58 protein-coding genes, 1 tRNA gene and 1 pseudogene are annotated in these 56,689 nt (G+C 41.4%); 19 read left to right on the top strand and 41 right to left on the bottom strand.

The window, feature by feature from the left end:
* Positions 1-326: 326 nt before the first annotated feature.
* The 5 genes from HMPREF8571_RS05240 to HMPREF8571_RS05220 all read right to left on the bottom strand — a co-directional run bounded on the left by HMPREF8571_RS05240 (position 327) and on the right by HMPREF8571_RS05220 (position 5,136).
* Positions 327-412, bottom strand: a tRNA-Leu gene (locus HMPREF8571_RS05240).
* An 80-nt stretch (positions 413-492) separates the two neighbouring features.
* Entirely contained in the window at positions 493-1,068 is a 576-nt protein-coding gene (locus HMPREF8571_RS05235; RefSeq protein ID WP_001029655.1) for a cysteine hydrolase family protein, read from the bottom strand.
* On the bottom strand, positions 1,068-1,856 hold the full coding sequence (gene codY, locus HMPREF8571_RS05230) for a GTP-sensing pleiotropic transcriptional regulator CodY (RefSeq protein WP_000940728.1): 789 nt from the start codon (positions 1,854-1,856) through the stop codon (positions 1,068-1,070). Before codY ends, HMPREF8571_RS05235 begins: the two co-directional genes overlap by 1 nt.
* A 282-nt stretch (positions 1,857-2,138) precedes the next feature.
* Positions 2,139-3,716 (bottom strand): DEAD/DEAH box helicase, encoded by a 1,578-nt coding sequence (locus HMPREF8571_RS05225; RefSeq protein ID WP_000671068.1) that lies wholly within the window; start codon positions 3,714-3,716, stop codon positions 2,139-2,141.
* A 193-nt stretch (positions 3,717-3,909) separates the two neighbouring features.
* Complete coding sequence (locus HMPREF8571_RS05220) at positions 3,910-5,136, bottom strand: OFA family MFS transporter (protein ID WP_000841589.1); 1,227 nt, start codon at positions 5,134-5,136, stop codon at positions 3,910-3,912.
* A gap of 192 nt (positions 5,137-5,328) precedes the next feature.
* Between HMPREF8571_RS05220 and HMPREF8571_RS05215 the strand changes: the two genes are divergently transcribed.
* The 4 genes from HMPREF8571_RS05215 (at position 5,329) to HMPREF8571_RS05200 (ending at position 10,079) form a co-directional block, all read left to right on the top strand.
* Entirely contained in the window at positions 5,329-6,645 is a 1,317-nt protein-coding gene (locus tag HMPREF8571_RS05215; RefSeq protein WP_000958949.1) for an FAD-containing oxidoreductase, read from the top strand.
* A gap of 98 nt (positions 6,646-6,743) precedes the next feature.
* On the top strand, positions 6,744-8,087 hold the full coding sequence (gene murT / locus HMPREF8571_RS05210) for a lipid II isoglutaminyl synthase subunit MurT (RefSeq protein ID WP_000770020.1): 1,344 nt from the start codon (positions 6,744-6,746) through the stop codon (positions 8,085-8,087).
* Entirely contained in the window at positions 8,087-8,869 is a 783-nt protein-coding gene (gene gatD / locus HMPREF8571_RS05205) for a lipid II isoglutaminyl synthase subunit GatD (RefSeq protein WP_000263182.1), read from the top strand. The genes murT and gatD overlap by 1 nt, the downstream gene beginning before the upstream one ends.
* 127 nt (positions 8,870-8,996) lie before the next feature.
* Positions 8,997-10,079, top strand: a complete 1,083-nt coding sequence (locus tag HMPREF8571_RS05200; protein WP_000040900.1) for a M24 family metallopeptidase — start codon at positions 8,997-8,999, stop codon at positions 10,077-10,079.
* A gap of 62 nt (positions 10,080-10,141) precedes the next feature.
* Here HMPREF8571_RS05200 and HMPREF8571_RS05195 read toward each other — a convergent pair.
* The 18 genes and pseudogenes from HMPREF8571_RS05195 to HMPREF8571_RS05110 form a co-directional block, all read right to left on the bottom strand.
* Positions 10,142-11,054, bottom strand: a pseudogene (locus tag HMPREF8571_RS05195) (IS30 family transposase).
* A 99-nt stretch (positions 11,055-11,153) separates the two neighbouring features.
* Positions 11,154-11,624 (bottom strand): ECF transporter S component, encoded by a 471-nt coding sequence (locus HMPREF8571_RS05190; RefSeq protein ID WP_000814998.1) that lies wholly within the window; start codon positions 11,622-11,624, stop codon positions 11,154-11,156.
* On the bottom strand, positions 11,602-12,375 hold the full coding sequence (locus tag HMPREF8571_RS05185; protein WP_000794757.1) for a bifunctional hydroxymethylpyrimidine kinase/phosphomethylpyrimidine kinase: 774 nt from the start codon (positions 12,373-12,375) through the stop codon (positions 11,602-11,604). The genes HMPREF8571_RS05190 and HMPREF8571_RS05185 overlap by 23 nt, the downstream gene beginning before the upstream one ends.
* Positions 12,365-13,114, bottom strand: a complete 750-nt coding sequence (gene truA / locus HMPREF8571_RS05180) for a tRNA pseudouridine(38-40) synthase TruA (protein ID WP_000199152.1) — start codon at positions 13,112-13,114, stop codon at positions 12,365-12,367. Before truA ends, HMPREF8571_RS05185 begins: the two co-directional genes overlap by 11 nt.
* 99 nt (positions 13,115-13,213) lie before the next feature.
* Positions 13,214-14,365, bottom strand: a complete 1,152-nt coding sequence (locus HMPREF8571_RS05175; RefSeq protein WP_000816267.1) for an MFS transporter — start codon at positions 14,363-14,365, stop codon at positions 13,214-13,216.
* A 112-nt stretch (positions 14,366-14,477) separates the two neighbouring features.
* Positions 14,478-15,101: a Pr6Pr family membrane protein gene (locus tag HMPREF8571_RS05170; protein WP_000775204.1), complete on the bottom strand. Its 624-nt coding sequence runs from the start codon at positions 15,099-15,101 to the stop codon at positions 14,478-14,480.
* A 2-nt stretch (positions 15,102-15,103) separates the two neighbouring features.
* Positions 15,104-15,442, bottom strand: a complete 339-nt coding sequence (locus HMPREF8571_RS05165) for a zinc ribbon domain-containing protein YjdM (RefSeq protein ID WP_001061580.1) — start codon at positions 15,440-15,442, stop codon at positions 15,104-15,106.
* A 211-nt stretch (positions 15,443-15,653) separates the two neighbouring features.
* Positions 15,654-16,172 carry a Dps family protein gene (locus HMPREF8571_RS05160; protein WP_000229895.1) on the bottom strand — a complete coding sequence of 173 codons (519 nt, stop codon included), beginning with the start codon at positions 16,170-16,172 and terminating at the stop codon, positions 15,654-15,656.
* A gap of 192 nt (positions 16,173-16,364) precedes the next feature.
* Positions 16,365-17,123: a triose-phosphate isomerase gene (gene tpiA, locus HMPREF8571_RS05155; RefSeq protein WP_000087899.1), complete on the bottom strand. Its 759-nt coding sequence runs from the start codon at positions 17,121-17,123 to the stop codon at positions 16,365-16,367.
* Between the two features lie 96 nt (positions 17,124-17,219).
* The gene (locus HMPREF8571_RS05150; protein WP_000220747.1) at positions 17,220-17,897 is read right to left on the bottom strand and encodes a DnaD domain-containing protein; all 678 of its coding nucleotides are present in this window, start codon (positions 17,895-17,897) and stop codon (positions 17,220-17,222) included.
* Between the two features lie 8 nt (positions 17,898-17,905).
* A complete protein-coding gene (gene metA / locus HMPREF8571_RS05145) occupies positions 17,906-18,850 on the bottom strand; it encodes a homoserine O-acetyltransferase MetA (RefSeq protein WP_001122696.1) in 945 nt (314 codons plus the stop codon).
* Between the two features lie 181 nt (positions 18,851-19,031).
* On the bottom strand, positions 19,032-19,544 hold the full coding sequence (locus HMPREF8571_RS05140) for an adenine phosphoribosyltransferase (RefSeq protein ID WP_001049316.1): 513 nt from the start codon (positions 19,542-19,544) through the stop codon (positions 19,032-19,034).
* Between the two features lie 86 nt (positions 19,545-19,630).
* Positions 19,631-20,389, bottom strand: a complete 759-nt coding sequence (locus tag HMPREF8571_RS05135; RefSeq protein ID WP_001287236.1) for a class I SAM-dependent methyltransferase — start codon at positions 20,387-20,389, stop codon at positions 19,631-19,633.
* 483 nt (positions 20,390-20,872) lie between these two features.
* A complete protein-coding gene (gene rplA, locus HMPREF8571_RS05130; protein ID WP_001085673.1) occupies positions 20,873-21,562 on the bottom strand; it encodes a 50S ribosomal protein L1 in 690 nt (229 codons plus the stop codon).
* 96 nt (positions 21,563-21,658) lie between these two features.
* Positions 21,659-22,084: a 50S ribosomal protein L11 gene (gene rplK, locus HMPREF8571_RS05125; RefSeq protein WP_001085804.1), complete on the bottom strand. Its 426-nt coding sequence runs from the start codon at positions 22,082-22,084 to the stop codon at positions 21,659-21,661.
* A gap of 122 nt (positions 22,085-22,206) precedes the next feature.
* Entirely contained in the window at positions 22,207-22,923 is a 717-nt protein-coding gene (gene ldcB, locus HMPREF8571_RS05120; protein WP_000747725.1) for an LD-carboxypeptidase LdcB/DacB, read from the bottom strand.
* Between the two features lie 17 nt (positions 22,924-22,940).
* Positions 22,941-23,402, bottom strand: coding sequence for an HIT family protein (locus HMPREF8571_RS05115; protein WP_000335599.1), 462 nt, complete (start codon positions 23,400-23,402; stop codon positions 22,941-22,943).
* Between the two features lies 1 nt (position 23,403).
* Positions 23,404-24,441: a M42 family metallopeptidase gene (locus HMPREF8571_RS05110; RefSeq protein ID WP_001076928.1), complete on the bottom strand. Its 1,038-nt coding sequence runs from the start codon at positions 24,439-24,441 to the stop codon at positions 23,404-23,406.
* 137 nt (positions 24,442-24,578) lie between these two features.
* Here HMPREF8571_RS05110 and HMPREF8571_RS05105 point away from each other — a divergent pair, with 137 nt between their 5' ends.
* On the top strand, positions 24,579-25,130 hold the full coding sequence (locus HMPREF8571_RS05105) for a DUF1307 domain-containing protein (RefSeq protein ID WP_000844326.1): 552 nt from the start codon (positions 24,579-24,581) through the stop codon (positions 25,128-25,130).
* Positions 25,131-25,416: 286 nt separating this feature from the next.
* On the top strand, positions 25,417-25,968 hold the full coding sequence (locus tag HMPREF8571_RS05100) for a DUF1307 domain-containing protein (RefSeq protein WP_025168437.1): 552 nt from the start codon (positions 25,417-25,419) through the stop codon (positions 25,966-25,968).
* Positions 25,969-26,004: 36 nt separating this feature from the next.
* Here HMPREF8571_RS05100 and brnQ read toward each other — a convergent pair whose 3' ends face one another.
* The 13 genes from brnQ to recJ form a co-directional block, all read right to left on the bottom strand.
* Positions 26,005-27,330, bottom strand: coding sequence for a branched-chain amino acid transport system II carrier protein (brnQ, locus tag HMPREF8571_RS05095; protein ID WP_001074591.1), 1,326 nt, complete (start codon positions 27,328-27,330; stop codon positions 26,005-26,007).
* Positions 27,331-27,499: 169 nt separating this feature from the next.
* Positions 27,500-27,718 (bottom strand): rhodanese-like domain-containing protein, encoded by a 219-nt coding sequence (locus tag HMPREF8571_RS05090; RefSeq protein ID WP_000659264.1) that lies wholly within the window; start codon positions 27,716-27,718, stop codon positions 27,500-27,502.
* 19 nt (positions 27,719-27,737) lie between these two features.
* Positions 27,738-28,229, bottom strand: a complete 492-nt coding sequence (locus HMPREF8571_RS05085; protein ID WP_000340329.1) for a prolyl-tRNA synthetase associated domain-containing protein — start codon at positions 28,227-28,229, stop codon at positions 27,738-27,740.
* A 12-nt stretch (positions 28,230-28,241) separates the two neighbouring features.
* Positions 28,242-28,826 carry a uracil-DNA glycosylase family protein gene (locus HMPREF8571_RS05080; RefSeq protein WP_000078165.1) on the bottom strand — a complete coding sequence of 195 codons (585 nt, stop codon included), beginning with the start codon at positions 28,824-28,826 and terminating at the stop codon, positions 28,242-28,244.
* Between the two features lie 53 nt (positions 28,827-28,879).
* Positions 28,880-30,280 carry a dipeptidase PepV gene (gene pepV, locus HMPREF8571_RS05075; RefSeq protein ID WP_000125033.1) on the bottom strand — a complete coding sequence of 467 codons (1,401 nt, stop codon included), beginning with the start codon at positions 30,278-30,280 and terminating at the stop codon, positions 28,880-28,882.
* 12 nt (positions 30,281-30,292) lie between these two features.
* The gene (locus tag HMPREF8571_RS05070) at positions 30,293-30,898 is read right to left on the bottom strand and encodes a nitroreductase family protein (protein WP_000670141.1); all 606 of its coding nucleotides are present in this window, start codon (positions 30,896-30,898) and stop codon (positions 30,293-30,295) included.
* A 173-nt stretch (positions 30,899-31,071) separates the two neighbouring features.
* Positions 31,072-31,926, bottom strand: a complete 855-nt coding sequence (locus HMPREF8571_RS05065; protein WP_001015740.1) for a metallophosphoesterase family protein — start codon at positions 31,924-31,926, stop codon at positions 31,072-31,074.
* Positions 31,916-33,763 carry an excinuclease ABC subunit UvrC gene (gene uvrC / locus HMPREF8571_RS05060; protein WP_001061173.1) on the bottom strand — a complete coding sequence of 616 codons (1,848 nt, stop codon included), beginning with the start codon at positions 33,761-33,763 and terminating at the stop codon, positions 31,916-31,918. The genes HMPREF8571_RS05065 and uvrC overlap by 11 nt, the downstream gene beginning before the upstream one ends.
* Before the next feature lie 101 nt (positions 33,764-33,864).
* Complete coding sequence (locus tag HMPREF8571_RS05055) at positions 33,865-34,566, bottom strand: matrixin family metalloprotease (RefSeq protein ID WP_000498553.1); 702 nt, start codon at positions 34,564-34,566, stop codon at positions 33,865-33,867.
* 104 nt (positions 34,567-34,670) lie between these two features.
* A complete protein-coding gene (locus HMPREF8571_RS05050; RefSeq protein ID WP_000290052.1) occupies positions 34,671-35,450 on the bottom strand; it encodes an alpha/beta hydrolase in 780 nt (259 codons plus the stop codon).
* 68 nt (positions 35,451-35,518) lie between these two features.
* Complete coding sequence (locus HMPREF8571_RS05045; protein ID WP_001059985.1) at positions 35,519-37,180, bottom strand: ribonuclease J; 1,662 nt, start codon at positions 37,178-37,180, stop codon at positions 35,519-35,521.
* Positions 37,181-37,691: 511 nt separating this feature from the next.
* The gene (locus HMPREF8571_RS05040; protein WP_000754471.1) at positions 37,692-38,339 is read right to left on the bottom strand and encodes a COG3942 and LysM peptidoglycan-binding domain-containing protein; all 648 of its coding nucleotides are present in this window, start codon (positions 38,337-38,339) and stop codon (positions 37,692-37,694) included.
* A 283-nt stretch (positions 38,340-38,622) separates the two neighbouring features.
* Positions 38,623-40,842 (bottom strand): single-stranded-DNA-specific exonuclease RecJ, encoded by a 2,220-nt coding sequence (recJ, locus tag HMPREF8571_RS05035; RefSeq protein ID WP_000632603.1) that lies wholly within the window; start codon positions 40,840-40,842, stop codon positions 38,623-38,625.
* Positions 40,843-41,020: 178 nt separating this feature from the next.
* Here recJ and HMPREF8571_RS05030 point away from each other — a divergent pair, with 178 nt between their 5' ends.
* The 5 genes from HMPREF8571_RS05030 to HMPREF8571_RS05010 all read left to right on the top strand — a co-directional run bounded on the left by HMPREF8571_RS05030 (position 41,021) and on the right by HMPREF8571_RS05010 (position 44,855).
* On the top strand, positions 41,021-41,779 hold the full coding sequence (locus HMPREF8571_RS05030) for an amino acid ABC transporter ATP-binding protein (RefSeq protein ID WP_001229587.1): 759 nt from the start codon (positions 41,021-41,023) through the stop codon (positions 41,777-41,779).
* Between the two features lie 10 nt (positions 41,780-41,789).
* On the top strand, positions 41,790-42,584 hold the full coding sequence (locus tag HMPREF8571_RS05025; protein ID WP_000726185.1) for a transporter substrate-binding domain-containing protein: 795 nt from the start codon (positions 41,790-41,792) through the stop codon (positions 42,582-42,584).
* A gap of 12 nt (positions 42,585-42,596) precedes the next feature.
* Positions 42,597-43,274: an amino acid ABC transporter permease gene (locus HMPREF8571_RS05020; RefSeq protein ID WP_000131119.1), complete on the top strand. Its 678-nt coding sequence runs from the start codon at positions 42,597-42,599 to the stop codon at positions 43,272-43,274.
* A 9-nt stretch (positions 43,275-43,283) separates the two neighbouring features.
* The gene (locus HMPREF8571_RS05015) at positions 43,284-43,943 is read left to right on the top strand and encodes an amino acid ABC transporter permease (protein ID WP_000443891.1); all 660 of its coding nucleotides are present in this window, start codon (positions 43,284-43,286) and stop codon (positions 43,941-43,943) included.
* Positions 43,944-44,072: 129 nt separating this feature from the next.
* Positions 44,073-44,855, top strand: coding sequence for a DUF4037 domain-containing protein (locus HMPREF8571_RS05010; protein WP_000613945.1), 783 nt, complete (start codon positions 44,073-44,075; stop codon positions 44,853-44,855).
* Positions 44,856-44,993: 138 nt separating this feature from the next.
* Here HMPREF8571_RS05010 and HMPREF8571_RS05005 read toward each other — a convergent pair whose 3' ends face one another.
* From HMPREF8571_RS05005 to HMPREF8571_RS04995, 3 genes are all read right to left on the bottom strand, one after another.
* A complete protein-coding gene (locus tag HMPREF8571_RS05005) occupies positions 44,994-45,431 on the bottom strand; it encodes an Rrf2 family transcriptional regulator (protein ID WP_001167396.1) in 438 nt (145 codons plus the stop codon).
* A 146-nt stretch (positions 45,432-45,577) separates the two neighbouring features.
* Positions 45,578-46,519 (bottom strand): hypothetical protein, encoded by a 942-nt coding sequence (locus HMPREF8571_RS05000; protein ID WP_000801522.1) that lies wholly within the window; start codon positions 46,517-46,519, stop codon positions 45,578-45,580.
* Positions 46,520-46,679: 160 nt separating this feature from the next.
* The gene (locus HMPREF8571_RS04995; RefSeq protein ID WP_000161109.1) at positions 46,680-47,531 is read right to left on the bottom strand and encodes a metallophosphoesterase family protein; all 852 of its coding nucleotides are present in this window, start codon (positions 47,529-47,531) and stop codon (positions 46,680-46,682) included.
* Positions 47,532-47,739: 208 nt separating this feature from the next.
* Here HMPREF8571_RS04995 and HMPREF8571_RS04990 point away from each other — a divergent pair, with 208 nt between their 5' ends.
* From HMPREF8571_RS04990 to thrS, 3 genes are all read left to right on the top strand, one after another.
* On the top strand, positions 47,740-48,114 hold the full coding sequence (locus HMPREF8571_RS04990; protein WP_000760374.1) for a hypothetical protein: 375 nt from the start codon (positions 47,740-47,742) through the stop codon (positions 48,112-48,114).
* 257 nt (positions 48,115-48,371) lie between these two features.
* On the top strand, positions 48,372-48,998 hold the full coding sequence (locus tag HMPREF8571_RS04985; protein WP_004239880.1) for a hypothetical protein: 627 nt from the start codon (positions 48,372-48,374) through the stop codon (positions 48,996-48,998).
* A gap of 10 nt (positions 48,999-49,008) precedes the next feature.
* Positions 49,009-50,952, top strand: a complete 1,944-nt coding sequence (gene thrS / locus HMPREF8571_RS04980) for a threonine--tRNA ligase (RefSeq protein ID WP_000591032.1) — start codon at positions 49,009-49,011, stop codon at positions 50,950-50,952.
* Positions 50,953-51,105: 153 nt separating this feature from the next.
* Here the strand turns inward: thrS and HMPREF8571_RS04975 are convergent, their stop codons facing one another.
* Together HMPREF8571_RS04975 and HMPREF8571_RS04970 are read right to left on the bottom strand one after the other, a co-directional pair.
* The gene (locus tag HMPREF8571_RS04975; RefSeq protein ID WP_000887985.1) at positions 51,106-52,080 is read right to left on the bottom strand and encodes a sensor histidine kinase; all 975 of its coding nucleotides are present in this window, start codon (positions 52,078-52,080) and stop codon (positions 51,106-51,108) included.
* A complete protein-coding gene (locus tag HMPREF8571_RS04970) occupies positions 52,073-52,750 on the bottom strand; it encodes a response regulator transcription factor (protein ID WP_000548981.1) in 678 nt (225 codons plus the stop codon). The genes HMPREF8571_RS04975 and HMPREF8571_RS04970 overlap by 8 nt, the downstream gene beginning before the upstream one ends.
* A gap of 321 nt (positions 52,751-53,071) precedes the next feature.
* Here HMPREF8571_RS04970 and HMPREF8571_RS04965 point away from each other — a divergent pair, with 321 nt between their 5' ends.
* The 5 genes from HMPREF8571_RS04965 to HMPREF8571_RS04945 all read left to right on the top strand — a co-directional run bounded on the left by HMPREF8571_RS04965 (position 53,072) and on the right by HMPREF8571_RS04945 (position 56,673).
* Positions 53,072-53,641: a TetR/AcrR family transcriptional regulator gene (locus HMPREF8571_RS04965; RefSeq protein WP_033682675.1), complete on the top strand. Its 570-nt coding sequence runs from the start codon at positions 53,072-53,074 to the stop codon at positions 53,639-53,641.
* 45 nt (positions 53,642-53,686) lie between these two features.
* Positions 53,687-54,214 carry a flavin reductase gene (locus HMPREF8571_RS04960; protein WP_025168435.1) on the top strand — a complete coding sequence of 176 codons (528 nt, stop codon included), beginning with the start codon at positions 53,687-53,689 and terminating at the stop codon, positions 54,212-54,214.
* A 162-nt stretch (positions 54,215-54,376) separates the two neighbouring features.
* Positions 54,377-54,700: a hypothetical protein gene (locus HMPREF8571_RS04955; protein ID WP_025168434.1), complete on the top strand. Its 324-nt coding sequence runs from the start codon at positions 54,377-54,379 to the stop codon at positions 54,698-54,700.
* Between the two features lie 8 nt (positions 54,701-54,708).
* Positions 54,709-55,485 carry a hypothetical protein gene (locus tag HMPREF8571_RS04950; protein ID WP_000820273.1) on the top strand — a complete coding sequence of 259 codons (777 nt, stop codon included), beginning with the start codon at positions 54,709-54,711 and terminating at the stop codon, positions 55,483-55,485.
* A 111-nt stretch (positions 55,486-55,596) separates the two neighbouring features.
* Positions 55,597-56,673 (top strand): DUF2974 domain-containing protein, encoded by a 1,077-nt coding sequence (locus tag HMPREF8571_RS04945; RefSeq protein WP_001273849.1) that lies wholly within the window; start codon positions 55,597-55,599, stop codon positions 56,671-56,673.
* Positions 56,674-56,689 lie beyond the last annotated feature (16 nt).

Raw genomic sequence — 56,689 nt, 5'->3', positions numbered from 1 at the left:
AGCAATTTCTAGCGATTTGAACGGAAAATTCCAACGCTGTAAACCGTTTTTCGTATGCTCTATACAGATACAACGACCACAATGGCTACAAATATATTGCCTATGCTCTCTTAAACACTCCAGAGGGTTCAGTAAGGGGGTCACACGATTTTTCTCACTATAACATTCGACACACATGATTTGACATTCCTTTCTCTCACCCTTAGTATAGCAAGCTTTCTCATAAAAAGACAGTTCTTGATACCAATCTCTTCCGATAGTCGAACTGCAGCTCTAGCCCTCCTTGAAAAAACAAAAAGAGCTAGCCAAAGCTAACTCTTACCCTATGCGGAGAGAGGGACTTGAACCCTCACGACCTAAAGCGGTCACAGGATCCTTAGTCCTGCGCGTCTGCCAATTCCGCCATCCCCGCGTCGATTACTTTACTAGTATATCAACTTTCAAAATCTTTGTCAACACTTTTTTCAGATTTTTTTCATTTTTCCAAGGGAATCATTCTTTAATTTCAGACAGATTTTCATCTAGCAATTTAGCTCCCAGAGTGTTCTTAAAATGTCCTAGAGCAAACTGATGATTTTCTGGCCAGATAGAGGCAACCGCAGGTTTGACAACTTCAATGTCATAACCTAAATTGTAGGCATCAATAGCCGTATGAAGGACACAAATATCGGTCAGAACCCCTGTCAAGATAACTGTAGTAACCCGACGTTCTCGCAGGCGAATATCGAGATCCGTTCCTGAAAATGCTGAATAGTGACGTTTGTCCATCCAAAAGACGCGACTATCGTCCTTATTTTCCGCATAGAAATCAGCTAGGGGGCCATAGAGGTTACGGCCACTAGTCCCAATGATGTTGTGCGGTGGAAAGAGTTTACTTTCCGGGTGGAAGGTATCCTTCTCCTCATGAGCATCAATAGTGAAGAAGACATAGTCTCCTCGATCAAAAGCCAGTCTAGTTACTTGATTGATTGCCTCTGATATAGCTTGAGCTGGCACTCCAGCAGTTAGCTTTCCATGGTCTGCTACGAAATCCTCTGTATAGTCAATCGAGATTAAAGCCTTTGCCATTAGTAGTCCCTCTTTTTCACTTCCTCAAAAATATCACCAATTAGAACTTTGAGATAAGTCCCCTTCATTCCTAATGAGCGACTCTCAATAATTCCCGCAGACTCCAATTTACGAAGCGCATTGACAATCACTGAACGTGTAATGCCAATACGGTCTGCAATAACAGACGCAGTCAGCTGTCCTTCATTTCCATCCAGCTCAGCTAAAATAGCTGAAACGGCACGAAGTTCTGAATAGGAAAGGGTATTGACCGCCATGGTAACAGCCGTACGACGGCGAATATTTTTCTCATCTTCTTCACGTTGGAAGTTCAAGAGTTGAATCCCTACCACCGTGCTCGCAATCTCAACAAGAATCAAATCCTCATCTTCAAATTTCTTATCATTGCGCCAAATAATCAAGGAACCTAGGCGAATCCCTGATACATGAATCGGAGCAATGGTTGTCAAGCCATCTGGAAAATCAGAGCGACTTTCGACTGGGAAGATACTCAAATCATGATCTACAGTAAGATTAGCTTCTGTATCGTAAATCATGTTTGCCCCTTGCACATAGTCCTCTGGGAAAATCTTAGTTTGGAAAAACTGCTCTACTCGATCTGTATTTGTCTTGTAACGCATGAAATAGCCCAAGAGACGTCCCTTACTATTCACAATACAAGCGTTACAATCAATGATATCTGCCAACTGGCGTGTAATCGCATTGTAGGGAAGTTCATCTTGAAGTTGTTCCTCTGAGCGTTTCAAGATGGAAGTAATTTTTCTTGTTTTTTCTAATAAATGTGCCATTTTTTACCTCGCATTTAATCGCTATCATTATAACATAAAGAGCCTGAATTTTCAATTATTATCTGAAAATTGCTTATTTAATTGCAATTTTGAACAGCAAAAATATTTTAGAAAAAAAGCAATTTTTTATTGACATCCTATTTTGTTTTTGATATTATAACATTATAAGAAGATGACATGATAAATCCCTTTCCGTTTCACCTATCCTTTACTATCAACCATCTTCTTTTACCCTTGGTCTCCTTATATATAAAAGCGATTCACCCAGTGAATCGCTTTTTCCTATTTGTCTCCCTTGTTACGAATAACAAAGCCTGTTTTCTTTTCGCTTGAAGTGTTGCGAGGTTTTTTATTGTCTTTATTACGGTAACGTCTGTCTTTATCAAAGCGGTCGTTTCCACGACTACCTTTCTTGAACTCATCGCGACGACCATTGCCACGGCGATCACGGTCTCGACGGTCGTCTCCACGATGACCTCCTCGACCTCCCTTAGATTTGCCACCGAAGCCATTACCTGATGGTTTAAATGGCAATGGTTTTTCACGTGCAATCTCCACTTCTGGAAGGCTATCAGGATCTTGGACAGTCAGACTCAAGATATACATAGCCAATTCTTCAGGACTAAATTCAGCCGCTAATTTACGAGCGTCTTTAGCAAATTTCTCAAAGTTGGAACGAATTTCTTCATTTGCGAAATCACGTTCGATTTTCTTGAGCGCCACTTGCTTTTTAGCTTGGAAGGCTTCCTCTGCACTTGCAGGTTTAAGGCCTTTCATGCGCTTCTTGGTCAAGTTTTCGATGATTTGGAGATAGCCCATTTCATTTGGAGCTACGAAGGTAATGGATTGACCTGACTTACCAGCACGACCTGTACGACCGATACGGTGAACATAACTTTCAGGATCTTGTGGAATATCGTAGTTGTAGACATGAGTCACTCCTGAAATGTCCAAACCACGGGCTGCCACGTCAGTCGCTACCAGAACATCTAGATTGCCATTTTTAAAATCCCGAAGGACACGAAGACGTTTGTTTTGGTCCAAATCACCATGAATCCCTTCTGCACGAAAGCCACGGATTTTAAGACCACGAGTCAATTCATCTACACGGCGTTTGGTACGACCAAATACGATAGCAAGCTCTGGTTGTTCCACATCCATGAGACGCGTCATAGTATCAAATTTTTCTTGTTCCTTGACACGGATATAATACTGGTCCACCAGCTCTGTTGTCAATTCCTTTGCAGCAATCTTCACATGCTCAGGTTCTTTCATAAACTGAACACCGATACGTTTGATGGCTTCAGGCATGGTTGCTGAAAAGAGCAAGGTTTGACGACTTTCAGGGACACGCGAGATAATAGCTTCGATGTCTTCAAGGAAGCCCATATTGAGCATTTCATCCGCTTCATCAAGGATGAGGGTTTCAATATCATGCAATTTCAAAGCCTTGCGTTTAATCAAGTCCAAAAGACGGCCTGGTGTTCCTACCACGATATGGGCACCAGATTTAAGGGCCTTGATTTGTTTCTCGATGCTTGAACCACCATAAACTGAGCGAACTTTCACTCCCTTGCTACGGCCAAATCGGAAGAGTTCCTCTTGGCTTTGAACAGCGAGTTCACGAGTTGGAGCGATGACCAAGGCTTGGATAGTTGCTTCTTCTGTACGGATTTTTTCAAGGGTTGGCAAGCCAAAGGCTGCGGTTTTCCCTGTACCAGTCTGAGCTTGACCGATAACGTCTTTTCCTTCGAGAGCCAAGGGAATGGTCTGTTCTTGGATGGGACTTGCTTCTACAAATCCAGCTTTTTCAATCTCTGCTAGCAAATCAGCAGACAAGTTAAATTCATTAAATTTCACGTTTTTCTTCTTTCTAAAGATGGTGCGAAGCCATCCTATAGCGCTTAGTATATACTTTTCTTTTCATGACGTATCTTCTTCAAACGAGATACCGTGTTGCTTCTTTTCCACGAAAGAAAAGTATGAGTTTCTTTGCAACCTATCTAGTATAACACAAGAGCGGGGCAAAAGATAGTAGAATCCTTAAGGAAAATCATGTAAGCGGTTTTTGGATTTCCTTTTTGATTGAACGCCCTAGATAATAAGACAAAGCCAAGGCTATACTATATAAAATGAGAAAAACGAACAAGGTTTGTGTGTAAGAATGAGCTATTTTATAAGTCTCTGCTAATAAAATAGGCCCTGCTAAACCAGCCATTGCCCAAGCTGTTAAAATATATCCATGCAGAGCTGCCAATTCCTTGGTTCCAAAAATATCACTGAGATAAGCCGGAATCAATGAAAAACCAGCTCCATAGCAAGTCATCAAAATAGACATAGCGACTACAAATAAAACGGAATCCGTAAAGAGCCAAAGTGAGAGAGAAAAGAAAAGATTGACAAGCAGTAATATACTAAAGGTTAGAGGGCGACCGATATAGTCAGATAAACTCGCCCAGAGCAAACGACCAAACCCATTGAAAATCCCTAAAACGCCCACCATTACTGCTGCATGACTTGTAGACAAGCCAGCCATCTCCTGTGCCATTGGCGATGCCGCTGAAATTAAGCCTAAACCACAAGCTATGTTGATAAAGAAAATAATCCAAAGTATATAAAACCGATTACTTTTCAGGGCCTGATTCGCAGCCATTCCTTGCGTCAAAGAGGCTGTTTTTTCTTTCCCTGAAACAGATAAAATTGCAAGCTCTTGCTCATTTGGACGCTTAATGAATTGTGAAGCTAGGAGCATGATAATAAAGTAACTTGCACCTAAAATATAAAAAGTTTCTACAAGCCCTACCCCTGCGATGAGATGTTGCGCTATGGGACTAGTCAATAAAGAAGCAAAACCAAACCCCATAATCGCTAAACCTGTTGCGAGACCACGTTTATCAGGAAACCATTTTATAATCGTTGACACAGGGGTAATATAGCCTGCTCCCAAACCAAGCCCACCTAAAATGCCATAAGCGAGATACAACAACCACAGCTCCTGCCGATCTATTGCAAATCCTGTTAAGATATTTCCACCTGCGTATAGAAAAGCAGATAGACTCCCCATGACTCTCGGACCAAATTTTTCTACCAAACGCCCCATAAATGCAGCCGATAATCCCAAACAAAAGATTGCTAGACTGAAGGCAAAGGCAACAGAAGCCTGATCCCATCCCGTTTTTTCAATAATAGGGTTGCGATAAACACTCCAAGCATAAGTCGAACCCAGCATTAAGTGTAAAATGACCCCAGCAAAGGCAATAATATAACGATTCGATTTCATAACCCCCCCTATTTTCGAACATTTATTCTATTTTATATAAAAATAGATAGGATTTTAGTTTATCAAGCTTGTCAAAAAATTACTAGTTTTTTGTCTGGAAAGCGTTTTTATCTTTTTCTGTCTTTTTCGTAGCAGAATTGTGCAAAAGTTTTTTTCTTGTGCTAGAATGAAATTCGAATAGGAGGACTATAAATGTTAACATATGATTTAATCGTTATTGGATTTGGTAAAGCTGGGAAAACACTGGCTGGTAAACTAGCTTCAGCTGGCAAAAAAGTTGCCCTGGTTGAACGTAGCAAAGCTATGTACGGTGGAACTTGTATCAACATCGGTTGTATCCCAACTAAGACCTTATTAGTTGCTGCTGAGAAAGACTTGTCTTTTGAAGAAGTCATTGCTACCAAAAATACCATCACTAGTCGCCTTAACGGTAAAAACTATGCTACTGTTGCGGGTACAGGGGCGGAGATCTTTGATGCGGAAGCTCACTTCCTTTCAAACAAAGTCATCGAAATCCAGGCTGGTGATGAAAAACAAGAGCTGACTGCTGAAACTATCGTTATCAACACTGGTGCTGTTTCAAACGTTTTGCCAATCCCTGGACTTGCTACAAGTAAAAACGTCTTTGACTCAACAGGTATCCAAAACTTGGACAAATTGCCTGAGAAACTTGGAGTTCTTGGTGGTGGAAACATCGGTCTTGAATTTGCAGGACTCTACAACAAACTTGGTAGCAAAGTCACAGTCCTAGATGCCTTGGATACTTTCCTACCTCGTGCAGAACCTTCCATTGCAGCTCTTGCTAAACAATACATGGAAGAAGACGGCATTGAATTGCTTCAGAACATCCGTACTACTGAAATCAAAAACGACGGTGACCAAGTTCTCGTCGTAACTGAAAATGAAACTTACCGTTTCGACGCCCTTCTCTACGCAACTGGACGTAAGCCAAACGTAGAACCACTTCAACTTGAAAATACAGATATTGAACTAACTGAGCGTGGTGCTATCAAGGTAGACAAACATTGTCAAACAAACGTTCCTGGTGTCTTTGCAGTTGGAGACGTCAACGGTGGACCTCAATTTACCTACATCTCACTTGATGACTTCCGTGTTGTCTATAGTTACCTTGCTGGAGATGGCAGCTACACACTTGAAGACCGTCTTAATGTGCCAAACACCATGTTCATCACACCAGCACTTTCACAAGTTGGTTTGACAGAAAGCCAAGCAGCTGATTTGAAACTTCCATACGCTGTCAAGGAAATCCCTGTTGCTGCGATGCCTCGTGGTCATGTAAATGGCGACCTTCGAGGTGCTTTTAAAGCTGTTGTCAACACTGAAACAAAAGAAATTCTCGGTGCAACTATCTTCTCAGAAGGTTCTCAAGAAATCATTAACATCATCACTGTTGCAATGGACAACAAGATTCCTTATACTTACTTCACAAAACAAATCTTCACTCACCCAACCTTGGCTGAGAACTTGAATGACTTGTTTGCGATTTAAGTTGAGACTACATCGTATCTAACAGCCCTCATCGGGCTGTTTTTGTTTATGCGAAATCTCAAATCTGTCTTTTCTTTCTTTTATGATATAATAGAAACATGAAATTAAAAACTACTTTGGGCCTTCTTGCTGGGCGTTCTTCTCACTTTATTTTGAGTCGTCTTGGACGTGGAAGTACACTCCCTGGAAAACTTGCCCTTCAATTTGATAAAGATATTTTACAAAATCTAGCTAAGAACTACGAGATTGTCGTGGTCACTGGAACCAATGGGAAAACCCTGACAACTGCCCTCACTGTCGGCATTTTAAAAGAAGTCTATGGTCAGGTTCTGACCAATCCAAGCGGTGCCAATATGATCACAGGGATTACGACAACCTTCTTGACGGCCAATTCCTCTAAAACTGGGAAAAACATTGCCGTTCTAGAAATTGACGAGGCCAGTCTATCTCGTATCTGTGACTACATCCATCCTAGCCTTTTTGTCATTACTAATATTTTCCGTGACCAGATGGACCGCTATGGTGAGATTTACACAACTTATAACATGATTTTGGATGCCATTCGTAAGGTGCCTACGGCTACTGTTCTCCTCAATGGTGACAGTCCACTTTTCTACAAGCCAGCTATTCCAAATCCAGTTCAGTATTTTGGTTTTGACTTGGAAAAAGGACCAGCCCAACTAGCTCACTACAATACCGAAGGAATCCTCTGTCCTGACTGCCAAGGTATCCTCAAATACGAACACAATACCTATGCCAACTTGGGTGCCTATATCTGCGAAAATTGTAGCTGCAAACGACCTGACTTGGACTACCGTCTGACAGAATTGGTTGAGTTAACCAACAATCGCTCTCGTTTTGTCATTGACGGACAAGAATACGGAATCCAAATCGGTGGACTTTACAACATCTACAATGCCCTTGCTGCGGTTGCCATTGCTCGCTTCCTCGGTGCAGATTCACAGCGGATCAAACAAGGATTTGACAAGAGTCGTGCAGTCTTTGGTCGTCAGGAAACCTTCCATATCGGCGACAAGGAATGTACTCTCGTCTTGATTAAGAATCCAGTCGGTGCAACTCAGGCTATCGAGATGATTAAACTAGCTCCTTATCCATTTAGCCTATCTGTCCTTCTCAACGCCAACTATGCAGATGGAATAGATACCAGCTGGATCTGGGATGCGGACTTTGAACAAATCACTGACATGGACATTCCTGAAATCAACGCTGGTGGTGTTCGTCATTCTGAAATCGCGCGTCGTCTACGGGTGACAGGATACCCAGCTGATAAAATCACTGAAACAAGCAATCTGGAGCAAGTTCTCAAAACCATTGAGAACCAAGACTGCAAACATGCCTATATCCTGGCTACCTATACTGCTATGCTGGAATTCCGCGAACTGCTGGCTAGTCGTCAGATTGTTAGAAAGGAGATGAACTAATGGTTTATACTTCACTTTCCTCAAAAGCTGGCAACTACCCTTATCGGCTCAACATTGCCCACCTCTATGGAAACCTCATGAATACCTATGGAGACAATGGAAACATCCTTATGCTCAAGTATGTGGCTGAAAAACTGGGAGCTCATGTGACGGTTGACATCGTTTCTCTCCATGATGACTTTGATGAAAACCACTATGATATCGCCTTTTTCGGTGGCGGTCAAGACTTTGAACAAAGCATCATCGCTGGCGATCTTCCTGCTAAAAAAGAGAGCATTGACAACTACATCCAAAACGATGGTGTTGTTCTAGCCATCTGCGGTGGTTTCCAACTATTGGGTCAATATTATGTTGAAGCTTCAGGCAAGCGCATCGAAGGTCTAGGGGTCATGGGCCACTATACCCTCAACCAGACCAATAACCGCTTTATCGGTGACATCAAGATTCACAATGAAGATTTCAATGAAACCTACTATGGATTTGAAAATCACCAGGGCCGTACCTTCCTCTCAGATAACCAAAAACCGCTGGGTCAGGTTGTCTATGGAAATGGAAATAACGAAGAAAAGATCGGCGAAGGGGTTCATTATAAGAATGTCTTTGGTTCCTACTTCCACGGACCTATCCTCTCTCGTAATGCCAAACTAGCTTATCGCCTGGTCACTACTGCTCTTAAGAAGAAATACGGTCAGGATATCCAACTCCCTGCCTATGAGGACATCCTCAGTCAAGAAATCGCTGAAGAATACAGCGACGTCAAAAGCAAGGCTGACTTTTCTTAAACCAAGGAAAACCATATCAAAGAACTCCGCTATCTTGTCGGGGTTCTTTTTGCCTGTTCTTTTACCCTTCTCCCTTGCATTTTCTCTCTTTTTTTGCCAAAATAGAGGGGTAGAAAGAAGGTAGCATATGTCTAAATTACAACAAATCCTAACATATCTTGAATCAGAAAAACTAGACGTCGCTGTCGTATCTGACCCCGTCACTATTAATTACCTCACTGGCTTTTACAGTGATCCCCATGAACGCCAAATGTTCCTCTTTGTTCTAGCAGATCAGGAACCTCTACTCTTTGTCCCAGCCCTTGAGGTTGAGCGTGCAAGCAGCACTGTCTCTTTCCCAGTTGTGGGCTATGTGGACTCTGAAAACCCTTGGAAGAAAATCCAAAATGCCTTGCCACAGTTAGACTTCAGACGTGTGGCAGTCGAGTTTGACAATCTCATCTTAACCAAATACCATGGTTTGAAAACAGTTTTTGAAACTGCTGAGTTTGAAAACCTCACTCCTCGCATCCAACGCATGCGCCTCATCAAATCAGCTGACGAGGTCCAAAAAATGATGGTTGCAGGGCTCTATGCTGATAAAGCTGTAAAAGTTGGTTTTGACAATATTTCTCTTGATAAGACTGAGACAGATATCATTGCCCAAATCGACTTTGCTATGAAGCGTGAAGGTTATGAAATGAGCTTTGATACCATGGTCTTGACTGGTGATAACGCTGCAAATCCTCACGGAATCCCTGGAGCGAACAAGGTCGAAAATAACGCTCTTCTCCTCTTTGACTTAGGTGTCATGGTTAATGGCTACGCCTCAGACATGACTCGTACAGTAGCTGTCGGCAAACCAGACCAATTCAAGCAGGATATTTATAACTTGACTCTAGAAGCCCAACAAGCTGCCCTTGACTTCATCAAGCCAGGTGTGACTGCTCATGAAGTAGACCGCGCCGCACGTGAAGTCATCGAAAAAGCCGGTTATGGCGAGTACTTCAACCACCGTCTCGGTCACGGTATCGGTATGGATGTCCACGAATTCCCTTCTATCATGGAAGGAAACGACATGGTCATCGAAGAAGGCATGTGCTTCTCAGTTGAACCAGGTATCTATATCCCGGGTAAAGTCGGTGTTCGTATTGAAGACTGTGGTGTTGTCACCAAGGATGGATTTGACCTCTTTACCAGCACCAGCAAGGACTTGCTTTATTTTGATTAAACATAGAGACAAGCAAAAAGTCAGCTCAAATAGCTGACTTTTTTATTTCCTAAATTGTCAAATTAAGCTAGACTTTTCAAGTAACTCAGAAAAACTTGGTAAGGTGATTGATAATTCAATGATTTTCTAGGAATTCTATTTCTTTTATCAGCTATAGCTGATAAATAATTTTGAGAAATATTAGTAAAATCCATTTGTTTCGGTAATCCATTTCGTCTTAATAAGCCATTAGAATGTTCATTGAGATCTCGTTGACCAGGACATCCTAGATTCGCAAAGAAAATATCAATGTCATGTACATTCGAAATAGATTTCCAATTAGAAAATTCTTTCCCACAATCAAACGTTATCGATTTAAAGAGATGACTGGGAACTTGAGACAACCATTGATTGATTGATGGAGGCCTCAATATCACTTGCTTTCCGTCCATTGGTTTTCAATGTGATGATGGCTTTTGAGAGGCGTTCTACTAAGGTAATGACTGCACTTTTGTGTTTTTCTCCCACAATTGTATCCCCTTCTAGATGACCGAATTCCGTCTTAAAATTAGGTTAACTGTCTACTCTCTCACGAAAATCACTGCGCAACGCTTGTTTTCCTCGTTTTTCGCTATGACCATTTGATTTTCTTTTGCCTTTCCAGGGGAGGTTCTCTTTCTTGAAAATACCACGGTCTGCTAGTTGAAAGAGAGTTCTCATAGAACAAGAAATCCTATCTGGATAAACTCCCTTAATGACATCAAGGCTCCAGCTTAGATCTAAATGAGTTTGAATATAGTCTTTTTCTGCTTGCGTAAGACTTGTTTTATTCCTGGCACAGCGTTTCTTATTGACTTTATATCGCTTATAGTAATCATAAGCAGAGTGCTCCTCTTTCAGATAGTTGAGCACATTGTAGGTTGTCTGTTTTGATCTTCCAAGAGCTTTTGCAATATCTGTAACTTTTAGACTTTCTTTGTAGTAAGCCTCTATCATTACAAGTTCGTTTGTAGTAAGATGTGTATAGTTCCTTTCAGACAAATGTGGTAGTTTATCTGAGCCTTACATAGATGACTTTTTCTGACTAGCTTAATTTTACAAATTGGGTTTTATCTTCTTAACACTCTGAAAGACTACAAACCCCACAACCATTCCCAAGGTATTTTGCAGGAAGTTTGGAAGGATTTCTGGTAAGGCTGCTGACCAGCCATTCATCAGGGTAGAACCTAGGGCATAGCCACTTACCATGACGACAGTAGCCAAGACAAGGCCTAGCCATTGCCACTTCCCTTTAAAACCTGCAAAAAATCCTTGCAAGCCATGGTTCACTAAACTAAAGAACATCCACTGTGGATAGCCTGATAAAAGGTCAATTAGGAATCCTGCTAGTCCTCCAACGACAGCTCCTTCTTTACTGCCAAAGTAAAAGGCAGTAAAGAAAATACCTGCATCCAAGAGAGTCAATATTCCTGTTGGCGTTCCAATTTTCAAGTAATAACCTAGAACCACAGAAAGGGCGGTTAGAAGGGATACAAGGGCGATTTTAGTTGTTTTTGTTTGCTTCATATTGTCTTACTCCATATTGATCTGCTTGTGCAATGGCACGGTAAACGAAAGCTTTAGAGCTCTCCACTGCTGTTAAAAGTTCATCACCTTTAACCAAGTGACTGGCAATGCTTGAGGCAAAGGTACAACCTGCACCAGCATTTTGCCCTTGGATAACGGGATTTTCTAGGACAGTAAAAGTTTGTCCATCATAAAAGACATCCACAGCCTTATCTTGTCTGAGACGATTGCCTCCCTTGATAATAACTGCTGGCGCTCCTAAATCATGCAATTTCTGCGCTGCAGCTTTCATATCTTCCAAGGTTTTGATCTCCTGATCTGCTAGCAATTCTGCTTCTGGGAGATTAGGAGTAATCACACTCACATAAGGGAAAAAGCGAATCAACTCTTGACAGAGTTGGCTGACCGCTACATCATGCGTTTCCTTGCAGACCAAGACTGGGTCCAATACCACTGGCACTCCAGGACGTTGCTTAATGAAATCCAAGGCCTTCTCAGCCACACTGACAGTAGGGAGAAGACCAATCTTAATCCCCGCAAAGTCCACGTCACGCAAGCTATCCAACTCATGTTGGAAAATAGTATCATCCGTAGGAAAGACTTCAAACCCCTTTTCTGTCAAGGCTGTCAAACAAGTCACTGCTACGAAACCATGCAAGCCGTTCAAAGTATAGGTAGCCAAATCAGCTGACAGGCCACCACCACTAAAAATATCATTCCCAGAAAGTGCTAAAATACGATTATTCTTCATATCGAATCTCCTTCAAATACAAGCCATTTGGTGCTGCTGTTGGACCTGCAAGCTGTCTGTCCTTCTTCTCCAAGATGAGGTCAATCTGCTCTACTAGCATTCGATTATTTCCGATTTTGAGAAGAGTCCCCACCATATTGCGAATCTGCTTATACAAGAAGCCATTTCCTGAAAAGGTAAAGGTCAAAAACTGCCCTGTCTCATCGACTGTTAAACTTGCTTCTGTGATGGTGCGAACCTTGTTCTCTACACTGGTTCCAGATGCTGTAAAACCGGTGAAATCATGGGTACCCTCTAGCTTTTTGATTGCTATCTGCATCCGCTCCACATCGAGCGGATAGGGAAAGTGAGTAGCGTAGTGACGACGCATGGGATTTTTGGGGCGCCCTCTATCCACGATAAACTCATAGATCTTGCTATGTTTTGCATAACGGCAATGAAAATCATCGGCCACAATCTCAATCAAAATCACATCGATATCTTCAGGAGACTGGGTATCTAGAGCAAAACGGAGTTTTTCCTCATCCATCTGATAAGGGAGATCAAAATGAATGACCTGACCAAGAGCATGGACCCCACTATCCGTCCTACCAGCACCATGAACAGTGATGGCTTGCCCCTTATTGAGTCTCGTTAAGGTTTTTTCGATTTCCTCTTGAACGCTCCGCGCATGAGGCTGGCGCTGAAAACCAGCAAAGGCATAACCGTCATAGGAAATGATTGCTTTATATCTTGTCATAACTTCTATTTTATCAGGAAATAAAAGTGTAAACAAGTTTAAAAACCAATAATTGTCTGGGTACAAAATTCCCGAAAAGAAAAACTTAGGAAATCAATCCTAAGCTCTCTTTTGAAGTGCGTACATCACAAAGATAGAAGTGACAATCAACCAGCATCCTAGAATGGTGAAGACCAACATACCGTTTTGAGTCACAAAGCCAATCGCCCCAAGAATGAAAGGTGTCGTAAAGGCTCCAAAGCTGCATCCTAGCACTGCAAAAGATGTTGCCTGATTAAGGAGCTTGGCTGGGATTCTTTCAGAAAGAAGCTGAAAGACAGTGGTCAAGGCTACGCTGTAGGCAAAACCTGCCACAACACTTCCAACTACCATCACACCCAATGACGGAGACAAGGCAATCACAATCTGACCCAATCCAAAGGTGATACCTGACCAAAGAAGCAACCTTTCTTTAAACAGAGAGATAAAGAAAGAAAAACTCACACCTGCCAAGATACCAATCAACTGCATGATACTTAAAACCAAACTCGATAACTGGGCATCCCCTAGACCTCTTTCTACCATCAGACTAGGAATACGAATGGTGATAGCTGTGTTGGTACAGACAACGACTGCTGCTTCAACAGCCAAAAGGAAAATCAAGCCTTTCATCTGTCCTGTCAGACGAACGCTTTCAACCTCTTTTTTCTTAGTCTCTTTCTTTTCTTTGCCATAAGGGACAAATAGCAGATAAAGGATCAACACTAAAAATCCAGCACTATAAGCTAAAAAGGTCGCTGTCCATCCAAAGGAAAGGAGTTGACCTACCATTAGAGTTAAAATCGAAGCACCAACCACCTCTGCTGATCCCCTTAGACCTAGCATCTGGATCCGTGTCTTTCCGTGATAGCGTTCACTGATAATGGAAATGGCCTTGGCATTGATCATCCCCACACCCAAGCCAAATAAAATCCGCATAGCAAAGACAAAGTTATAATCCTGATACCAGAAGGGAGCTGTTCCACCGATAGAGAGGATGACAAGGCCCAGACTAATCTGAAGACGTTCAGGCAACAAACGTTCCAAAACCCCATTTAAGACTAGCATAATCATAATCCCAAAAGAAGGGAGGCTAACGAGAAGCTCGATTTGTTCTTTGGGGTAGCCTTGATAGTAGTCAAACATGGCTGGCAGAGCGCTTGAAATGGAAAAGGAGGTAATCAAAACGAGGGAGAGGGCCAAAATACTAGCCCGTTCTAAATATTGTTTCATGAATTTTCTTTCTGTATATTTCTCACTGTTGATCCTTTTAAAAGGAAGATGGCAAGAAAAGAAGGAGCCCGATTGAACTAGAGACTCCGTCCTAACTTTCCTAATAGGAAGACTATTTTCGCTTGATTTGCTTGATCAGATAGAAGATGAAGCCTGCAACCATATAGGCCGCAAAAATGATCAAACACCATTTGATAACCACGTCCCAACCCTTGTTCACATTTAAAAAGAAATAAGGGAAGGGATTGTCCTTGGAATTCGGAATATTGAGTTTTAAGACCAAGCCATTAAACAAGGCAAAAATCATATAAACCAAGGGCAAGATGGTCCACAAGACTGGATCCCAGATCTTGTATTGACCCCGTTTATCAAAGAAGAGGGTGTCGGCTAAAAACCAGAGTGGAACGATATAGTGGCAAAGGAAATTTTCCACACGGTAAAAGTCTGTCGCGATCGGAGCAAGCATAAAATGGTAAATCACACAGGTAATCATGATACTCATGGTAACGCCACCCTTGAGACGAAGCAAGGTCGGACTTTGCCAATTTTCACCTGAACGGCTCATCACACGGAGCAGATAGCCCGTGAAAATCGTTACCAAAAGATTGGACAACACTGTGTAGTAAAGGAGCATACCAAAGCCACCGTGCTTGGTAATTTCTAAATAAACCCCTGTAAATGCCGCTAAAAACAAGAGCACACGACTATAAAAGATAAATTTATAATTCAGTTTCATGGCTAGATTTTCTTAACAAATTCTGACTTGAGTTTCATAGCTCCAAAACCATCAATCTTACAGTCGATGTTGTGGTCACCTTCTACGATACGGATATTTTTAACACGAGTTCCTTGTTTCAAATCCTTAGGTGCACCTTTTACTTTCAAGTCCTTGATGAGGGTTACAGTATCGCCGTCAGCCAATTTATTTCCATTGGCATCGATAGCAACAACACCTTCTTCTACTTCTGCAACTTCAGCAGGATTCCATTCATAGGCACACTCTGGGCAAACCAAGAGACTTCCGTCTTCGTAGACATATTCTGAATGACATTTTGGGCAATTTGGTAAGTTGTTCATGGGTTCTCCTTATAACATTTCACTATTCTTTGAAAATCAAAATTTCTCGAACAGCAACTATTATACCGTAAAATCCTAGATTTGACAATGTTTCCTAAGGGCTAGCAAACAAAAAAGTCATGCACCTTTTTACAGTTACATGACTTTTAAAAGATGATTGATCATGGGCACTTATCAAGCACCTCATGATAAAAGGGGTAGCAACTATATCTTACAAACCAGGAGCTTGTCCAAGTTCTGCTGTAAGCATCCAAACTGTTTTCTCAAGTTCAGCCTTAGCCCCAACAAAGATATCGTTTGTAACATCATCACCTTCTTCGTCAGTTACATCCAAAGCTTTTTGGAAAAGAGCGATGAGGTAGCGATAAATTGCTAGAACACGTTCCAAGCTTTCTTCAACGTTACGGAATTCTCCTTCTTCTTCTTCGATTTCACTGTGTTGAAGGAATTCTGTCAAAGTTGAATAAGGTTTTCCACCAAGAGTAATCAAACGTTCACTGATTTCGTCAAGATAGCTATCAAGACTGTCCATGTATTCATCCATTTTTGGATGCCATACGAGGAAGCCACGACCACGCATATACCAGTGAACTTGGTGAAGGGCAATGTGAGCCACATACAAGTCCGCTACTGCTTGGTTCAATACTTCCTTTGTTTTTGCCAATGCTACTGGCGCTGTTTTAGATAATGTTGTTACGTCTTTTACTGCTTCTTTTTTCAATTCAACCATATTTCTTACCTCTTTTCATTTTTTTATAACTACTTCACAGTAGCTATAATACAAGTATACTACTACCAGAAAATGATATCAAGGAAAATGTACTATCTGAGAAAAGTTGCAATAGACTGATAATTTAAGAAAAATATACAGAATTTTTTTTAAAAAAAGACAGTCTTAAAAGACTGTCTGGAATAACCTAGATTATTTTACAAAGTCAAGCAATGCCAAGAAACTTTCAGCTTCAAGTGATGCTCCACCAACAAGGGCTCCGTCCACGTCTGGGCAAGCCATGTATGAAGCAACGTTTTCAGGTTTAACTGAACCACCGTATTGAACACGAACTTTGTCAGCAACTTCTTGACCAAAGTCAGCAGCTACAACATCACGAACAACTTTACACATTTTTTGTGCATCGTCTTGTGAAGCTGATTTACCAGTACCGATAGCCCAGATTGGCTCATAAGCGATAACGGATGCAGCAACTTGCTCAGCAGTCAATCCAGCCAAAGCAGCAGATACTTGAGCACCTACGAATTCAGCTGCTTTACCAGCTTCGTAAGTTTCAAGTGACTCACCACAACAGATGATTGGAAGCATACCGTTTGCAAAGATTGCTTTTGCTTTTTTGTTGATATCTTCGTCAGTTTCATGGAAGTAGTCACGACGTTCTGAGTGACCGATAACAACGTAGTCAGTACCGATTTCTTTCAAAACTTGTGGGCTAGTTTCACCAGTGAAAGCACCTGCATTTTCAAAGTAGCAGTTTTGAGCAGCAACTTTAAGGTTTGAACCTTTTGCAGCAGCAAGAACAGCTGTCAAATCAACTGCAGGAGCTGCGATACCTGCTTCAACAAGGTCTGATGAAGGAAGTTTTGATGCAACGGCTTCAACGAATGCTTTTGCTTCTTCTGGATTTTTGTTCATTTTCCAGTTACCAGCGATAAATGGTTTACGTGACATTTCACATACCTCTTTTTTCATTTTATTCACTATTATTCTATCATATTTATAAGGAGCTTGCAAACCTTACTCTAATTTTCAAGATTTTTCAAGCGACTAATCTTGCCACAAATTCATGGCATCGAGAAAATCAGCCGAAGCCTGAACTTGTTTGGGATTATTCGCTTCTCGCTCTGCTCGTTTGGCCTCTACTTGGGCAACAGATTGAATGCCTTCATGGCGCCAGTTTCGTAGGATTGCCTGAATATATTTCCAGTTTGGCTTGCCATTGAGAACGGCCTCTCGGAGAGCTTCCTTGATCAAATCCGCCTTAACTCCGTCTTCTTTGACAGTCTTAGAAAGGTCTTCGATTTCAAATGGTGTTAATAAGCGTCCCAATTCCTGCTGAAAAGTTTCAACCAGATCCTTCAACTGATTCTGCGGGTTTGGGACTGTTGTAGCTGGAGTTTGGCTATCTAGTAAGCTATCCAAGCGTTCAAAAGCCAAACTAGCATCAAAAATCAGCTCAATTTCACCGTTTAGTTCAATGGTTCGATATTGTAGCAAACCATTTTCAGTCAAATTCGAAATAGATTGGTTGACATCTGCTACCTCTTTGCCAATGATTTCAGCTATTTGGCTAGGCGAAACATCTCCGAGGGCTGTGGTGTTTTGTAGATAGAAAAATTGCCAGACCAGAAAATCTTCACTGGAAGGAAAGAGTTCCTTAAAATGCAAGAGCAGGGCACTTGGCAAAACCAAGTTCCCTGATTTAAAAGCGTCAAAATATGTCATAATTCCTCTTATAGATATCCAAATGCAGCCGCATCATCCTCTACCTTTCTCCAGTCAAAAGGGGTTTCTTGATAAACTGCATAGTTTACCCAATTGCTGAAAAAGAGGGCAGCTGATGAAGACCAACAGAGACACGGTGTCTCATTCACATCATCATTTTTGAAGTAATTTTCTGGAATATGAGGATTAAGTCCTGCCTCACAATCACGAAAATACTCTTTTGCTAGAGTATCACGGTCATATTCTAAATGACCAAAACTATAAATCTCACGAAGATCCCGACTGGCTAAAATAGAAACGCCGACTTGTTCTCCCTCAGAGAGGATTTCCAGATTGGTTTTTCCTAATATCTCTTCCTTATAGATTTCTGTATAACGAGAATGGGGAGCTACATAGCTATCATCAAAACCACGAAAGAGAAGATGGCCCTCTTTCAAGGTATCCTGCGGGTAAATGCCTGACAATTTCTGCTCCATCTGGTGTTTATCAACTCCATAGCGAGCATAAAGACCTGCTTGGGCACCCCAGCAGATATGAAGGGTCGAATAGACATGGGTCTTGGACCACTCAAGCACCTGACTGAATTCCTCCCAATAGTCCACTTCCTCAAATGGTAAATGCTCAATCGGAGCCCCTGTGATAATCATCCCATCAAAATACTCGTCCTTGACTTCAGGAAAAGTTTTATAAAAAGTCTCCATATGCTCTGCACGAGTCGTCTTGGAACGGTGGCTCTCCATATAGAGAAAGTCTATGTCCAATTGCAAAGGAGTATTTGCTAAATGCCGTAACAACTGGGTCTCTGTGACCACTTTTTTGGGCATTAGGTTTAAAATCAAAATTTTCAAGGGACGGATATCTTGGTGGGCCGCACGTTGATCATCCATGACAAAGATATTCTCTGTCCGTAAAATCTCAACAGCTGGCAATTTTTTATCAATTCTAATCGGCATAACCTTCTCCTAACTGTACTCTTTTAGAAATAATTGAATGTGTTTGAAGTCAAATCTCAAACACTTAGTCCTTTTATTATACTGCAAGAAGATATAGTTTTCAATTATAGTTTTTCTCTAACTAGCTATAGTTTGTTTATATAGCAGATGAAGAGAAAACAGCCCCAAGGACTGTTTTTCATTAATAATGCATAAGTACCTTGTAATCGTAATCTCCGATTTTTTCACGGCCTTTAAGCTCATCAAGTTCAATCAAGAACGCACAACCGGCTACAACTCCGCCAAGTCTTTCAATCATTTCAATGGTTGCCTTGACAGTACCACCTGTCGCCAAGAGGTCATCTACGATGAGAACGCGTTGACCTGGTTTGATGGCATCCGCGTGCATGGTCAAGGTATCAATACCGTACTCTTTTTCATAGTCAGCTGAAATGACTTCACGTGGCAATTTTCCTGGTTTACGAACAGGTGCAAAGCCAATCCCCAACTCAAAGGCAACGGGACAGCCAACAATAAATCCGCGAGCCTCTGGACCCACGATCATGTCGATTTTCTTATCAGTTGCATACTGAACGATTTCACGAACAGCATAGCTATAAGCATTGCCATCTGCCATCAATGGGCTGATATCACGGAAGGTGATGCCTTCCTTGGGATAATTTTCAATCGTTGCGATATAATCTTTTAAATTCATCTTTTTCTTTCTTTCAAAGTTTTTTACTCTCTATTATAGCATATTTTTTAAGAAAGAAAAAAAGAAAAGTTAACTTCAATAATTATCTAACGATTTGACGATTTATAACTAGCCATAGCAATAAAGCCCAATTTCTGTTTATTCTTAGCAAACATTTTATACATAGTTAAAAACTGCTTTCTATTCTCCTTTTTACAAGCATTTACGCAAATTTTCAAAGTTCCTAGCCAACCTTCGTCATAAATCATACCTGATAATTTCATTAATGTCATTTCACCAGTCAATATTTTCACATCACGATAACCTGATTCTATCATCACCTGTTCCCAACCATCTTGAGTTAAAGGACCTACATTTACATGAATTGCTTGTGACAATTCCTGTCTGACAGACTCTTTAGCTTCCTTAAGAAGCACATCATGTGTCAAAAGAAGACCTTCAGGTTTTAAAACCCTTAGATACTCCATTACACATTTTTTCTTAGCTTGATCGGCTTGCATAGTCAGCATAGCTTCATTTATAACAATATCAAAACTAGCATCTTCATAAGGAAGTTTCATTGCATTTGCTCTTTCAAATCTGATCAAATGACCAACACCTGCCGTTTCAGCAGATTTTTTAGCCACTTCTAAGGCTTGTCCATCCATATCAACAGCAGTTATCTTACAACCAAAACGCTGTGCCAACTCAATTGCTGTAGTTCCCCTATTGCACGCAACTTCTAGTATTCTCTTTTCTTTTGAAAATCCTCCTTCCGCAATTAACCAATCTGTAGCACGTTTTCCACCTGGACGTAAGCGTTTTTTTCCCAGTTTTGCTAAAAACTTATGACCTGCTTCTGACATTTGAACACCTCTATTTTTTCTTCATTATAACATAAAATTATATTGTCTGACAATTCTAATCTATTATTTGATATACTAGAATCAAAAGCATACAAACTGCCATGACTATAGCATAAATCTATTAATCACCTCTCAAGTTCGAATTCAATTGCTCACGTAGTTTACGCATATAGGTTACGGCTACATATTTGTACTTTAGAGTTGCTGGCCTCCTTATCCGCTATATACGCTTTACTATCACGTGCCTATTCGTATAGCCAAGATTTCTCTATCTCTTTCTCTGTCGATTCTTATTTCCAACGTCAGACTTAAACAGTCTATCCTAATGCCGTTCGATCAGCTACTCACAATAGTCAGGCTTGGGAATCACTTTTGGGTTTACTAGTATATGGTAGCCACAGAGGACTTACACCTCAGATGAACGGAATGCTCGTTGTACCTAAAAAACGAGCACTTTCGTACTCGTTTTTAAAAATCTGTTAATTAAAGTGAGTTTACGTCAACCTTGATACCAACACCTTGAGTAGTTGTGATTGTCAAGTTTGTTACGTAAGTTCCTTTAGCTGTAGCTGGTTTTGCTTTTTGGATTGTTTCGTTGAAAGCTTTAAAGTTTTCAACCAATTTTTCAGCTTCAAATGATACTTTACCGATGATTGCTTGAACGTTACCTGCACGGTCAGCACGGTAAGTGATTTTACCACCTTTAGACTCTTCAACTGCTTTAGCAACATCCATTGTTACAGTACCAGTTTTAGGGTTTGGCATCAAGTTACGTGGTCCAAGGACACGTCCAAGACGTCCAACAAGAGCCATCATATCAGGTGTTGCGATAACTACGTCGAAGTCCAACCAACCGTCGTTGATTTTAGCAACAAGGTCGTCTTCACCAACAAAGTCTGCACCAGCAGCTTTTGCTTCTTCAGCTTTTGCACCACGTGCAAATACAAGAACGCGAGCTGTTTTACCAGTACCGTTTGGCAATACCATTGCTCCACGGATTTGTTGGTCAGCTTTTTTAACGTCAATGTTCAAGTTGTAAGCAACTTCTACAGTTGCATCAAATTTTGCAAAGTTAGTTTCTTTTGCAAGAGCTACAGCTTCTTCTACGCTGTACGCTTTTGTGCTGTCGATTTTCTCAAGAGCAGCACGAAGTTGTTTGCTTTTTTTAGCCATTTTCTATTCTCCTTGTAAGTGGTTCAATCGATTTTCATCTCCCACGTCACTTCTCGAAATGATGAAGTCTTGCGGGTTATCTTGGGATGTTATTGATTAGTCAACAACGTTGAATCCCATAGAACGAGCAGTACCTTCGATCATACGCATTGCAGACTCAAGGTTTGCAGCGTTCAAATCTGGCATCTTAGTTTCTGCAATTTCTTGTACTTGCGCACGAGTAACTGAAGCAACTTTAGTTTTGTTAGGTGTACCTGATCCTTTTTCAACACCTGCAGCTTTTTTCAAAAGAACAGCAGCTGGTGGTGTCTTAGTGATGAAAGTAAATGATTTATCTTCGTATACTGAGATAACAACTGGAATAATCATTCCAGCTTGATCAGCTGTACGAGCGTTGAACTCTTTTGTGAATCCCATGATGTTGATACCAGCTTGACCAAGAGCAGGTCCAACCGGTGGAGCTGGTGTAGCTTTACCAGCAGGGATTTGCAATTTTACAAGTTTTTCGACTTTTTTAGCCATTTTTAAATCCTCCTTTGTGGTTTTGGCGGTAATGTAAGATTTTTACCTCCCACAAGTATGCTTTACACATACCTTTCCATTATACACTATTTATCTAAAAATGCAAGAGAAAACTTTCATTTTTAATCGACATAATCGCCGCCTTCAAAGCCATAGTACTCTTCCAAACTGAGACCACTTGCAGCAATTTCTTTGGCTTCTTTTCCAACATAGCGGAGATGCCATTCTTCTGCCATGTAGCCAGTCTCTTTTTCCTTGCCTTTGAGATAGCGGACAACAAAGCCATAGTCAGCCGCATGGTCCAAGAGCCACTGGGCTGCCTTTTCTTCAGTAACTAAATCACCATCTGTCCCAATAAGATCAAAAGCAAGACCAGTCTGGTGTTCACTGTAACCTGGTCGTGCTGAGTAGCGATCCGCCGCTTCCTTCCCGTCTTGATTGACATAGTCTTGGTAGAGCTTAGCCTGAGTTTCATAACTTCTAAAACCACTGTAGTGGTCACTGATTGGATAGCCAGCTGCTTGCATTGCTGCAATGAGTTTCAGCAACTCTGCCTTGGCTGTTGGATTTTCTCCTGGATTGTAGTCTTTTGACAAAGGATAGTGCTTATTAGCTATGACGATTTTATCGTATTTCCCTTGAATACTATAGTAGTCTCCCTTATTGACAACTTCTGCCTTTTTCTGACTAGAAGCTTGAGATTTGCTGCCTACAGTTCCTTCCGGTTGACTGCTTTGCTCCGTCTTTTGAGTATTTTCTTCAACTTTGGTTTTTTCTTGCGAACAAGCTGCAAGAGTCAATGCTAGTAAACCAGATAAAATGATATATCTTTTTTTCATTTCTTTCTTCCTCTCTCTTAGGCCAAATGCTTCTCCAATTCATGAGATAAGATTTTAATCATCTCTTCCAGCTCTGGCGATTGTACTTGGCAATCTTCTGCTGCCATTTCTTCCCAGGGCACCCACCAGACTGGGCCACGGCCATTAAGTCCGTGCCCCTTCATATCACCTGCTCTTCGCGGAAAAAGATGCCAATGAGCGTGGGCATCGCCATTTCCTAGGAGTTCAATATTCATCTTTTCAGCCTCAAATGCTTTGGCGACTGCTTCTTGGACCAAACTCATTTCCTCTAAAAAGCGAAATTTTACAGGATTCTCCATATGGTGGAGTTCTGTAACATGCTCTTTTGCTAAAAATAAGGTATAGCCCTTAAAGTATTGGTGATCCCCAATAACCACATAGCCCGTTTCTAGTTCTTTGACAAAGTAGGGATTTTCTCCAGCTTTGATGAGTTCGATTCTCTGACAGATTAAGCACATTCTAAGATACCGCCTCGCTCTTGAGATAGGCATCAACCATAAGCTCAGTCGCCACTACTGAATCAATGTGTGTTCGTTCGTAAGAGTGACTTGACTCAATACCAGCTCCAAGGAGGGCATGCTTTACTTCTGCTCCTGCAGACATAGCTGCCGAAGCATCCGAACCGTAAAATGGATAGATGTCCAGCTTAAATGGAATATCTTGCTCTTTCGCCAAAGCTACTAAGTGTTGACGGAAGTCATAGTGATAAGGACCAGAAGCATCCTTGACACAGATAGATACTGTGTACTCATCCGTCTGCTGGTCATCGCCCATAGCTCCCATATCCACAGCCAGATATTCTACTACCTCTTTTGGAATATTTGAATTGGCACCATGACCCACCTCTTCAAAGACTGAAAAGGCAAAATGTGTCGTCATCGGCAAGTCGATTCTCTCTTCTTTATAAACTCGAAGGAGATTGAGTAAAATTGCTGCGCTGACCTTGTCATCCAAGTGGCGTGACTTGATAAAACCAGTCTCTGTCACGACAGTTCGCGGGTCAAAGCTGATAAAATCACCGACCTCAATACCCAAGGCGCGCGTTTCCTTTTCATTGGTCACTTTTTCGTCCAAACGCACTTCCATATTGTCCTGAGTGCGTTCAGCAGTTCCTGCATCTTTGTAGACATGGCAAGATGTCTGGTGGATGAGGATAGTTCCAGATACCGTTTTACCTGTACTAGCTACATGAACAGTACAGTTTTCTCCCTCAATCATGTTCCAAGGAAAACCACCGATCCGGTCCAATTTGAGACGACCATCAGGCTTGACAGCACGAACAATGGCTCCAAGTGTGTCCACATGGGCAGTTACATAGCGGTGTTGTTCGTCGTTTTGACCTTTGATTGTTACATTGACACCGCCCTTGGCTGTACGAACCGGCTGGTAACCAAGCTCTTCTAAAGTATGGACTAGGTAGTCTGAAATCTCACGAGTAAAGCCCGTTGGAGATGCAATAGCGGTTAGTTCTTTGATATAGTTTATAGTCTGATTCATTTCTTCACCTCTTTCCTACCATTATATCACTTTTCTAGCTGGATCCCTTTGGAAAAGGGTCTTATCCTTCTAGTTGATTTCACTATGGATCCATGTTATAATACAAATACTTTGATTATGAAAGGAAAGTAAAGGATATGAAATCTTACTTTAAAACCTCACTTGCCCTTGCGGCTGTTTTGCTCATTCTAATAGGATGCTCTAAACAGGCATCAACACCTACCAACAGCAGTAGCAAAGAAGACAAAACAACTCAGTCAAGTGAGAGCAAACAAAGCACTGAACAATCATCTGAAAAGAAAGAAACAACTAAAACACATACCTTTGTCAACAAAAGCAATTCTGGAATCACTTCTACCTTGGTTTATACTGTAGACGGCGACAATGTTATCAAGCAATCAGCTCATAACATTGCTGATCCTGAAATCCTTGGTGCAACTCCAGAAGATGTCAAGAGTTTTATCGAAGAAAAGTACAAAGGTTATAATGGACTCAAAGGTGTTAAACAAACGATTGAAATCAAAGATGGAAAAGTTGTTCAAGATCTCGAAGTAGACTTCTCAGTTGCAAGCATTAGCGAACTTAGAAAAGCACTTCCTGAAGAATATTCTGGTATCGGCAATCGTGTCAGCTTCTCAAATTCTAAAAAAGCACTAGAAGGAATGGGATTCACTGAAGAAAGCAACTAATCTTTCATCCTTAAGAACAGACAAAAACCTGACCTTATAATGGCCACCCCATACGATATTCACCAAGCTATCTTTGGGGTATTTTCTTATATCACGAGGGAATCAATCAAAATGAAATCCTTGATCAAATGAAATGGAGATTAAGAGCTAGAAGCTAGCCAAGAAGGCAAATCCAAGCATATCTTTTTACTGTCAGTGGGATTGTTTACTAGCTTCTTCTGATTGCTTGCACCCAGCATTCGTGTTATAATACAAATACTTTGATTATGAAAGAAAAGCAATGGATATGAAATCTTACTTTAAAACATCTCTTGCTCTTATGGCTGCTCTCGTCCTTCTAATGGGATGCTCTAAACAGGCATCAGCACCTACTAGTAACAGTGCCAAGGAAGACAAAACTGCTCAGTCAAGCGAAACCAAGCAGAGCAGCCAACAATCATCTGAAAAGAAAGAGGAAACGAAAACTCACACCTTTGTTCACAACAGCAAGCCTGGTATTGAGTCTACCTTAGCTTATATCGTAAAAGGAGACGACATTCTAAAACAAACAGTTTATAATGTTTTTGATCCTACTAAACTTGATAATACAGCAGAAGGCATTAAAGAAATTGTTGAGGATACTTATAAAGGTTATGAGGGTGTCAAAGGAGTAACACAAAAAGTTGAAATCAAAGACGAAAAAGTTATTCTAAGTATGGAAGTTGACATGACTGTTGCAACTCTTGCTGACCTAAAAAAAGCAATGCCGAACGAATTTTCTGGCTTTGGAAACCGTATAAGTTATGCAGCTTCGAAGAAAATGCTTGAAGAATCTGGTTACACTGAAAAAACCAACTAAGATTAATAGAAAAAACTTGGCCAAGGCCAAGTTTTTTTATTCCATTTCAAAAACATCGCTTTCTTGCTTGTTCGGAAGGACCAAGGAAAGCAAGATCCCGATGATAGCTGGCACCAACCATGGGAGAGATGCCTTAGCAAAAGGCAAAGCATTCACAAGATTTGCTAGAAACTCAATCTTAAAGGAGCTTCCAAGAACACTTGCAACAGCGATTGCTGTGACAACTCCTATTGTTAACTGCATACCCGGTTTTGATAGAGGTACAAACTTATTAACAATCACAATCATCACAATGGCAATAGTGATTGGGTACAAGATTACCAATACTGGAATTGAGTACTTGATGATCGCATCCAGACCGAGGTTGGCAATAGCAAATCCAATCAAGGTAAAGGCAGTTGCATAGACCTTGTAGCTGATTTGTGGGAAACGTCCGTTAAAGAATTCTGCTGTAGAGACAATCAAGCCAACTGTCGTTGTGAAACAGGTTACAGTTACCATGACAGCAAGGAAGAGTTGAGCCGTTGAACCAAAGATTTCCTGAGTTGCTTGTGACAAGATATAAACACCTGGAGTTCCACCCTTCATGACTTCTGCCGGAACTGGGAAGTGATTTCCAAGGAATCCTAGACCAATATAGAGAGCACTGAAGGCAAGAGCTACAACAATACCAACAACCCAAATAGTTGAGATGTATTCTTTCTTACTTGAGAATCCAAGTTGTTTCAAGGTTTGAACAGCGATGACACTGAAGGCCACTGAGGCTAGGGCATCCAGGGTATTATAGCCTTCTAGGAAACCTGTACCAAAAGCAGATGCTTGATAGGCTTCTGAAGCTACTTGGGGACTTGTTCCACCATATTTAAAAGCACCAAGTACTACTAAGATAACGATAAGCAAAGCAAAGACTGGCGTCAAGATTCGTCCGATACGATCCAAAATCTTTGATGGATTGAGTGAAATCAGATAGGCTGCAGCAAAGTAAAGCACGGTAAAGATAATCAATCCTAGGCCTTTATTTGCTTCAGACAAGAGAGGGCTGATACCGACCTCGTAAGCTGTTGTTGCTGTACGTGGAATGGCAAAGAAGGGGCCAATCGATAGATAGAGGACTGCAAGATAAAGAGTCGCAAACCAAGGTGAGATTTTCTTAGAAATCTCGTGAATGTATCCTTTAGGGTTTAGAGTTCCAATAATAAGTGTCAAGACGGCAATACCGACACCTGAAAAGACAAAACCTGCGATGGCAGGAAGAAACTGTTCTCCAGATAGGGCACCTAGAGAAGGTGGAAAAATCAAGTTTCCCGCACCAAAAAATATTCCAAACAGGAGCAAGCCTGTTAGGGCACCTTTTTTAGCCATAAAAATCTCCTTCATATTTCTAAAATACTGACCTAGTATACCATGATTAAGACTTTGAAAAAAGCATCTCTGATTAAATATTGAATGTTTTCAATATTTTTAAAAATAAGAATTATCTAAAAATAAATTTCTCCTACCTAGTCCACACCAAGTAAGAGAAATGCAAATTTTAAAGATTTTCAAAGGCCGTCATGCCACCTTGAACATTGATGGCCTTATATCCATGCTCCTCCAAGAACTGGTAAGCACAAGCTGATCTCATCCCTGATTTACAAATGACATAATGCAACTGGTCCTTGTCCAACTCTTCCACTTCTCTCACATCTAATACAGAAAGGGATTCTTTCTGGTAAAGTTGGTAAAATTTGTCAAAAACAATTTCTTTCATCATTTCTTTTTTGATGCCTTTAACGCAAAGTTAAAAACTTATAGGTAAATCCAATCGACTCTAAAAATCGGAACAAGTCTTTGCTTTTGATAAAGATGGTCTTTTCATTAGTATTGGGATGGAAAGTCATGATATCCTCCGATACAATGTCCTTATCAAAATAAACTAGAATGTCTTTTTCATCATTATTTAACAAACCAAAAGGTGATACTGTTCCTGCTGGTAGGTTCATTTTCTCAGCCAAGGAGTCCAATGAGGCCATGCGAATCCGATTGGCTCCCACCTGAACTTTAAAGTCATCCATATCCAATCGTTTCTTGTCATCCATTATGAGCAGATAGTACTGAGTTTTCTTCCTATTGGTCAAAAACATGGACTTAGTCCGGACTCCTTCCCTTCCTTCAATATAGCTATCTGCCTGCTCTGTCGTAAATACAAGTGGGAGCTCCACCACATCAAAGGTGATTCCCAACTCTTGCAAGGTATTAGCTACTTGTTGATAAGCATCCATAGTTTTTATCCTTTATTGATGAATAATCTTTTGTACCAATGCTTTCAAATCTGGCACCACTTCTGACTCAAACCAAGTATTCTTAGCCATCCAGATTTGATTACGAGGAGAAGGGTGAACTAGAGGAAAATATTCTGGCAAATAGTCTTTGTAGTGTTTTACCCGCTCTGTTACCTTGCCACTAATTCTCTCATGTAAGTAGTAGGCTTGGGCATATTGTCCAATCAAAAGGGTCAATTCAATATTTGGACATTCCTTGAGGAGTTGTGGGTGCCATTTTTCGGCAAAGCCTTTACGAGGTGGAAGGTCACCTGATTTTCCATGTCCTGGAAAATAGAAATCCATGGGCAGAACTGCGAAATAACCTGAATTGTAAAAGGTATCTTCATCTACACCTAACCACTCACGCAGACGATTACCACTCTTATCCTTCCAATAAATCCCAGCTTCTTGTGTTTTGAATCCAGGAGCCTGACCGACAATATTGATGCGAGCTGTCTTTGGCGCTGCAAAGAGGGGCTCTATCCCCTGATCTGTATAGCTTTTGTTTTGCGAATCTGCCATGATGGCTTGTTTGATACTTTCGATTTGAGACATCTAGTTTCCCTCCAAAAAGAAGTCTAAGAATCAAATCTCAGACTTCTAAAGACTTATTTAATCAATTCATAGATAGCTTCGGCATAGATTGCTGCTGCTCGGAAGAGGTCGTCCAAGGCGATAAATTCATTGGCTTGATGCATGGTGTCAATTGAGTCTGGGAACATGGCACCGTAGGCTACACCACGCTCTAGCAAGCGACCAAAGGTACCGCCACCGATAACTTGCTCGTGACCTTTAAGCCCAGTTTGTTTTTCATAGACATTCAACAAGGTTTGCACAAGCGGATCTTCCATTGGCACATAGTGAGGTGTGTGTCCATGTTCAGACAAGCTAACAGAAGCAACTGGCAAGTTTTCAAGGATTGACTTGATTTGTTCTGGACTTGTTCCTTTTGGATAACGGAAGTTAAGGGCAATCGTATTGTCAGCACTTGCCTCGTCGAAGCGGAAGACACCCGCATTCATAGAAAGGGCACCCATCTTTTCATCCACATGAGCTACTTTCAAGTTTTTACCTTCGTGGTCGTTCAAGAGAATCTTACCAGCAATGTCAAGGTAGTCTTTGGCAGGTCCTTCAAAGGCAAACTGGCTGAGGAAGAGAGCAAGGTAAGTTGCACCGTTGACACCTGAAGCAGGCATAGCACCATGGGCTGATTTACCGATAATAGTAACCTTGTATTTGCCAGCTTCTTCTTGGATTTCTCCTCTGAGTTTGTGTTCTGCAACAAAGGCATCTAGTTTAGCTTGCAAGTCAGCCAAGTCACCTGAAACGACTGCTGTTGCTGATTCAGGTACCATGTTTTCACGCAAACCACCTGTGAAGCTGTGAAGACGGGCTGCACCTGTATTTTCACCTGCAAAGTGGAGGTATTCCGTGATGTTTCCTTTTTCACCATTGATGATTGGGAATTCAGCATCTGGTGAGAAGCCAAAATCTGGTTTTGCTAGTCCTACATGTTCAAAGTAGTAGTCCATGTCTGCCCAACCTGATTCTTCGTCTGTTCCGACAATGAAGCGAACTTTCTTAGAAGTTGGAAGCCCCAATTCTTTGATGATTTTCAAACCATAGTAACAAGCTGTTGTAGGACCCTTGTCATCTGAAGCTCCACGCGCATAAAGGCGATCGTCTTTGATAGTTGGTGTATAAGGGTCCGTGTCCCAACCGCTACCAGCTGGCACCACGTCCATGTGAGCAAAGATTCCGAGAACTTCTTCTCCTTCACCAAACTCAAAATGTCCTGCGTAGTTATCAACATTTTTCGTTGGATAGCCATCGCGGTCTGCGATTTCAAGGAATTTTTCCAAGGCTTTTACCGGCCCAGGTCCAAATGGATGCTCAGCATCGGCCTTGCTGTCATCACGTTCTGAGTTGATTTCCAAAAGGCTAAACAAGTCAGCCAAGAGGTCTTCTTTGCGTTTTTCTACTTCTGCTGTAAAATCAATTGCTGTCATTTTTTCTTCTTTCTATCTTTTCTCGATGATTTCATCTACTGGTAAGCGGTAGCTTGGTTCCAATTTCTCATCTGTATAGCCCACTGTAATCAAGAGTTCTGGACGGAAGCGGTCTTCAATTTCCAAAACTTCGTTGGCTTTTGATTTGTCAAAACCAAGAATAATATTGGAACCAATCCCCTGGTCTGTCAAAGCCAGAACCAAGTTCATAGCAACCAAACCTGCATTAAGGGCCAGGTAGTCGCTGACTTGTTGTTCACTGTAACGCGCAAACTCGGCAGGCAAATTTTTCATAAAATATTGAAGTTGTTCTTCTGAGAAATTCTTCGCACCACCGACGCGAGCAATCTTGCGGGCACGTTTAGCCAGGTCTGTGTCGGTAAACAAGGCAATGGTTACAGGCGCTGACGAAACCTGCTCAAAGTTCGAACCATAAGCCAATTTTGCCAATTCAGCATTTTTCTCACGAACCACCACAAACTTCCATGGTTGGCTATTGTGGGCACTTGGTGCCAAGGTTGCGATTTCGATAGCCGTACGAACATCTTTGGGATCCACCGGCTTATCAATAAAATGCTTAGTCGCATGACGTTTTTTATTCAATTCAAGAAATTTCATAATCGATTTCCTTTTCTAATTCTACTGCTTCCATTCTACCATATTCTGAAAGAGCTTGCAGAGATTTTTCATAGAAAGAAATTGGAACAAGGATAAGCAACCGAACGAAGCACATCATTTTAATCAAGGACCTCCTCATCCAGTTCCTACTATTTTTCAATGGCTTAAAGAAACTAGTCTACCTTGTATTCTGACTTTATAGCCTCCAAGAAATCCTTCACATCCTCTACATATCCATGCTTTTCAATTAAACTAGCTAAGAGTTCCAGATTGTGCCCCCGATAGTTGTCATCTCGACGTAGTTCTTCATACATTTCGATAAAAGGAAGCCCCTTGGACTTAGCCAATTCTAACTCTGCTTCATAATCATAGGAAACTTTTCGGAATAAAATGTTTACCAATTCTCCATCTTCCACTTCTATCACGGCATACTGGGCACGGTGATTTTTTAACGCCTCCCAATTAAAATAGGGCATGCCAATCGACCCTGGATTGATGATTTGTTGCCCTTGACTACCGTAACGAAGCAACTGCTTGTGAACATGACCATAGACTGCCACGTCAACTTCATCATCTAGGAGTTGGTCAAATTTCTCTGTATCATTCTCAACTAGCAAGTCACCGCCATAGTTCTTATTTGGCAAATTATGAGAAAGAGAAAAACGCAGTCCGTCAACTTCTCTCTTTTCTAGCATAGGTAAGCTTCGTAGCCAGACAATCGTTGCAGGATCCATTCGCTCCATCAAAAACTGGGTCATTCGCAAGAGCTGGACTTCCTGTGGGTCTTCCAAGCCATATTGCCCATCTAAAGCCTCAAGGACACAATCATCCCAATTGCCTCGAACACTTGCCGTGATAGGAAGATCCTTTAGCAGGGTGACCAAGTCATTTGCACCTGGACCAGGGAGGAAAATGTCTCCCATGAGCCAGTATTCACTGACTCCTTGTGCTTTAGCATCTGCAATCACTGCTTCTAAGGCAGTCGCATTGCCATGAATATCTGATAAAATTGCAATTTTATGATTCATTGTGTTCTCCTTCTATTTGATAATCTACTCTCTCTTCCGCCACTTGAGGTAAGGCTTCTGCCTCCTTCGGGTTCAACTTTCTCTGAACAGCTTCTGCGACTGCCCTTGGCACCCCAACTTCGACAATCTCATCCACACTGGCTTCCTTGATTTTAGTGAGAGATTTAAAATGCTTCATGAGATTCTGCTTGCGTTTAGGCCCCAGACCGTCAATCCCATCCAATTGAGATGAAAAAGAATTTTTTGAGCGCAGTTGGCGGTGGAAAGTGATAGCAAAGCGGTGCACCTCATCCTGGATGCGTTGGAGGAGGAAAAATTCCTGAGAATTGCGAGACAACTCCACCACTTCAAGTGGATCTCCGAAGAGCAGTTCATGGGTTTGGTGCTTGTCATTTTTTTGCAACCCAGCAATTGGAATATCCAAGCCCAGCTCCTCTTGGATGACCTGCTTAGCGATATTGACCTGACCTTGTCCCCCATCAATCACAATCAAATCTGGTGGGGTCAAACCGTCTCGTTGTACTCGACCATAACGTCTGCGAATAACCTCACGCATACTAGCATAGTCATCTGGACCTACAACCGTTTTTATCTTATACTTACGGTAATCCTTCTTACTCGGTTTACCGTTGACAAAGACCACCATGGCAGAAACAGGGCTAGTTCCCATGATATTGGAGTTGTCGAAGGACTCAATGCGAACCGGAGTTGGTATTTGGAGCAAGTGTCCTAGATTTTCAATAGCTCCCTGAGTCTTTTCGACAGATTTTTCTAGCAGATTGAACTTCTGCTCTAGACTAACACGGGCATTTTTGATGGCTAGATTGACCAGCTGTTTTTTCTCTCCACGCTGGGGTTTGACAATCTTGGTATCCACCAAGGCCTTGACTGCTTCTTGGTCAATATCCTGCGGAATCAATACTTCATTGGGAACTAGGTGAGATTTTTCTTGATAAAATTGTCCCACATAGGTCAAGAAGTCCTCGTCCGGATCATTGTAGTAGGGGAAGAGATTGACGTCGCGCTCGATGAGCTTGCCTTGACGAACAAAGAAAACCTGTACACACATCCAGCCCTTGTCCACATAGTAGCCAAAGACGTCCCGATTTTGGAGATCCTTAGCCATGACCCGTTGCTTGGTCCGAAGCGTTCCAATGGCCTGAATCAAATCACGGTATTCCGCCGCCCGTTCAAACTCCATACTTTTTGCTACAACTGCCATTTTCCCTTTAAGATCATCGATGATTTTGTCATCCTGCCCTTTTAAGAAGTCAGAAACCTCCTGAGCCATGAACTTGAAATAGGCCTCATCCTTCTTACAGATAGTGTGGGCCATACATTGACCGATATGGTAATAAAAACAAACCTTAGATGGTGGATTGGTACATTTCCGAAAAGGAAAAATCCGATCCAAGAGTCGCTTAATTTCATTGGCTGCCCCCACATCTGGATAAGGACCAAAATAAAGCCCTCCATCCTTTTTGACCTGACGGGTGATAATCAAACGAGGATAGCGCTCATTGGTGATTTTGATAAAGGGATAGGACTTATCATCCTTGAGCATGATATTGTACTTGGGCTGATTTTCCTTGATAAGGTTGATTTCTAGGAGAAGTGCCTCAATATTGGACTCGGTGACGATAAATTCAAAATCCACAATTTCAGACACCAGAGCCTCTGTCTTGGTATCATGACTTCCACGGAAATAGGACCGCACGCGATTGCGTAGATTTTTAGCCTTTCCTACATAGATAATGGTGCCATTTTTATCCTTGTGAATGTAGCATCCAGGACTGGTCGGCAAGAGCTCCAGTTTTGATTTGATCAAGTTATTCATAGTTCCATTATAGCAAAAAGGCCGTAACAGGACGAACAAAAAGCCCCACCGATCACTTGATGGAGAAGCTTTGATTTCTTTTAAGATTGAACCGACTTCATCTAGTCGCTACTGGTATAGAGCTCTTGAACAGCCTTCACATCCTGAGGCTGAATTCCATAGTAGGAACCTGCAGGCTGCATGACAGAAGTTTCGTTGGTATGATCCAATCCGATGGCATACCCCAGCTCGTGCTCCGCCGTGTGCACGATCCGTTCATAAGAATAACCATAGTTTGGATTGGATAGATAAAAGTGATTCAGGCGAACCGTTACAGATATAAATTGATTGGTTAACAAATTGGTTTGACTCTCGGCTTGACCTGCTACAGCGGTCGATCCATCATTCATTTCACTTGCTACAATATCTGCCTGACTAGGATCCGCAACCACCTCAAAGGTAAAGGCTCCCGTTTGATTCCAGTTTTTTATGGCTTCTGCATAGGCACCTTGGAAGGTCTCATCCATTTGAGGCTCAATATAAATGCGAGCTGAGGCCTGAGCCCACTTGCCTTCTGCATGTTGGTGACTGTCTGTCTGAGACAAGACTTCCAGCGTTCCCGTCTCCTGCCATTGATTCCAGCCACCTTGACCAATCTGGCTCATTTTTTCAACCTGATTGACCGCAGAATGAAAATCACCAGACAGATACCAAACCACTCCAAAAGCAATGAGTAGTAAAATAACCACAGTCCAAACCAGACGCCAGAAGAAACGCCAAATTCCCAAAAGAAATCGGAAAAATAATCGAATAATCCAGAACATGACGCTACACCTTTCATAAAAATAAGAACCTATCTTGAAATCACATTCTCCTTGACCAAGATAGATTCTCTATTTTACTCAATAAAACTGAAAGAAAACTAAAACTAAGATAAGCGCTCTTCCAAAACAAAGTTAATCGGTAGAGTAGCTAAAAAACGCTCCAATTGTTTTTCCCAGTAGTACCACTCGTGAGTGCCAGCACTATGACTGTAGGTTACTTCAAAACCAAGCTTTTTGAGGTTTTTCACAGCGATCTTATTGGCAGAGTAGAGATAGTCTTGCTCCCCACACCAAGCCCATAGTTTGGTCTTTTTATCGGATTTTGCAGCCATGCTTTCAAGCGAATGAGGACTAGATGTCCAGTCTTTAATCTCTCCAAAAACTCCTCGCCAGTAGGCAAGGGAGCCCAAATCCTGACTTTCAGGAGAAAATTCTTGAAAACTGAGTGCGCCAGAAAAACTAGCCGCATGAGAAAAATGATTGGTTGCGAGAGCTAGTTTGAAGGAACCATAGCCACCCATGGAGAGACCTGCAATGAAGGTCTTTTCTCGCTTGCTGGTCATATTAGGGAAGAAACGTTTCATAACCTGAGGCAACTCTTCCGCTAGAGCTGTAAAGTAGTTAAAACCATACTGGGTATCTGTGTACCAGCCATTGCTAGTATTGGGCATGATGACAATGAGATTGGTCCCGCGCAACAAGCGTTCGACATTGGTTCGCTTGAGCCAGCTATTTTGATTCCCTGACATTCCATGCAAAAGATAAAGGACAGGAATATCTGTGCAATCAGGTTCAGTCACCCGACTGCCATCTGGATAGAGTACGGTAACACCCCACTCCATATCCAAAACTTCTGAGTAATACTCGATATTCATAACTGCCATGGTTGTCTCCTTTTACTATTCTATAAGAAAAAGCCGAATTTCGACTTTTTCCGTAGATATGCTGCTTATTATTTTGCTTCCATTACGACTGGCAAGATTGCTGGACGACGTTTAGTTTGGTCAAAGAGGTACTTGGCCAAGCCATCACGGACCTTCCCTTTAAGATCAGCCCAGTCGAAATCTTCACCTTGGAGATAGTCTTCCACGATTTGGTTAATCAATTCTGAACTTTCACGGAGAATATCGCGGCTCTTCTTGAGATAAACAAATCCACGCGTATGAACTCGCGCCTTGGCGATGATTTTTTTCTCACGTCTATTTACGGTAATGGCAACGATGAAAATCCCGTCCTCTGACAAGACTTTACGGTCACGAAGGACAACATTTCCAACATCTCCGATGGCATTTCCATCAATCAAGACATCACCTGCAGAAACTCCACCAGCAGGAACAAAGTCCCCGTGTTCGTAGGACATGGTTGTTCCCTTTTTAGGGATAAAAATACGCTCTGGCAACATTCCAACTGCCATGGCAGCCTTGGCATGTGCATCCAATTCCCGGTACTCCCCTTGGATAGGGAAAAGATACTTAGGTTGCAAGAGATTGATCATCAACTGCAAATCACGCGCATTCCCATGTCCAGATACTCGCAAACTTTGGGTAATGAGTTTCACTACACCACCAGCTTGGTAGATCATATTTTCCACACGCGCCATGACAGCTTCTTTGGCGATAGATGGAGTCGTTACGATATAGACCAAGTCCCCATCTTTGATTTCCACATAACGGTGGCGTCCGATAGACATCTTACGAAGTCCATTAATAGGCTCACCCATACGACCCGTCTCAAGGATAATCAATTCATGGTCTTCAAAACGAGACATTTCTTTGGGTTTGATCAAGAGACTTTCGTTGGCTAGAGACAATTTTTTAAGGCGAATCGCAGTGCGGACGATATTTTCAACATCAAATCCAGTCAAAACAACTCGACGACCGGTATCCGCAGCTGCATCAAAGACCTGCTGAATACGAGAGAGGTTGCTGGCAACAGCCGCAACGATGATTCGACCTTCCCAGTCTGCAATGGTCTGGGTAATTTCCTCTCCAACTTCACTCTCGCTCGCCACTTGGATATTGCTGTCTGCATTAGCAGAGTCACTGAGAAGAGCCAAGACACCCTCACGACCAATCTCGGCCAAGCGACCAAAATCAGTCGCATAGGATTCACTAGCTGTCTGGTCAAACTTGAAGTCCCCTGTGTAAACAATACTCCCTTTTGGAGTTTTCAAGACGACTCCCAAACTTTCTGGGATGGAGTGAGTTGTACGGAAGAAGGAAACCTCAGTTCCTCCAAAGTCAATCTCCGTATCCTCATCAATCACATGGAAGTCATTGAATTTCTTAACAGCATCATTCCCTTTGACAAAGAGTTTTGCTAACTCGATGGTCAACTCAGAGCCAAACACAGGCACCTTAGCTTCTGCCAAAAGGTAAGGCAGGGCTCCGATGGCGTCCGCATGTCCGTGGGTCAAGAAGACTCCAGCGATACGGTCACTATTTTCAAAAAGATAGTCCATATTTGGAATAACGACGTCAACCCCAAGCTGTTCATTTTCAGGGTATTTAAGCCCCGCATCCAAAACAAAAATTGAATTGTCAATCTCAGCGATGTACATATTTTTCCCGTTTTCACGCACACCACCTAGTGTTGTTAAACTGATATTATTCATTTTTCCTCCGAAACCTTAGTTTATCTTGATTATAGGGTAGGTTCACCCTCTTATTCTAAAAGTTCTCAAACTCTCAGCCGAATCTTTTCCTACCATTATACCATTTTTTTGATTATTTTCAAAATGAAGATCGGATTTTAACCTGAGATCGTTCACTACTAAAAATCAAAGCCTTTTACCTTGTTCTCTCTTTTTAAGACTGACTATAGAAAAATTGAACGATTGAACTTTCAGACATGCCAAATTCCTAAACAACTTGATTTCAGATAGATTTCTCGAATTCTAAAATGTTTATTTTAGTTCATAACAAGAAGAATCCTTGCCTTTTTACTTCTCTTTTCAAAAAAAGTTTATACGGATTCATCACTTTTCTACATCCAAAAGTACGGAATTCCAGTCCGCCATAAAGCCTAGAAACTATTCAGCATACAACCACTAGACCTGAGATCACCAAAAGAAAGTTTCACAGAAAGAAAAAAGACTTAGAAAGTTCTAAATCTTTTTATCATCTTTAGTTTGGATAGATATAAGTAACGTTACCTAAAAATTCATGAGGATTAAAGAAGCCACGGTAATTTGCAATCTGCTTTTGACGTCTGTAGTTTGCTTCCAATACCTGGATAGAGTTTTCACTTTGAACATCTGTTACATAAGCAACGTGTCCATATTCACCACCATCCCAAACGGCGATTGCTCCTACTACTGGAACACTTCCTGTCTTATAACCTTGAGCGCTCGCGTAGATTGCCCACGTGTTGGCATTTCCCCACCAGTTGCTAGCCCAAGGCGCCAATTCTTTCACGCCCCATGTACACTGACCAACAGGATAAGAGTTTCCATAGTTTGTCGGAGTCTTTTCGACAACATCTTCTGTATCTGATACTTCATTGACAGTTGCGGCTGGAGCGCTGTAGGTAGAGCTAGCCTGGGCTGAACCACTCACTTGGAGAACATCTCCTGGGTGGATGGTATCAAAGATGGTTTTCCCATTCAAAGCCGCCAAGTCATAAGGATCCATACCATTGGCAGTAGCGATGGCATAAAATGAATCACCGTCTTGGACAACGTAAGAGTTCGCGTGCACAGTTTGAGCCCCAACTGTAGCTAAAAAAGCGGTAGAAGTCAAACCAAGAGTCAGTTTCGTAACTGTTTTTTTCATAACTAAATTCCCCTTATATTTTCTTGATAAGAAAATCATACTTGATTTACATGTCAGTTAGTTTAGAGTTATATTTTAGTCATGTTACAAAAATTTATACTTTTACTACATAAGGTTTAAAAGCAGACATCGTATAAAGTGATAGAAGAGAATAAAAAATGAATCGTTTTCCCCAATCTTCACATCAGTAAACCACTCAAAAGACCGTCTTCTCAACCACTCCCACACCAAGCATTTATCCGTCAAAAAGAGACCGAGATAGGTCATCTCAGTCCCTTTCCATCTATAACTCCATTAAAAAACCATATATTTCTTGCACGGTCCCCAGTGCCATAATTTCTTGATTTTTTACAGTTTGTTTGAGATTTTGGTAAATCTGACTTTCAGCAATTTCCCTTTTCGGCGCTTCTTTATTGACTGTCATGACCCCATCTTTGATTGTCACAAAGCCTAGCTCCTCAAATACTTGAATCATCTTGACCAGTAAGATTTGTTGGATATTGAGATAAGTAGCCAGATCCTTCAGCTTATAGCGAATATCAAACTCTGGAAACTGGTAAATGGTCTTGTACAATTTGGCAAACTGCTCTCTAGTCCCATAACCTGTCAGATAGTAGGCCTTGTCAATATCATTTTTAAAATAGACAGCAGAGAAGTGTTGTTCTTGAAAAACAGTCTTCAGAAGGGTAATATCCTCAGGAATGGTTTTTACAACAACCGCTTCACTAGTCGCTAGATTCGGCAACTCTCCAGAGAAATCCAAGACTGGAACCCCTTCTGGCAAGACTGCATTCTTCCCACGAATGTTAAAGAGTTGAACACCTTCCACTCGTGCATCCACCATCATCAACTGGAGGGCAGTTTGGCCATTCCATTGATTGACAGACAGGGTGACTGCCAACTCTAAGTTTTTTGTCTGAGCAAACTCTGTCGCCCATCTGCCTTGTCCGAAGGCCACCACTTCAAAACTAGCTTCTCCCTTAGAAATTTTTAATTTGAGGTGAGTATTTCCCGCCCCCATACTGCGAGCACTCTCGACATTGAAATCCCTGATGTAAAAAACAGGTTTCTGATTGTCCATCCCAAAAGGTGCCAAACGTTCAAAGCTTTTAACCGTTTCTAAGCTAAGTGTCTCCAAATCCAACTCTTCATCTAGATTTAACTTGTTCTTACCACTAGCATCTGCACCTTTTTCACGGATATAGTCTTCCAAGACCTGAGATAAATCTGAAAGTTTCTCCACTTCTAGCGTCATCCCTGCAGCACCAGCATGGCCACCAAATGCGATAAATAGGTCTCGATGAGGATCCAGAGCCTCAAAAATATCGACCGCCTCCACACTACGAGCACTACCCTTGGCACGACCGTCTTCTATATTAAGAACGATAACTGTCTGCCCTAGTTCTTCCAACAAACGACCAGCAACGATACCCAGAACGCCAGGATTCCAGCCTTCCTTAGCCAAAACCTGGACCTTCTTCTCAGGATCCACCATAGTCTTAGCTTCTTCATAGATAGATTGTACAATTTCCTTACGCTCTTCGTTTTTTTGGTGAATCATAAGGGCAATCTCATGAGCTTCCTCGTCGTCAAATCCAGTCAACAAATCAATAGCTGGATTAGGATCATCCAAGCGCCCTAAGGCATTTAAACGAGGAGCAATCTGGAATCCAACCGTTTCTTCTGTCACTTCATTCGCAGCAATCCCAGCCATGTCCAGCATTTCTTGCAGACCGATGCGCTGGGTATGTCCCAACATCTCTAGACCATATTGAACCATGATACGGTTTTCATCCGTCAAGCTCACCATATCGGCAATAGTTCCGATAGCGACCAAATCAAGCAACTCCACTTGCACTTCTTCTAAAAGAGCGCAAGCCAGCTTGAAAGCAACTCCGCAACCAGCCAGATATTTGAATGGATAGTCAGCATCCGAATGTTCAGGGTGGACAATCGCATAGGCATCAGGTAGGGTTTCAGGCATGGAATGATGGTCAGTCACAATGACATCCACTCCCATAGACTGAGCTAGTTCAATAGCCTCGTGACCTGCAACCCCATTGTCCACTGTCACAATCAAGGAAATCCCCTCTTGCTCGATAAAGTATTTATAGACACTGGCATTAGGGCCATAGCCATCTGTAAAGCGATTGGGCAGGTAAACACGACACTCGGCACCAAGTTGTTCCAAACTTTCCTTCACAATCGAAGCCGAAGTCATACCATCCGCATCATAGTCTCCATAGATGAGGATGTTTTCCCCTTCTTCAATTGCCTGACGAATCCGCTCCACTGCCTTGTCCATATCATGGAGCAGATAGGGATCGTGCAAGTCTTCCAAAGAAGGTTCTAAGAACTTCTTTAGACTTTCTTCGTTCTGAATCCCTCTTTCAAATAATAACCGAGCCACCTCAGGACCCAGTCCAGCCTTCTTGGCTATCTTTGTAAAATCCGCATCTTCAACCTGCGGGGCAAACTGCCATTCATAAGTAGGAGTTATCAAAAAAAAACATCCACTCTTTCTAAGAATTCTATCGTTTCATTATAACACGATTTAGGCTTTTTCTCTATCCTGACTACTTTTTACTACAATTTTACTAATTTTTTTCTGATTCAATTTGACAAGACAAATCTTTTGTTGTAAAATCATGTTATAAAATCTAACACAAAGGAGATCTCTCATGGCTTTAGTAGAATTTAAAAACGTCGAAAAATATTACGGAGACTATCACGCACTCCGCGACATCAATCTCCGTTTTGAAAAAGGACAAGTCGTTGTCCTGCTTGGACCTTCTGGTTCTGGGAAGTCCACTCTTATCCGTACGATCAATGGTTTGGAGGCTGTTGACAAAGGAAGTCTCCTGGTCAATGGACACCAAGTAGCAGGTGCCAGTCAGAAAGATTTAGTTCCTCTTCGTAAGGAAGTAGGCATGGTTTTTCAACATTTTAACCTTTATCCACACAAAACAGTGTTAGAAAATGTAACACTTGCACCCATTAAAGTTCTAGGAATTGATAAAAAAGAAGCTGAAAAAACAGCCCAAAAATATCTGGAATTTGTAAATATGTGGGACAAGAAAGATTCCTATCCAGCCATGCTATCTGGTGGACAAAAACAACGGATTGCCATCGCACGCGGACTCGCTATGCATCCCGAACTCCTCCTCTTTGATGAGCCAACATCTGCTCTTGATCCTGAGACTATCGGAGATGTTCTAGCAGTTATGCAAAAACTAGCGCATGACGGGATGAACATGATCATCGTTACCCACGAAATGGGCTTTGCCCGTGAAGTTGCTGACCGTATCATCTTTATGGCCGACGGAGAAGTTTTGGTGGATACGACAGATGTCGATGACTTTTTCGACAATCCAAGCGAACCTCGTGCCCAGCAATTCCTCAGCAAGATTATCAACCACGAAAGCGATAAAGTCAAATAAGGAGGCTCCTATGAAAAAGAAATTCTTTTTATCAGCATTATTGATCAGCCTTTTCAGTCTTGCTGCTGCCAAACCAGTCCAAGCCGATACTAGCATCGCAGACATTCAAAAAAGAGGCGAACTAGTTGTTGGTGTCAAACAAGACGTTCCTAATTTCGGCTACAAGGACCCTAAGACTGGAACTTATTCTGGTATCGAAACCGACTTATCCAAGATGATTGCAGACGAGCTCAAGGTCAAGGTTCGCTATGTGCCTGTTACCGCACAAACCCGTGGTCCCCTTCTTGACAATGAACAAGTCGACATGGATATCGCGACCTTCACCATCACAGACGAGCGTAAAAAACTCTACAACTTCACCAGTCCCTACTATACGGACGCTTCTGGTTTTTTGGTCAACAAATCTGCCAATATCAAAAGCTTTGAAGACCTAAACGGCAAAACCATCGGGGTTGCCCAAGGTTCCATCACCCAGCGCTTGATTACTGAACTGGGTAAAAAGAAAGGTCTAACCTTTAAATTCGTCGAACTTGGTTCCTACCCAGAATTGATTACTTCCCTTCACGCTCACCGTATTGATGCCTTTTCCGTGGACCGTTCTATCCTGTCTGGCTACACCAGTAAACGGACCGAACTACTAGATGATAGTTTTAAGCCATCTGACTACGGTATTGTTACCAAGAAATCAAACACCGAGCTCAATGACTATCTTGATACCTTGGTCACTAAATGGACCAAGGACGGTAGTTTGCAGAAGCTTTATGACCGTTACAAGCTTAAACCATCTAGCCATACTGCAGATTAAGGAGGACACCCCATGACAGATTTATCATCTTGGACAGCCTATTTTCAGGATTTTGGACAATTTTTTAATGGTTTCCTCTTCACTCTTGCCCTAGCGATTGGATCCTTTATCCTAGCTATGGCCTTAGGAATCATCTTTGGAGTCCTATCAACTAGCAAACATCAAATTTTAAGAATTTTGGCTCGTATCTTTGTCGAATTTTACCAAAATACTCCCCTCTTGGTGCAGTTTGTCATCGTCTTTTATGGTTTGCCTCTTATCAGTGAACACACCATCATGATTCCGATTTATTGGACAGCCGTTCTCTGCGTGGGACTCTATCACGGCGCCTATATTGCGGAGGTTATTCGTTCAGGGATTCAGTCTATTCCTAGTGGTCAGATGGAAGCCGCCCTGTCGCAAGGTTTTACCTATATCAGTGCCATGCGCTTGATTATCTTGCCTCAGGCCTTCCGTATCATTCTCCCTCCATTGACCAACCAAATCGTTAACCTTATCAAGAATACTTCAACGGTTGCTATCATCTCTGGAGTAGACTTGATGTTTGTGACCAAGTCTTGGTCAGCTCTCAACGGAAACTACATCCCTGCCTTTCTAGGTGCTGCCCTACTCTACTTTGCCCTTTGCTTCCCTGTCGCCCAATTTGGTCGCAAGATGGAGCAAGCCAACAAAAAAGCCTATTCACTTTAGGAGGTTACTATGGAATCTATTTTAGAAGTTTTGACCCCAGATAACCTAGTCTTTATCTTTAAAGGCTTCGGCTTGACCCTCTATATTTCTCTGATTGCCATTGTCCTTTCTACCCTGATTGGGACAGTGCTAGCCGTCATGAGAAATGGGAAAAATCCTGTCTTGCGAATCATCTCCAGTATTTATATCGAGTTTGTACGTAATGTTCCCAACCTTCTCTGGATTTTCACCATCTTTTTGGTTTTCAAGATGAAGTCGACGCCAGCTGGCATTACGGCCTTTACCCTTTTTACCTCAGCAGCCCTAGCTGAGATTATCCGAGGCGGTCTCAATGCTGTGGACAAAGGGCAGTATGAAGCAGGAATGTCGCAAGGATTCACTTCAGCCCAAATCCTCTACTACATCATTCTCCCACAAGCTATCCGTAAAATGTTGCCAGCAATCATTTCTCAGTTTGTAACCGTGATTAAGGATACCAGCCTTCTCTACTCTGTTATCGCCCTACAAGAACTCTTTGGCGCTAGTCAAATTCTCATGGGACGTTATTTCGAACCAGAGCAGGTCTTCAGTCTTTATATCCTGATTGCCCTCATATACTTCAGCTTTAACCTAGCAATTTCAAGCCTGTCCCGCATGTTAGCCAAACGCTGGCAACAAGCAGCGGAATAAAAAAGAAATGTGAACTCAAAACAAGGGTTCACATTTTTTACTACAAATGAAAAAGAGCAACTCTATGCTATGCAAACGTTTTACTTTTTGGTAAAATGACTTTAAAACCATAACGTAAGGAGAAAAACAATGATCCAAGAACTTTACAAAGAATTCTCTCAACTGAAACAAGTTGAAGCCATCGCTCTAGGTGGTTCACGTGCAGGACAAGACTATGATCAAAATTCTGATTATGATGTCTACATCTATCTCAACTCTCCCATCGATGAGGCAATTCGACAAAATATTTTGACTAAGTACTGCTCCTATATGGAAATTGGAAACCAGTTTTGGGAATTAGAGGATGACTGTATACTAAACAACGGTATCCAAATCGAGTTGATTTATCGTTCGCTGGAGTCGTTTGAACAAGAACTAAACTCAACTGTTTTTCAGCATCAAGCCCAAAACGCTTATACAACCTGTATGTGGCACAATCTACTCCACAGTAAAATCCTATACGACCCGAATGGGCGCTATACTTCTCTCCAAAAAGCCTACCAGATTCCCTACCCACAGGAACTCAAAAAGCATATCATTGAAAGGCAACTCCTTTTACTAGAACAATCCATGCCTGCCTTCTCTCACCAAATAGAAAAAGCTATCAAACGCCAAGATTTTCTCAGTATGAATCACCGCTCAAGTGAATTTTTTGCTTCCTACTTTGACTTGTTGTTTGCACTCAATGAGCAAACCCATCCTGGTGAAAAACGAATGATTGACTATGCTAAGACCAATTGCGCTCTCCTACCTAAGCAATTTGAAGGAACTATTCGCGACTATTTCCTATTACTCTACCAACCGCAGCAAGGAAAGCAAGCGGTCCTAACCTTACAAACTATCTTAAAACAACTAAAGGACATTTTGCCATAAGTAAAAAATGAAGTGTGAACCTGAAACCAAGGCTCACATTTTTTTACTTAACTGTAAAGCATCTAGTACACTTGAACGCAATTCTTCTTGCCCAACTTCATAAAAAATCGGCAATGAAAAAAGAGGACTCTAGCCCTCTTACTTGATCATTTTATCCTGAGTTTCAGCTACAACCTGAGCCAGACTTGTCTGACGAAGTTGGTTCTCCATAGCTGCTTGAACATCAAACAACTTTTGGTCCAAGACCGCATGGATATTAGCACCAATTGGACAATTAGGATTTGGATTGTCATGGAAACTAAAGAGCTTACCAGATTTTCCTAAACACTCTACAGCTTGGTAGACATCCAACAAGCTGATATCCTGAAGGTCTTTTATTATCTCAGTTCCTCCCGTTCCACGAGCAACTGAAATCAATCCTGCTTTTTTGAGTTGCGATAAAGTCTTACGGATAATGACTGGATTTACCCCAACACTAGCCGCAAGAAAATCGCTGGTTACTTTACTATCTGTATCCTGCATTGCAATACTAATCATCATATGAGTCGCAATCGTAAATCGACTTGAAATTTGCATCTTCTTCTCCTTTCACATCCTATCTGATACCCATTATACCCTTTTGTGTTGTAATGTCAATTATTACCACAATATTATTTTTAATCAGAAAAAGCCTTGTATTCCCTAGTAAGTCCAATGACTGAGAGAATACAAAGGCTTATCTTTTACCCAATTTTACGAGCAGTTCCCTTTGTTTTGTGACTTGACCAGACTGAACTGATAGAAATCCCCGCACCAACCAAGGTAAAAACAGCTAACATCCCTAGATTAAAGAAATAATTATCTGGATATTCTCCGCTTGCAATTAGTTCATTGACCACTCGGAAAGCATAGGCAAACTCAACCCCTAGTTGAGCTACGACTTCCATTGCCAAATCGATTTGATTTACTAAAAAGACTGTAACTACCATCAAAACAACAGAAATCAGAATCCCTTTTCGTGATAACTTTCTTGCAAACATTTCATATCCTTTAATGGTACAAATTCCAAGAACAAGCCCCGCTGCGACAGCTACATAACCAAGACGAGCTATGAAAAGAGCAACCGCCCCACCAATCAAGGCTCCAAGTAAGGCTCCAATGGTACCAAGAAGAACATTTTCCTTCTGACTGTGATAAGAATCCATTTCAATTTGAAGATTACTCTTCAAAAATTGATAGCTTTCTTCATTGATAATGAAAACCGACTCTCCTAATTGATAAAGACTAACTGGCCCCTCTTGACCACTGTAGGCACACACTTGGACGAAATGATGGGTTTCAAGGAATTCTACAAGGTCTGTTATGAGCGTCTGTAACTTTTCGATTGTTTTGGATTTGCGCATGGCACCTTTTACGACAAAAGAAACAAGGTACTGGTTGATAGACAAGGTCGACAAGTTTGGAAGAGATTCACTCTTAAACTCATCCCAAACCAATTCATTTTCTTCTGAATCCGCAGGATTGCCATTCAAACTCACACTGACACAAAGTCGAAACTGATTTTTCACATCAGTTTCTTGCAGGAAAAGTAAATAGCCTGACTGCGTGCCATAAATACTACGCGAATCTTCGTCAAATTGCAAGTCCAACTCCGATGCAATGGCGTGTAACTCTTCTGGTTTCATTATCTGTCTCCTCTTATTTTGAATATCAATTAGTATGAGATTCAAATTATTTACATTCCGTTATTTTAACATAAATTTGAGAAGCCGTCAATTCGTATCCAGTTCGACTTATCGGAAAACAACAGTTCCTAGACTATCTTATTTCTAGCTAGAAGTCCTCTTAAAACCAATCTTTCTTGTCTCTTTCCATCCAGAGTTCAACATCCTGATCATAACCTTCTTGTTCACTAATCTGACCTAACAATTCGTGATTATGAGTATGGTGAATCCCATTTACCAAACTTTCATAGTAGACCTGGAAATAGGGGAGCTTCAAATCTTTAGCCAACTGCAATTCAGCTTCTACATCATAATCCACTCGACGAAAATCAACATCAGACAAACCGGCTTCATCAAACTCTAAAATCATATACTGAGCCCGTAGGTCCTTACGCAACTTCGCATCTAAAAAAAAGGGTTGTCCAATCGAACCTGGATTGAGAATCAACTGTCCGTCACTTCCGTAACGAAGAAACTGTTGGTGAATATGGCCATACACTGCGATAGAAGCATGCGGCTCCGTCACCAATCTATCAAAATCTTCTTGTTTTCCCGTATGAATCAACTCCCTTCCCCAGTTTTTATCAGGGAGATGGTGAGTGATTCCTACCGTCAAATCACCAAACTGACGATGAACTTGCATGGGTTGATTGTGGAGGTCTTCGATTTCTTTAGGGCTAATCTCTTCTAAAATGTACTGACTTTGGCGCAGGAGATAACGATGACTCGCTTTTGTAGGATCTAACTTACGATGTAGGCCTAGCCAGAGACTATTCTCCCAATTTCCCAGGACTCTTGCAGTAATAGGCAAGCTAGCTAAGAGATCTAATATCCTTCTACGTCCTGTCCCAGGCATCAGAATATCCCCTAAAAGCCAGTATTGGTCTACCTCTGCCGCTCTTGCATCAGCCAGAACAGCTTCCAGGGCTGTCGTATTTCCATGTATATCTGAAAGAACTGCTATTTTGGTCATTCTTTCTCCTTAATCCCACTTACTTCTTTTGTTAGTATTATAGCAGAAAACACTCAAAAAGAGCACTATCACTACTCACTGGATTAACTTGTAAAGGCTTCCAAGATGTGCTATAATATAAGTAGAGATTTCCCCTTCATTTAGGATTATGTGGTCTACACTATCTCTCAAATATCTCTCAATTTTTGCAGATTGGAGGACTATTGCCATGAAAAAATATCTTAAGTATATCCCATACTACCTTGTCATTTTCTTCTTTTACTGGCCCCTCTATGAGCTCCTCTCTCTACTCATCTCTGACCCATATACACTGAAGGGACTGTACATTTATAACATCATCCTCTTCTCACCTCTGGTAACCTTTATCGTATCCCTTCTTTATAGCTATCGTTTCCATTTCTCACTTTGGTGGCTACTCAGCATTGGTCTGCTCTATTGCTTTACCATCATCACCTTTGGCGAATTCATCCTGCTTTACTTCCTAGCCTATGAACTCTTTGCCCTACTTGGGTTGGCTGCTGGTGTGGGGATCAAGCATCTCTTCCAGAGAGCGAAAAACAAAAAAATTATACAAAAACCTTGAAAATTCTCGCAATCATGCTATAATAATGCATAGAGACAAGTCACTTAGTCCCTTTCTACTAGAGAGTGCGTGGTTGCTGGAAACGCATAGAAAGCCTAAACTGATACTACTCTACTGACTTTTATGCAAACATAAAACGGTGGCTACGTTAAAGCCAATCAGAGGTGTCCCTCTTTTTTGAGGAACATAAATGAAGGTGGAACCACGTTGCGACGTCCTTTTAGGATGTCGTTTTTATTTTGTCAGAAGGAGGAAGAATGATGCTTTATATGATTGGCGGATCGCCTTGTAGTGGAAAGTCAACAATTGCCTCACTTCTTGCTAGACAGTATCAACTACTTCATATCAAACTGGATGATTTGGTAGAAGAGATGATGAGTCAAGCAAGTGCAGACTCACAGCCAATTTGCCTTCTTAGGCAGGATAGAAATCCAGAACAAATCTGGATGAGAAATCCAGAAGAGATGGCAGATGAAGAATGGCGCTTTTATGAAGAGATTTTTCCTTATGTAAAATCTTACTTGATAAAAAATCAAAACAGACCTCTCTTGGTGGAGGGAGCAGGACTTTTGCCTCACTTGGTAAAGGAGCTTGAATGTCAAGCATCATCCTATCTATGCTTGACTCCTACAGCTGATTTTCAAAAAAAGCATTATATACAGAGAGAATGGGTTCCTTATGTCTTAGAGGGTACAACCAACCCCGAGCAAGCTTTTGAAAACTGGATGCAACGAGACATTCTTTTTGCTCAAATGGTTCGTAAGGAAGCGGTGCTATTAGGCTATCCTAGTCTCGTAACAGATGGTAGTCAATCAGAGAATCAGACTGCGGAAGAAGTTGCTCGGCTCTTAAAATTGTCCAACAAAAATAGAATAAATATTTAAGGAGAAAACCATGATTAAGATTACTTTCCCAGATGGCGCTGTTCGTGAATTCGAATCTGGCGTTACAACTTTTGAAATTGCCCAATCTATCAGCAATTCCCTCGCTAAAAAAGCCTTGGCTGGTAAATTCAACGGCAAACTCATTGACACGACTCGTGCTATCACTGAAGATGGAAGCATCGAAATCGTGACACCGGATCACGAAGATGCCCTTCCGATCTTGCGTCACTCAGCTGCTCACTTGTTTGCCCAAGCAGCTCGTCGCCTTTTCCCAGATATTCATTTGGGAGTTGGTCCAGCTATTGAAGATGGCTTCTACTACGATACTGACAATACTGCTGGTCAAATCTCCAACGAAGATCTTCCTCGTATCGAAGAAGAAATGAAAAAAATCGTTAAAGAAAACTTCCCATCAATCCGTGAAGAAGTGACGAAAGACGAGGCACGTGAAATCTTCAAGAACGACCCTTACAAGTTGGAATTGATCGAAGAACACTCAGAAGACGAGGGTGGTTTGACTATCTACCGTCAGGGTGAATACGTGGACCTTTGCCGTGGCCCACACGTTCCGTCAACAGGGCGCATCCAAATCTTCCACCTTCTTCATGTAGCTGGTGCCTACTGGCGTGGAAATAGCGACAACGCGATGATGCAACGGATCTACGGTACAGCTTGGTTTGACAAGAAAGACTTGAAAAACTACCTCCAAATGCGTGAAGAAGCTAAGGAACGTGACCACCGTAAACTTGGTAAAGAGCTGGACCTCTTCATGATTTCTCAAGAAGTTGGTCAAGGTTTGCCATTCTGGTTGCCAAACGGTGCGACGATCCGTCGTGAATTGGAGCGCTACATTGTCGACAAAGAGTTGGCTTCTGGCTACCAACACGTTTACACTCCACCACTTGCTTCTGTTGAGCTTTACAAGACTTCTGGTCACTGGGATCACTACCAAGAGGACATGTTCCCAACCATGGACATGGGGGACGGTGAAGAGTTTGTCCTTCGTCCAATGAACTGCCCACACCACATCCAAGTTTTCAAACACCATGTTCATTCTTACCGTGAGTTACCAATCCGTATCGCTGAAATCGGGATGATGCACCGTTACGAAAAATCTGGCGCCCTCACTGGTCTTCAACGTGTGCGTGAAATGTCTCTCAACGACGGTCACCTCTTTGTAACTCCTGAACAAATCCAAGAAGAATTCCAACGTGCCCTTCAGTTGATTATCGATGTTTATGAAGACTTTAACTTGACTGAATACCGCTTCCGTCTCTCTCTTCGTGACCCTCAAGATACTCACAAGTACTTTGACAACGATGAGATGTGGGAAAATGCCCAAACCATGCTACGTGCAGCCCTTGATGAAATGGGTGTGGACTACTTTGAAGCTGAAGGTGAGGCAGCCTTCTACGGACCAAAATTGGATATTCAAGTTAAGACTGCTCTCGGAAAAGAAGAAACCCTTTCGACTATCCAGCTTGACTTCTTGCTTCCAGAACGTTTCGACCTCAAATATATCGGAGCTGACGGGGAAGAACACCGTCCAGTTATGATTCACCGTGGTGTTATTTCAACCATGGAACGCTTCACAGCTATCTTGATTGAGAACTACAAAGGTGCGTTCCCAACATGGCTTGCACCACATCAAGTAACTCTCATCCCCGTTTCTAACGAAAAACACGTAGACTACGCATGGGAAGTGGCTAAGAAACTCCGTGACTGTGGTGTCCGTGCCGATGTGGATGAACGCAATGAAAAAATGCAGTTCAAGATCCGTGCTTCACAAACAAGCAAGATTCCTTACCAATTGATCGTTGGGGACAAGGAAATGGAAGATGGAACTGTCAACGTTCGTCGCTACGGCCAAAAAGAAACACAAACTGTCTCAGTTGATGATTTTGTTCAAGCTATCCTTGCTGATATTGCCAACAAATCACGCGTTGAGAAATAATACTCTTCGAAAATCAAATTCAAACCACGTCAACGTCGCCTTGCCGTACTCAAGTACAGCCTGCGGCTAGTTTCCTAGTTTGCTCTTTGATTTTCATTGAGTATAAGAGCCTAGCATAAAAGCCTCCATTCGGAGGCTTTTTCTCATTTATGTTTACTCAATAACGAGCTTCACTTCAGCGAATTTAATCCTTACTATCGTTCCTTTTCCGACCTCAGACTCAATGCGAATCTGGTGACCCAGTTCTTCAGAAATTTTCTTAGATAGATAAAGTCCAAGTCCAGATGACTGCTGGGTCAAACGACCATTGTAGCCTGAAAAGCCACGTTCAAAGACTCGGATCACATCACTGTTTTTAATCCCAATCCCCGTATCCTTGATACAGAGCTCCTGACCTTCCATATAAATCTCTAGCCCACCTTCCTTGGTGTACTTGAGACTGTTTGAGAGGATTTGTTCAATGACGACCAACAACCACTTCTTATCGGACACGATAGTTTTGTCGAGGTCATGTAGATTGACTGTTAGTCCCTTCTGGATAAAGAAAAGTGCGTACTTACGAACCATATCCTTGACCAAGTCCTCCACTTGAACCTGTTCAAAGACCAAGTCATCGTGAAAACTCTCTAAACGTAAGTACTGCAAAACCAGATTGGTATAGGAGTCAATCTTGAAAATTTCCTGTTCCAGTTGCTGCTTGACCTCCCGATCAGAGACTTCTGCTACTAAAAGGCGACTAGCTGCAATGGGCGTCTTGATCTGATGAACCCATAAGGTGTAGTAATCAAGCAAATCCGTCAGCTTGCTCTGCGCTTCCGACTTCTTTTGATACAATTCAGACTCACACTCTTCGAGTTTCTCTGCCAGCGCACATTCCAAAGGAGACTTGGGATTTCTCTCAGCATAGAGAACTTCCTGCCGGTAAACCTGAGCTTCTGCAAATATATCCCAAGCCAAAAATAAGAAGGTCAAAAAACTACTGAGCAGAAAGAAATAAAGAAAATAAGTTCCTAGACTAGCAAATAAAAACTGAAAGAGAAGGACGAGAAAGCCCAATGAAAAAATATAGGTAAAAACGCGACTGCGAGAGCGCAGATAGGCTAGAAAAAATGATTTCCAATCAAGCATGTTTCAGTCCGTATCCTATCCCTTTCTTGGTTTCGATAAACCCTGCTAAACCTTGCTCCTCCAACTTTTTGCGCAGGCGAGCAACGTTGACAGACAAGGTGTTATCATCAATGAAAAAGTCGCTATTCCAGAGTTCCCTCATCAAGTCATCACGCGCCACGATATTGCCAGCATGTTCAAACAGTACTCGCAAAATTTGAAATTCATTCTTGGTCAAACTCAGGACTTCTCCCTGATAGTGCAGGTCCATAGACTTGGTATTGAGGATCACACCTGCATACTCTAGCAAACTTTCATCCCGCCCAAACTCATAGGAACGGCGCAACAAACCCTGAACCTTAGCCAAAAGAACCTGCTGGTCAAAAGGCTTAGTTACAAAGTCATCCGCTCCCATATTGATTGCCATGACGATATCCATAGCCTGGTCTCTCGAAGACAGAAACATGATAGGTACCTTGGAAATTTTACGAATCTCCTGGCACCAGTGATAACCATTAAAGAGTGGCAAACCAATATCCATGAGTACCAAATGAGGTTCTGACTGAACAAAAAGACTCAATACTTCCATAAAATCTTCTACCAAAACAACCTCAAAACCCCACTCAGAGAGCAGTTTCCCCACTTGTTGCCGAATAACTTGGTCATCTTCTACTAGTAAAATCTTGTGCATGCGCTCCTCCTTTGTTATTTCTCAAAGTATCAAAACCCTTCATATCAGATTTACGGATCAGTATCTCATACTGTTTAGCAGCCTTTTCCCAAATTCAGATCAGAAAACAGATGCTAAATAGAGAACATTCCCACTGATATCATACCTTATTTTTAATTATAGTTCCAGCCTTATCCTATATTTTCCTTTTTGTGCTCATTTAGTTAGCGTTTCTTTAACTTATTTAATAGATCTAGCCTTCTTATTGACAAGCTAGCCATGATTTGTTAGAATATGAATGAACGAATAAAGTTATTCATTCATGAAAACTAAGGAGGTTAAATCATATTGGACAAAAAACAATCTTTAAAGACAGCAGCCTATGAAGTTTTTTCGAAAAAAGGTTACAAGGCAACAGGTATTTCAGAAATTGCTAGGCAAGCTGGTGTTGCAGTTGGTTCTTTTTATAACTATTACGAAAGTAAAGAAGCCATTTTTCTAGACATCTATATAGATGAAAACAACCGTGTTCGCCAAGCTATGATCGAAGAACTGGATTGGGAAATTGATATGACCGACCTCATTGGTCAACTCTTTGCTCAGTCCAGAACTCTCGTTTCTTCCAATAAAATCCTTGCAGAATGGTACAATCCTGCCATCGCAGATGAGTTACACAGCTACTATTCCTCGGAGGAAGGCAAAGTCGCAAATCCATTTCATCAGTTTCTAGTTAAAACTTTTACAAATCGTATGCAGGCTGAAGGGTACTCGCCAGAAAAGATTCAAGATATTTTACAGGTTTATAATCTGTTTTACTATATGGATATGCATATCACGGAAAAAGATTTTCCAGATATTGGCAAGACCGTTGAAATACTTGCAACTTACTTCATTAAAGGAATTCTTAAATAACAAATATAATTTAATTATAGGTGAATTGGAGAAAGAGGAATGAACATGGAATTTAGAAAAAAAGAGTACAAACCGTTTGACATTTTTGACAGTGAATGGGCGGCAATAACGGTAGGCAACAGGGAAAAGTTCAATGCCTGCCTCGTGTCATGGAGTAGCCTTGGAAATATTTGGGGAGCACCGGGAAAAAGTAAGGCGACTGTAACCCTATATATACATCCGTCAAGATATACAGCTGAGTTTATTGATGATAGTGAATACTTTACTGTAAGCTTTTTTGATCCAAAATATAAAAAGGCACTTGCATACCTTGGAAGTCATTCAGGAAGAAATGAAAATAAAATAGAAAATGCCGGACTTATGGCAATTCCTATAGGTAAGACAATGGGATTTAAAGAGGCAAAACAGACTTTTTTATGTAAAAAGCTTTGTAAGCAACAGTTTGACAAGGAGAGTTTTGTACAGGAAATAAGGGATTACTATGAATTGTATCCAGATATCTATACTGACGGACATGGTGGCTGGGAACCTCATTTTATTCTTATAGGTGAGATAGAACAGATTATAGATTAAATGGATATGCTATATTTGATATTATTTACATAGAAAGGACAAAATTTTTATAAGAAGAATTGATTTTTTTATTTTTTGAAAATATATGAATGAACTAATATTTTATTCATTCAATAATATAATAAAGGAGATTTTATCATGGACAAACAAGGAGTTAAAAAAATGAATGGATTAGGTATTACAGGAATTTCTCTTGCCATTATTGGTATTTTGATCATTATTTGGGGAGCTACACTACAACAGGTTGATTTATCAAACCCTGATTTTATGTCCTTTGCGACTGGAGGTATGATTTTGCTGGCTATAGGGTTATGTATGATTCCCGGCTTACCTGTTATTTTAAAAATTGCGGGTATTTGGTTGGCGGCATTAACTACCATGATTTATATTTACAGCCTACCTAATACTGATTTGCTTATCAAACTGATTGGCTTTATTCCTGTTATCGCACTGGCTACTTGGCTATCTTTTAAATTTTGGAAATGAGGAAAATAATGAAAAGAGGTAAAAAAATGTTGATAATTATTATATCTATTCTGGTGGCTATATGCCTTATTTCTTGGGGTGTAATAACCTATCTTGGACGTAGTCAAGCTTTGTCTTTAAAATCCATTGAAAATTTCAATGGGGACCTTTACTTAATACATTTGACGAAACCTACTAATATGACATGGAAAGCAGGGGCTTATGCCAAGTTTACACTCCTTGATACTTCTTCTACTACTAATAAAAACGAAGCTAAGGGAGAGCAAACCAGTCGATGGCTAACTATTGCCTCCACACCTGATGAAGATGAGATTCTCATTTTGACTCATAATAGTGGTAGCAACTTTAAGAACACCTTGACACATTTACCGGCTGGCAGTGAGATTGAGATGAGTTGGCTGGATTCCTCTTTGACTGTTAAAGATACGAATCAGCCACTAGTTTTCTTTGCATCTGATGTTGGTATTTCTGCTCTACGCCCCCTTATCAAAGAATGGTCTGGTAAATGTCCGATTATTCTCAACCATTTTGACAAAGGAGTTACTATTTTCGATAATGAGATGAAGGAACTGGCTCAAAAAACATCGAATTTTACTTATAAAACTAGCGATGAACTTTCTCAAAGTCAAGCATTTTTAAAACATGCTATTGATGAATACGGCAATCAAGCCAGCTATCTCATCACAGGTCAGCCTGATGATGTAAATGAGATGAAGAAGTTTTTAAAGGAAAATGGGATTGATAGCAAAAACATACAAGTAAGCTCGTTTAGAGGTTTGAAATAGGAGCAATCTATCTTCTATGTATTTCAATTAAACCCTACTAGGTCATTCAAACAAGCCTACTAGCCAATTCTATGTAAATGTGGTAGGATAAACATAGAGAAAGGAGCTTTTATGGCTAATATTTTTGACTACTTGAATGATGTAGCATACGATTCCTTTTATGACCTCCCCGTGAATGAGTTAGATGTTCTTGCCTTGACCGAATTAACCTATCTTCCTTTTGATGATGTAATCACCCAAGAACCAAAGCGTTTCATAGATCTAGCACCTCAAATCCCTAGAGAAACGACTATGCTGACCAATAAAAACCGTCTCCAGTTGTTGGATCAGCTCTCTCAACACAAACGGTTTAAAAATTGCAAGCTATCAAATTTTATCAATGATATTGATCCTGAATTGCAAAAACAGTTTGCGGCTATGACTTATCGTATCAGTCTCGATACTTATTTGCTTGTTTTTCGTGGGACGGATGATAGTATCATCGGTTGGAAAGAAGATTTCCATATGACCTATATGAAGGAAATCCCTGCTCAAAAACATGCCCTCCAGTATTTAGAGGACTTTTTTTCCCAACATCCTAACCAAAAGGTTATTCTAGCAGGGCATTCAAAAGGAGGCAATCTAGCTGTCTATGCTGCTAGTCAACTCGATCCACTTTTACAAAAAAACATTGTCGCTGTCTATACTTTTGATGCGCCTGGACTTCACAAGGAACTAACCGAAACAGCTGGCTATCAAAACATGATGGAAAGAACGAAAGTGTTTATCCCACAAGGTTCTATCATCGGGATGACGCTGGAAATTCCGGATAAAAAAATCGTCGTTCGAAGCACCGCCTTAGGTGGCCTTGCTCAGCACGACACCTTTAGTTGGCAGGTTGAAGACAAACACTTTGTCCAACTAGACGAGACCAATAGTGACAGCCAGCAAGTCGATACAACCTTTAAGGAATGGGTTGAGACGGTCCCTGATACTGAACTGCAGCTCTACTTTGACCTCTTTTTTGGAATCATTCTCGATGCAGGCATCTCTTCTATCAACGACCTCTCTTCCTTCAAGGTCATTGAACACATTCACCATCTCTTTGTCCAAGCCCAATCCCTCACTCCCGAAGAAAGAGAAACCATGGGGCGCCTAACCCAACTCTTGATCGACACCCGCTACCAAGCTTGGAAAAATCGAGAATAGACAAAAAACCAACTAA

The organism is Streptococcus mitis ATCC 6249 (genome assembly GCF_000146585.1).
GTDB lineage: Bacteria > Bacillota > Bacilli > Lactobacillales > Streptococcaceae > Streptococcus > Streptococcus mitis_AZ.
The sequence above is the reverse complement of the archived record's forward strand: the minus strand, read 5'-3'. Positions and strand labels throughout refer to the sequence as shown.

What these genes read in the sequence shown, in the direction of transcription:
- HMPREF8571_RS05235 (WP_001029655.1), bottom strand. Translation starts at nt 1,068, where the DNA reads ATGGCAAAGGCTTTAATCTCGATTGACTATACAGAGGATTTCGTAGCA.
- codY (WP_000940728.1), bottom strand. Translation starts at nt 1,856, where the DNA reads ATGGCACATTTATTAGAAAAAACAAGAAAAATTACTTCCATCTTGAAA.
- HMPREF8571_RS05220 (WP_000841589.1), bottom strand. Translation starts at nt 5,136, where the DNA reads ATGAAATCGAATCGTTATATTATTGCCTTTGCTGGGGTCATTTTACAC.
- HMPREF8571_RS05215 (WP_000958949.1), top strand. Translation starts at nt 5,329, where the DNA reads ATGTTAACATATGATTTAATCGTTATTGGATTTGGTAAAGCTGGGAAA.
- murT (WP_000770020.1), top strand. Translation starts at nt 6,744, where the DNA reads ATGAAATTAAAAACTACTTTGGGCCTTCTTGCTGGGCGTTCTTCTCAC.
- gatD (WP_000263182.1), top strand. Translation starts at nt 8,087, where the DNA reads ATGGTTTATACTTCACTTTCCTCAAAAGCTGGCAACTACCCTTATCGG.
- HMPREF8571_RS05200 (WP_000040900.1), top strand. Translation starts at nt 8,997, where the DNA reads ATGTCTAAATTACAACAAATCCTAACATATCTTGAATCAGAAAAACTA.
- HMPREF8571_RS05190 (WP_000814998.1), bottom strand. Translation starts at nt 11,624, where the DNA reads ATGAAGCAAACAAAAACAACTAAAATCGCCCTTGTATCCCTTCTAACC.
- HMPREF8571_RS05185 (WP_000794757.1), bottom strand. Translation starts at nt 12,375, where the DNA reads ATGAAGAATAATCGTATTTTAGCACTTTCTGGGAATGATATTTTTAGT.
- truA (WP_000199152.1), bottom strand. Translation starts at nt 13,114, where the DNA reads ATGACAAGATATAAAGCAATCATTTCCTATGACGGTTATGCCTTTGCT.
- HMPREF8571_RS05175 (WP_000816267.1), bottom strand. Translation starts at nt 14,365, where the DNA reads ATGAAACAATATTTAGAACGGGCTAGTATTTTGGCCCTCTCCCTCGTT.
- HMPREF8571_RS05170 (WP_000775204.1), bottom strand. Translation starts at nt 15,101, where the DNA reads ATGAAACTGAATTATAAATTTATCTTTTATAGTCGTGTGCTCTTGTTT.
- HMPREF8571_RS05165 (WP_001061580.1), bottom strand. Translation starts at nt 15,442, where the DNA reads ATGAACAACTTACCAAATTGCCCAAAATGTCATTCAGAATATGTCTAC.
- HMPREF8571_RS05160 (WP_000229895.1), bottom strand. Translation starts at nt 16,172, where the DNA reads ATGGTTGAATTGAAAAAAGAAGCAGTAAAAGACGTAACAACATTATCT.
- tpiA (WP_000087899.1), bottom strand. Translation starts at nt 17,123, where the DNA reads ATGTCACGTAAACCATTTATCGCTGGTAACTGGAAAATGAACAAAAAT.
- HMPREF8571_RS05150 (WP_000220747.1), bottom strand. Translation starts at nt 17,897, where the DNA reads ATGACATATTTTGACGCTTTTAAATCAGGGAACTTGGTTTTGCCAAGT.
- metA (WP_001122696.1), bottom strand. Translation starts at nt 18,850, where the DNA reads ATGCCGATTAGAATTGATAAAAAATTGCCAGCTGTTGAGATTTTACGG.
- HMPREF8571_RS05140 (WP_001049316.1), bottom strand. Translation starts at nt 19,544, where the DNA reads ATGAATTTAAAAGATTATATCGCAACGATTGAAAATTATCCCAAGGAA.
- HMPREF8571_RS05135 (WP_001287236.1), bottom strand. Translation starts at nt 20,389, where the DNA reads ATGTCAGAAGCAGGTCATAAGTTTTTAGCAAAACTGGGAAAAAAACGC.
- rplA (WP_001085673.1), bottom strand. Translation starts at nt 21,562, where the DNA reads ATGGCTAAAAAAAGCAAACAACTTCGTGCTGCTCTTGAGAAAATCGAC.
- rplK (WP_001085804.1), bottom strand. Translation starts at nt 22,084, where the DNA reads ATGGCTAAAAAAGTCGAAAAACTTGTAAAATTGCAAATCCCTGCTGGT.
- ldcB (WP_000747725.1), bottom strand. Translation starts at nt 22,923, where the DNA reads ATGAAAAAAAGATATATCATTTTATCTGGTTTACTAGCATTGACTCTT.
- HMPREF8571_RS05115 (WP_000335599.1), bottom strand. Translation starts at nt 23,402, where the DNA reads ATGTGCTTAATCTGTCAGAGAATCGAACTCATCAAAGCTGGAGAAAAT.
- HMPREF8571_RS05110 (WP_001076928.1), bottom strand. Translation starts at nt 24,441, where the DNA reads ATGAATCAGACTATAAACTATATCAAAGAACTAACCGCTATTGCATCT.
- HMPREF8571_RS05105 (WP_000844326.1), top strand. Translation starts at nt 24,579, where the DNA reads ATGAAATCTTACTTTAAAACCTCACTTGCCCTTGCGGCTGTTTTGCTC.
- HMPREF8571_RS05100 (WP_025168437.1), top strand. Translation starts at nt 25,417, where the DNA reads ATGAAATCTTACTTTAAAACATCTCTTGCTCTTATGGCTGCTCTCGTC.
- brnQ (WP_001074591.1), bottom strand. Translation starts at nt 27,330, where the DNA reads ATGGCTAAAAAAGGTGCCCTAACAGGCTTGCTCCTGTTTGGAATATTT.
- HMPREF8571_RS05090 (WP_000659264.1), bottom strand. Translation starts at nt 27,718, where the DNA reads ATGAAAGAAATTGTTTTTGACAAATTTTACCAACTTTACCAGAAAGAA.
- HMPREF8571_RS05085 (WP_000340329.1), bottom strand. Translation starts at nt 28,229, where the DNA reads ATGGATGCTTATCAACAAGTAGCTAATACCTTGCAAGAGTTGGGAATC.
- HMPREF8571_RS05080 (WP_000078165.1), bottom strand. Translation starts at nt 28,826, where the DNA reads ATGTCTCAAATCGAAAGTATCAAACAAGCCATCATGGCAGATTCGCAA.
- pepV (WP_000125033.1), bottom strand. Translation starts at nt 30,280, where the DNA reads ATGACAGCAATTGATTTTACAGCAGAAGTAGAAAAACGCAAAGAAGAC.
- HMPREF8571_RS05070 (WP_000670141.1), bottom strand. Translation starts at nt 30,898, where the DNA reads ATGAAATTTCTTGAATTGAATAAAAAACGTCATGCGACTAAGCATTTT.
- HMPREF8571_RS05065 (WP_001015740.1), bottom strand. Translation starts at nt 31,926, where the DNA reads ATGAATCATAAAATTGCAATTTTATCAGATATTCATGGCAATGCGACT.
- uvrC (WP_001061173.1), bottom strand. Translation starts at nt 33,763, where the DNA reads ATGAATAACTTGATCAAATCAAAACTGGAGCTCTTGCCGACCAGTCCT.
- HMPREF8571_RS05055 (WP_000498553.1), bottom strand. Translation starts at nt 34,566, where the DNA reads ATGTTCTGGATTATTCGATTATTTTTCCGATTTCTTTTGGGAATTTGG.
- HMPREF8571_RS05050 (WP_000290052.1), bottom strand. Translation starts at nt 35,450, where the DNA reads ATGGCAGTTATGAATATCGAGTATTACTCAGAAGTTTTGGATATGGAG.
- HMPREF8571_RS05045 (WP_001059985.1), bottom strand. Translation starts at nt 37,180, where the DNA reads ATGAATAATATCAGTTTAACAACACTAGGTGGTGTGCGTGAAAACGGG.
- HMPREF8571_RS05040 (WP_000754471.1), bottom strand. Translation starts at nt 38,339, where the DNA reads ATGAAAAAAACAGTTACGAAACTGACTCTTGGTTTGACTTCTACCGCT.
- HMPREF8571_RS05030 (WP_001229587.1), top strand. Translation starts at nt 41,021, where the DNA reads ATGGCTTTAGTAGAATTTAAAAACGTCGAAAAATATTACGGAGACTAT.
- HMPREF8571_RS05025 (WP_000726185.1), top strand. Translation starts at nt 41,790, where the DNA reads ATGAAAAAGAAATTCTTTTTATCAGCATTATTGATCAGCCTTTTCAGT.
- HMPREF8571_RS05020 (WP_000131119.1), top strand. Translation starts at nt 42,597, where the DNA reads ATGACAGATTTATCATCTTGGACAGCCTATTTTCAGGATTTTGGACAA.
- HMPREF8571_RS05015 (WP_000443891.1), top strand. Translation starts at nt 43,284, where the DNA reads ATGGAATCTATTTTAGAAGTTTTGACCCCAGATAACCTAGTCTTTATC.
- HMPREF8571_RS05010 (WP_000613945.1), top strand. Translation starts at nt 44,073, where the DNA reads ATGATCCAAGAACTTTACAAAGAATTCTCTCAACTGAAACAAGTTGAA.
- HMPREF8571_RS05005 (WP_001167396.1), bottom strand. Translation starts at nt 45,431, where the DNA reads ATGCAAATTTCAAGTCGATTTACGATTGCGACTCATATGATGATTAGT.
- HMPREF8571_RS05000 (WP_000801522.1), bottom strand. Translation starts at nt 46,519, where the DNA reads ATGAAACCAGAAGAGTTACACGCCATTGCATCGGAGTTGGACTTGCAA.
- HMPREF8571_RS04995 (WP_000161109.1), bottom strand. Translation starts at nt 47,531, where the DNA reads ATGACCAAAATAGCAGTTCTTTCAGATATACATGGAAATACGACAGCC.
- HMPREF8571_RS04990 (WP_000760374.1), top strand. Translation starts at nt 47,740, where the DNA reads ATGAAAAAATATCTTAAGTATATCCCATACTACCTTGTCATTTTCTTC.
- HMPREF8571_RS04985 (WP_004239880.1), top strand. Translation starts at nt 48,372, where the DNA reads ATGATGCTTTATATGATTGGCGGATCGCCTTGTAGTGGAAAGTCAACA.
- thrS (WP_000591032.1), top strand. Translation starts at nt 49,009, where the DNA reads ATGATTAAGATTACTTTCCCAGATGGCGCTGTTCGTGAATTCGAATCT.
- HMPREF8571_RS04975 (WP_000887985.1), bottom strand. Translation starts at nt 52,080, where the DNA reads ATGCTTGATTGGAAATCATTTTTTCTAGCCTATCTGCGCTCTCGCAGT.
- HMPREF8571_RS04970 (WP_000548981.1), bottom strand. Translation starts at nt 52,750, where the DNA reads ATGCACAAGATTTTACTAGTAGAAGATGACCAAGTTATTCGGCAACAA.
- HMPREF8571_RS04960 (WP_025168435.1), top strand. Translation starts at nt 53,687, where the DNA reads ATGGAATTTAGAAAAAAAGAGTACAAACCGTTTGACATTTTTGACAGT.
- HMPREF8571_RS04955 (WP_025168434.1), top strand. Translation starts at nt 54,377, where the DNA reads ATGAATGGATTAGGTATTACAGGAATTTCTCTTGCCATTATTGGTATT.
- HMPREF8571_RS04950 (WP_000820273.1), top strand. Translation starts at nt 54,709, where the DNA reads ATGAAAAGAGGTAAAAAAATGTTGATAATTATTATATCTATTCTGGTG.
- HMPREF8571_RS04945 (WP_001273849.1), top strand. Translation starts at nt 55,597, where the DNA reads ATGGCTAATATTTTTGACTACTTGAATGATGTAGCATACGATTCCTTT.